This is a genomic window from Mesorhizobium sp. M0159 (assembly GCF_040322295.1).
Classification (GTDB): domain Bacteria; phylum Pseudomonadota; class Alphaproteobacteria; order Rhizobiales; family Rhizobiaceae; genus Mesorhizobium.
The window spans coordinates 1-56547 of the sequence record NZ_JAMYTF010000005.1 but is presented as its reverse complement, the minus strand read 5'-3'; the positions used below and the strand labels follow the sequence as shown (position 1 = coordinate 56547).

Below are 56547 nucleotides of genomic sequence, written 5' to 3'. Positions count from 1 at the left end.
TGGCAAGCTTTCACGTGATAGCAGGCGCCAGCGAGACGCTGGAACACACCAGAATTCGAAAAATCGGTGTCTCCGATCTTTTTGATGCGCTCAGGCGTGGCGTCGATGATTTCATGGTCAAACCGTCGCACATCGTTTTTCTCTGCCTGATCTATCCGATTGCGGGAGTCGTGCTTGCTGTCTGGACATCAGGTAACAACACGCTGCCATTGCTGTTTCCGCTTGTATCCGGCTTTGCACTGATTGGTCCGTTCGCGGCGATCGGCCTCTATGAGATCAGCCGGCGACGGGAAGCCGGGCTCGACGCCTCGTGGAGGCACGCCTTTGAAGTCAGGAGTTCTCCGGCACTGCCGGCTATTGCAGCGGTCGGCGTCATGCTGCTTGCGATCTTTATCGCCTGGCTTTTGACGGCCCAGATATTCTACCAGACCCTGTTCGGCCCGGCGCCGCCGCAATCGCTGTCCAGCTTCATCAGTGAAATATTCGCCACGGGACGCGGCTGGACGCTCATCATCCTGGGTCACGCCATCGGCTTCGTGTTCGCCGCGGTTGTGTTGTGCACCACGGTCGTCGCATTCCCGTTGTTGCTCGACCGCGATGTCGGCGCCTACGAAGCCATCCACACCTCGGTGCGCGTTGTCCTGGCCAACCCGATCGTGATGGCCGTGTGGGGCCTTATCGTCGCCGTCGCCCTGATCGTCGGCTCGCTGCCAGTGTTCGCCGGGTTGGCAGTCGTGCTGCCGATCCTTGGTCATGCGACCTGGCATGTCTATCGGAAAGTTGTGGAATCGCCGCCGGCCACCAGACCGTGAGCTGAAAAAAACCTGCCCTGCGCGCACCGGTGAAAGTGCCGGTGCGGGCAGGGTGGGGCAGAGCTTTCAATAGGCCGGGTGGCTGAAACGGGCCTGGCGCGCGTCCTTTGTCAGGTCGCGGAAATCCTTGCCGCTCACATGCACCAGCGTCCTATGGTCACCGCCCTCGAAATAGACTTCGGGAGCGTCGCCGAGGCTTTCATCGAGGACCACTGGCACATCATAGGCAGCGCCGATCGGCGGCACAGCGCCGACATCGCAATCGCCGAACAACGAGACCACCTCGTCTTCGGAGGCAAGTCCAAGAGGCTTGTCCATGACATCCTGCAATGTCGCGAGTTCTATCCTGTGCGTGCTTGGAACCACGGCGAGCGCGTAGCCACGGTCGTGGTGAACGACCACCGATTTGGCCATTATGCTGCCAGGCACATGTGCCGCAATGGCGGATTGTCTGCTTGTCGCCGTGCGGTGATGCTCGACGGTGTCGTAGGAAATTCCTTTTCTGTCGATGAAGTCCTTCAGTCTGTTTGCGATGGTCATCTTGGGCGCCCCTTGCTGGTGTTCGCGACGCATGTGGAAACGCCGGCATTGCCTGTCGTTTCCGATACCAACAGAAATGGACCAGCCGTGGATTGTTTCAAGGCGAAGGCTCCAGGACCGGACCGCCTGGATCCGGATTGCATGTCAGGGCCCGGCCCCGAAAAACGCCATTCGGGTGAGAAGCGTGTAGTCCGCTTCGAAGACCATCATCGTCACGAACACCAGCACCAGCACCGGCGGCAGGATGATTGCATATGTCAGCGCCAGCCGTTCCCAGGCCATGTGCATGAAGATGGCGACGATCAGCCCTGCCTTGAGGATCATGAAGATCAGGATCAGCGACCATCTGAGATAGCCGTGGAGACCGAAATAGTCGACCAGATAGGAGCAGGTGCTGAGGATGAACAACCAGGCCCAGACCACCAGATAGAGCTTGATCGGGTGCTCTTGATGAACCTCCGCCGGGGTAAACCCGGTCGTCGTCGCATCATGGGTACGGGCGCTGTCCAGCGCATGCTGTCCCAGGCCGTTTGCGGTTGCTTCAGCCATGTCCTGCCTCTCACCAAAGATAGAAAAATGCGAAAATGAACACCCAGACCAGGTCGACGAAATGCCAGTAAAGCCCCATGATTTCGACGTTCTCGTAGCGGCCCCTCCGGCTGGTGAAGAAGCCGGGCCGTCCGACGTCGTAGTCTCCGCGCCAGACCTTTCGCGCCACGATGATCAGGAAGATCACCCCGATCGTCACGTGCGTGCCGTGAAAGCCGGTAATCATGAAAAAGGATGCGCCGAACTGGGCAGCGCCCCAGGGATTGCCCCAAGGCCGCACGCCCTCGGTGATCAGCTTGGTCCATTCGAAGGCCTGCATGCCGACGAAGGTCGCGCCGAGTGCTGCGGTCAAGAGCATCAGCACTGCCGTCTTGCGGCGGTCGCGGCGGTAGCCGAAATTGACCGCCATGGCCATCGTTCCGCTGCTCGAGATCAGCACGAAGGTCATGATGGCGATAAGGATCAGTGGAATGTCGGAGCCGCCGATGCGCAGGGCGAAGACCTCGCTCGGATTGGGCCACGGCACGCGTGTTGAGATACGCGCGGTCATGTAGGAGAGCAGGAAGCAGCCGAAGATGAACGTGTCGCTGAGCAGGAAGATCCACATCATGGCCTTGCCCCAGGACACGTTTTTGAACGCCCGCTGATCCGAGGACCAGTCGGCGGCGATGCCTTGCCAGCCTGCGGGCCGCGGCTCTGTTCGGCCGATGTGGGCCAGTGTCGTCTCTGCCATCCGCCCGTTCCTCCTAGGTCAGCAACCCTCGGCAAATGTCGATTAAAGTCGAAGCCCAGCCGGCCAGAAGCGCAAAGATGGCGAGCCAGACGAAAAGCAGGAAATGCCAGTACATGGCGCACAGCTCGACACTGAGGCGAAGCCGCTGCGGCTGCGCTCCGTTCCAGGCGCCGACGCTCGTTCTGCCCAGCCCGACCAGTCCTCCCAGTATATGCAGGCCATGCATTCCCGTTAGCAGGTAGAAGAAGCTGTTGGCCGGATTGGATGCCAGAAAATAGCCGTCCGCACTCAGTTCCCGCCATGCCACAAGCTGTCCAATCAGGAAGACGAGCGCCGTGAGTCCAGCGGTGGCGAGGCCAAGCCTGACCATGTCCACTTGACCCTTGCGCGCCGCGAGCGAAGCGCAGTGTATCGCAATGCTGCTCAAGACCAGTACGCCGGTGTTAAGCCAGAGCAGGGGCGGGATGGGCAGCGGCCGCCAATCCGACAGCGCCATGCGCATGAAATAAGCACTGGTGAACAGCGCGAACAGGCAGCCGACGACGGCAAGGAAGACGCCGAGACCGATCTTTGCGGTCGGCAGCGCCGATCGGTCCAGAGCGACAAAATCCCCGATCATACCTTGCTCGAGCCACGGCTTCGTCATTAGCCGCTGATGGGAAAGCCACCACCCGGCAATACCGGCGATCACGAGCAGGAAGACCAGGATTACGCTCATGCCGGCTCCCTGGAGGGCGCGAAGGAGCCCGGAACGTTTTGCGGTATGAAGTCCTCCTTGGCTCCCGGTACGCTGTAGTCATAGGCCCAGCGATAGACGATCGGCAGATCCTTGCCGAAATTGCCGTGGGCGGGCGGTGTTTCGGGCGTCTGCCACTCGAGCGTCGTTGCCCGCCACGGATTGCCGCCAGCCTCACGGCCATGGCGGATGCTCCAGATGAGATTGAACAGAAACACAATCTGAGCAAAACCGACTATAAAAGCCATGATGCTGATAAACGAGTTCAGGTGGTGGGCCGATTCCGTCATGATCGTCATGTCGGTCAATTCGTTGTACCGCCGCGGCACGCCCATCAAGCCGAGATAGTGCATGGGAAAGAAGATCAGATAGGCGCCGAGGAAGGTGACCCAGAAATGGAACCGGCCCAGTGTCTCGTTCAGCATCCGGCCGGTGACCTTCGGATACCAGTGATAGATCGCGCCGAAGATTACGATGATCGGGGCAACCCCCATGACCATATGGAAATGGGCGACGACGAACATCGTGTCCGACAGCGGAACGTCGACGACGACATTGCCAAGAAATAGCCCAGTCAACCCGCCATTGACGAAGGTGACGATGAAGGCCAAGGCAAAAAGCATCGGGATGGTGAGGTGGATGTCGCCGCGCCACAGCGTCAGCACCCAATTGTAGACCTTGATGGCTGTTGGGACGGCGATGATCAATGTCGTTGTGGCGAAGAAAAAGCCGAAATAGGGATGCATGCCACTGACATACATGTGGTGCGCCCAGACCACGAAGCTCAGCGCGCCGATGCCGACGATGGCCCAGACCATCATGCGGTAGCCGAAGATGTTCTTGCGCGCGTGGGTGCTGATCAGGTCGGATACGATGCCGAAGGCCGGAAGCGCCACGATGTAGACCTCCGGATGGCCGAAGAACCAGAACAGATGCTGGAACAGGATCGGGCTGCCGCCGCCGTGCTGCAACTGTTCGCCCATCTCGACGATCGCCGGCATGAAGAAGCTGGTGCCGAGCGCCCGGTCGAGCAGCATCATCACGCAGGCGACGAACAGCGCCGGGAAGGCGAGCAGCGCCATGATGGTGGCGGTGAAAATACCCCAGACAGTAAGCGGAAGGCGCATCAGCGTCATGCCGCGCGTGCGCCCCTGCAGCACCGTCACGACATAGTTCAAGCCGCCCATGGTAAAGCCGACGATGAACAGGATCAGCGAGACAAGCATCAGGATGATGCCCCAGTCCTGGCCGCCTGGCGTACCGGTCATGATCGCCTGCGGCGGATAGAGCGTCCAGCCGGCACCCGTCGGTCCGCCGGGCGCAAAGAAGCTCGACACCAGGACCAGCACGGCGAGCAGATAGATCCAGTAGCTCAGCATGTTGACATAGGGAAAGACCATGTCGCGAGCACCAACCATCAACGGGATCAGATAGTTGCCGAAGCCGCCCAGGAAGAGTGCCGTGAGCAGGTAGATCACCATGATCATGCCGTGCATGGTGATGAACTGGTAGTAGGCTTCCGGGGTGATGAAGTCGAATGTGCCGGGGAAGCCGAGTTGCAGCCGCATCAGCCAGGATAGCACCAGCGCGACCATGCCGATCGCTGTCGCCGTCGCCGAATACTGGATGGCGATGACCTTGGCGTCCTGCGAGAAAACGTATTTCGTCCACCAGCTGTGCGGATGGTAGAGTTCCATTTCCGCGACTTCGGCCGGCGGTACCGCATCTGCAGGTGTGATATCGACCATAGGAACACCTCCGTGCCCTTTTCGGCCAGCCCGACAGTTCGGGCTTGCCACACTAATTTCAATCCCGACGGCGCGCCGTCGTTCCGGTTTCCTACTCTGCCGAGCCCATCTGCTGGGGGGCGGACAGCTGCGCAAAAGTCTGCTGCTGGCCAAGCCACGCCAGATAGTCTTCCTGAGTATCGACCATGACCACGCCATGCATCATCGGATGTCCCTGGCCGCAGAGTTCGGCACACAGGACCTGGAAGGTTCCGGTCTTGGTCGGAGTGAACCAGAAATAGGTGACCGAGCCCGGGATCATGTCCATCTTGGCGCGGAATTCCGGCACGTAGAAATCGTGCAGCACATCGATCGAGCGGAGCAGCATCTTGACCGGTTTGCCTACCGGGAGGTGCAGGTCGGCCGCTTCCACTACGACATCGTCCTGGCCGTTGGCATCGGTGGCGATGACGCCGAGTGGATTTTCAGCGTTGACGTCGCGAGTGTCGGATGTGCCGAGCTTGCCGTCCTTGCCGGGGAGGCGGAAACTCCATTGCCACTGCTGGCCGACGACTTCGACCTCGGTTGCGTCACTTGGAACGTTAACGAACCGGCTCCAGACGAACAGGCCTGGAACGAGCAAAGCGGTGACCCCAACCGCGGTGACGACCGTCAGCCAGGATTCGAGCCGCCTGTTCTCAGGTTCATATGCCGCCTGATTGCCTTCCCGATGACGGAAGCGGAAGACGCAATAGGCCATGAAAAGAACCACGGCGGCGAAGACGACACCGGTGATCCAGAAAGTTATGATGATGGTGTTGTCGATATAGTCCCAGTTCGAGGCAATCGGCGTCCACCACCATGGGCTCAGGAAGTGGAACAACACCGAGCCCACGACTATCAGAACGAGTACAAGCGCAACGGCCATGTCCCGGTTCCTCCCGGTATTCCAAGCGGCGCAAGCCGTCCCCGGGAAATACCAAGTGCATCATAACTTGATTTGCGATGAAAATTCTAGAGCCGGCTGTGGGAAGGGCAAAAATACCATTTCGGCGCTGGCGGTCCTTCGGTTCGGCGATGATCAGCGGCAGCGCGTGGCAAACATCGTCAGCGTCGAGTAACCGGCAAGGGCGGGCACGCCGAATGTGCCCGGCAGAGTCACCGGAACGGCGATCGTCGGGGATCGTCGCGCGCAGGTTCTGCAGGAACAGCAGCATGACGAAGAACGTCAGCACGATTGCTTCGAGCAGTGTCCGTTCACCTGCTCGACGCTCGACGAAGAGAGTGGAGCCAGTTTATTGGCCGGCAGATGTCACCCGCCAAACTGTGTTGCCGACGTCGTCGGCGATGAGCAGGGCCCCGGTTTTGTCGACAGCCAGGCCGACAGGCCGGCCGCGCGCCTTGTTGTCCTTGTCCAGGAAGTCAGTCACCACGTCGGTAGCGACGCCGCTCGGACGGCCGCCGCTGAATGGTACGAACACTACCTTGTAACCATTAAAACGCGTGCGGTTCCAGCTGCCATGCTCGCCAACGAAGGCGCCGCCGCGATATGCCTCGGGAAGGCTGGTTGCCGTATAGAAGGCCAGTCCCAGAGGGGCGACGTGGGAACTCAGTGCATAATCCGGAACGATCGCTTTTGCGACCAGGTCCGGACGTTGGGGCATGACGCGGGGATCGAGATGCTGGCCGTAATAGCTGTATGGCCATCCGTAGAAGCCGCCATCCTTTACCGAGGTCAGATAATCCGGCACGAGATTGGGGCCGAGCTCGTCGCGCTCATTGATCACTGCCCAGAGCGCCCCGGTCTGCGGCTCCCAGCTCAGGCCGTTTGGATTGCGCAAACCGCTGGCGAAAATGCGCGACCGGCCGGTGGCCCTGTCTACCTGCCAGATGGCGGCGCGGTTCTTCTCCGCCTCGATGCCGTTTTCGGCGACGTTGCTGTTCGAGCCGATGCCGACATAGAGCAGCGAGCCGTCGGGGCTTGCCACCAGGCTCTTCGTCCAATGGTGGTCGATCGGGCCGCCGGGCAGGGCGGTTAGCGGCGTCCCGGGCGCGGTGATCTTTGTGTCACCGGTGTTGTAGGGATAGCGGACGATGGATTCGGTATTGGCGACGTAGAGATCGCTTCCCACCAGCGCCACGCCAAAGGGGGAGCTCAGGTGGTCGAGGAATACGCTGGTCAGCTCCGGCTTGCCATCGCCATCGGTGTCGCGCAGCAGCGTAATGCGGTTGCTTGGGCCGCTGTCGCCGCCCGAGGTAACCCAGGATTCGATCCAGCCCATCACCAAATCCTTGGGCCGTTTGATCGGTTCGCCACCCGGCGCCTTGGACTCGACCACCAGGACGTCGCCATTGGGCAGCACGTAAAGCGACCGCGGATGCTGCAAGCCGTGGGCATAAGCCTGGATCTGCAGCCCCTGCGCGACGGTCGGCTTTTCGTCGTTCTTCCATCCGACCACGGAAGCGAGGTGCATGGGCGGGAAGAAATATTGGATCGGCTCCGGCAGGTTTGGATTCGGCCCTATCTGACTGCTGGGATCCGGGTCGTTGCCGCTGCACGCTGCAAGAGTGATCGCCGCAGTGCAAACGAGGACGGACACCGCGATGCGCCTGGTCTGACCGATGGAGCTTGCTATGCGCATCAATCCGCCACTCCGACGTGATGCCGGTACACCATGGACCAGCCCAGCCAACCAGTGAAGATGAGGATGAGCACGACAACCGCCGAGAGGATCAAGCCGGTAGGAACGATGGAGGTCCATGCATCGCGGGAGTGCACGAGCATGTTGATGATGGATAACGCCAGCGCCAGAAGATTGCCGAGCACGTGCGGCCAGGCGGGGGGCTGTGCCCTTATCAGCGGATTGGTCAGGAAATCGATCAGCCCCGCGATCGCTGCTAGGCAGCCCATGATCACGCCGACGGTAACCAGCCAAGCGGAGAAGTCAGCCCACATCATCTCCGCTGTTCGCCAATAGGCTAGATCCGTCAGCAGGGTGCCGACGAAGCAGGCGATCGGAAATGGCACGAGCATCGGATGAATAGGATGTCCCGCAATCCTGGCCGTCGAACGCGGATTGTCACCGACCATAATGCGCCATCCTTCCTATTCTCGTCCAAACAAACGCCGCCTGCCCGGCCTCCGGCGGCTGTTGCCGAGAGACCGGCAGACGACCGATAGATCCGTCAGGCCCAAAAAAGGGCGCTGGCTGGCTGCGCCTGTTAGGCGGCGGACTGGGTCGGCGGGTTCTGATACATCATCCAGAGCTCGATCGCCGCCAGCACGGCGACCAGAATGCCGATCACGACATGCACGGTCATCGCCGTGGTCGCCTGGAATCCAAGCACCCAGGGCGATGCGAGAACCCACAGTCCGACGACCAGGTTCACCCACTCTTCCCACACGGCAAATGCTGCGAGGGCGGCAACCGAAAGCACGACAATCAAGATTCCGCTGCCGAGGGCGTTCTGCGTCTGCGGGCCTGCCGCAAAGGTGAAGATCCAGGGGGAGAAGAACAGAATTGCCCCAAGGATCAGGTTGGCTACGTCACAGAGCCTGGCGTTTGTCCACTGGTTCATGGCATCCTCCATAGGGAGCGTTTATGGCTCCCGAGTTCGGCAAGGTGGTGCCTGAGTTCGGCGAGATGCGCCCGAAGCCGCTCACTCCGTGTCACGGTAGTGCCCTGCCCGGCTGGAATTCCGCATCTGGCGGTACTCCAGCCAAATCCGGCTATCTAACTGAATTCCGGGCTTTATGTTCCATTCGGCACCGGCACGCCTGGATCACTTGGTGGTGATCGAGCGATCCAAAGCTGCCTGTCAGGGGGCGGCGGGGCGGCGGCGCGTAGCTCATTCTGTCTTTTTATCGAGCCGGTGAAACATTTCTCATGGATCGCAGTTCTTGGATGCAGAGGAGTTGAATAAGGGCAACCTGATTGCACGGGAGGAGCACGGACGGCACAACTATAAATACGCTCTGCATAGAATACTTCGCAACTGGAAGCTCTCGCTTGTCTTGGTTGCCGCCGAAGCTTGTTTGAAAGACGGCGGTCGCCGCCGAAAAGATTTCTAAATGAAAATAGCCCAGATCGCACCGCTAACCGAATCCGTGCCGCCCCGAACCTACGGTGGAACGGAGCGAATTGTTTCGTATCTGACCGAAGAACTTGTCCGACAGGGCCACGAGGTGACGCTGTTCGCCAGCGCCGATTCTCGTACCTCAGCCGAGCTGGTGCGGTGTTGCGACGTCGCGCTGCGCCTGAACCCCAGGGTCCAGGACGGTGGTCCGCACCATGTTATGATGCTTGAACGGGTGCGCCGGCGAGCCGATGAATTCGACGTTTTACATTTCCACGTCGATGTCCTGCACTTCCCCATAATTCGGGATTTTGCCAGACGAACGGTTACCACGCTTCACGGCAGGCTCGACCTGCCCGATCTGGCGCAGCTTTATGCGATGTTCGACGACGTTCCCCTGGTCTCGATCTCCTTCGACCAGCGCCGGCCCATGCCGCCCGTCAATTGGGTTGGAACCGTGCATCACGGCCTGCCCCGCGATCTTCTGCCATTCCACCCGAACACCTCTGGCTATCTTGCGTTTCTCGGTCGCATCTCGCCGGAAAAGGGGCCGGAAGCGGCCATAGAAATAGCAGCGCGGGCCGGGTTTCCCCTGAAGATCGCCGCCAAGATCGACAAGGTGGACCAGTCGTTCTGGAAGGAAAGGGTCGAGCCGCAAGTGCTGCGGCATTCGAACGTGGAGTTCATTGGCGAGATCGATGAGCGGCAAAAGGCGGATTTTCTGGGCAATGCGATAGCGCTTTTGTTTCCGATCGACTGGCCGGAACCCTTCGGGCTCGTAACGATCGAAGCAATGGCCTGCGGTACGCCGGTGGTTGCGTTCCGGCGTGGCGCCGTCCCGGAGATCATCGATGACGGTGTGTCCGGATGGATCGTGGATACGGTGGAGGAAGCCGTGGGCGCGCTCCGGCGCATAGACAGCCTCGATCGCGCACGAGTGCGGCAGACGTTCGAGAAGCGGTTCACGGTCGAGCGCATGTGCAGCGATTATGTGGCACTCTACCGAGCACTCACGAGCGGCACGGCAGACGCAGTTGCCCCCACAAACGAGCTCTCCAGAAATATCGCGATGGTGGCTGTGCCGGGCTGAGGAACCGACTAATCCACATACAGACCACGACGGCGGAGTCCGGGAGCGCCTGCGGGGTCCTGTCGCCGGGCGCGGCGATCGCGCCAGAAGCCTTTGATCAGCAGCAAGCCTTCCCGGGGCTGATGCTTTCGCGAGCGGCGGCGCACTGCCGCCCGGTCCGGATTGACGCGCGCTACTTTCGCTGCAAAGGTGCTTTAACGACTTGTTTACCATGCGTCAGTCAGGGGTGGGGGGAATTTGGAACGCTTTCTGGGCGCGAACCGCCTTAATTGGGATGATCGGGCCGAACTGCACTCGACCGACACAACGGGCAGCTACCACATCGAGAATGTGCTGGCCGGCGGATCCAATCTCTATGAGCTGGAAACACGCGAGCTCGGCGATATCGCCGGCAAGGATATCGTCCACCTGCAGTGTCACATCGGTCTTGACACGATCAGCCTGAAGAATCTCGGCGCAGGCAGCGTGACCGGGCTCGACTTTTCACCGACAGCGATCGTGGCGGCGCGGGATTTTGCTGCGAAGGCAGGCACCGACGTGCGCTTCGTGGAAGCGCCACTGTTCGAGGCGGTGGAAGCGCTCGGCCGGACCTTTGACATCGCTTACGTTACTTGGGGCTCGGTAAACTGGCTGGACGACGTGTTCCGTTGGGCGCGGGTGGTTGCCGATCTTCTGCGACCCGGCGGCCGCCTCTACATGGCCGAGGGCCATCCATTGATGTTTCAGTGCGATCGAAAGGCCGCGGCCCTGGAATTGAAGCACGACTGGCGAACGCCGATAGCTCGGCCGCTCGCCTGGAACGAGGAACTGACCTACACCGGCGATGATCGCATCTTGAAGCATCCTCGCTATTATGAATGGATCCACCCGATCAGTGACGTGGTGAATGCGCTGATTTCAGCTGGTCTGACGCTCGATTTTCTCAATGAGCATGATACGGTTTCGTGGCAGCACTTTTCATTTGCCGTGCGCGCCGGCAAGGATATGTACGGCCTACCCGAGAACTCTCCCAAGATACCGATGGCCTATTCCATTGGCGCGACGAAGCGCAGCGTCGGCAAGATACCATACCTTGTGTCTCCCAAGGCGATTGAGGGGCACTAGTCCAAGGTCAACGCTCCAGAGTACTCGGGTCGGAGCGTCGAAATGTGCAATGGCGCTCGTGCGCCTCGATCTTCCGAGCAAGGCTGATCTAGCTGGCGTTTCATGTTGGTCCGCATCGTGCAGCCCGCCTTCAGCATCGCTGTCGGTATCGCAGCCGGCGTCAGCCGTCGGAAAATGAAATTTCTCAGGAGTATGAAGGTCAAATTAAACATTGAAAGCTAATGTTCCTCATCGGGTCGACCCCGAGAACCTGAAAATGGCACTTGAGGAATCGCCTATTGGCTTTTTTCCGCGCTAGGTTCAACGGCATCAAGGAGGCCGTCTTTTCGTCGGCAAATATTCCGGCGGCGATCGCGTTTGTCGTCATCCTTGTCAGCGCAGCGTTCGCGGAGCACCAGAACAAAATCGTCTCGGACCAGGCCGTCCGTGCGGACGTGCTGACCAAGGTCAATCTCATCCGCGCCAAGCTCGAAGGCAATATCAACGGAAACCTTCAACTCGTGCGTGGACTGGTCGCCGCGGTCGTGACCGAGCCCTATATGGGACAGCAACGCTTCGCCTCGCTCGCGAGCAATCTGTTTGGCGCCGACTCGCAATTGAACGATATTGCCGGCGCGCCTGATCTGGTCGTTTCCCTTATGTATCCGATGGAGGGTAACGAGCAGGCGATGGGTCTGGACTACCGCAAGAACGAGCGGCAGCGTGCGGCTGCGCTAAGGGCGCGAGACGAACGCAAGCTGGTGCTTGCCGGTCCCGTCGACCTGAAACAGGGAGGACAAGGCTTCATCGGCCGCTTTCCGGTCTTCGTGCCGAGCGCTGGCAATACGGAAAGGTTCTGGGGTATCATTTCCGCCGTTGTCGACGTGCAGCGCCTTTACAGAGCGAGCGGCTTGCTTGACGACGATCTCGGGATCGACGTAGCGCTGATCGGCAGGGACGCCCTCGGTCACCGAGGTGGTCAATTCTACGGCAATGAGGAGATCAGCAAAAGCGATCCGGTGACGGCTGACGTTTTGCTTCCTTCCGGCTCGTGGCAGCTCGCGGCCATTCCCAAAAACGGCTGGCCTTCGACGCCAAGCAACGCATGGTTGTTGCGCGCGATCATGGCGACGGCCGGAGCCTTGGTTGTGTTCCCTTTCCTGGTCACAGGCCGCCTGATTGGCGAAAGACAGCGCAATTATGCGGAATTGCGTCGATTGTCACGACGCTTGGAACTCGCTCTGGAAGCTTCGGCTATTGGGGTTTGGGAACACGATCTCGCGACCAACGAGCTTACGTGGGATGATCGCGTCAACGAAATATATGGCAAACCAACCGGCGAGCACCGGGGCTACCCAGACTGGGCGGGAGCAATCCACCCAGATGATTTGGCTGGCGCCAACGCGGACTTCGACAGGGCGGTGGCCAGCGGACGACCATATTTGTCGGAGTACCGGATTGTGCGTCAGGATGGCGAGATCCGTCATGTCCGGTCCAAGGCGATCCTCTACCGGGTCGCAAACGACACCCCAAAAATGATCGGCGCGGAATGGGACGTGACTGCCGACGTCCTGCTGAACAAGGATCTGGTTCGTGCAAAACAGCTGTCCGAGTCGAAAAATGCAGAACTCGAGTCGGCCAAAGCGCGCATAGAGCACATCGCGCTTCATGATTCGCTGACCGGCTTGCCCAACCGGCGTTACCTCGACCAGGTACTGGAACATTACGCGGCAAACGCCAGGCGCTCAGGCGGGCACGCGGCACTGCTTCACATAGATCTGGATCGGTTCAAGCACATCAACGATACGCTGGGCCACGCCGCCGGTGACGCGATGCTGGTTCACGCGTCAACCGTGCTCAGGTCGAAGGTCGGCGACGAGGGATTCGTCGCCCGTATCGGGGGAGACGAATTCATCGTTCTGTGCGTGGTGCGCGACGATACCAAGCAACTGGCGCTGCTCGCCGACCGCATCATCAGCCAGATGCGCGAACCCGTCTACTATCAGGGTCATCGATGCCGTTTTGGTGTCAGCGTGGGAATCGCTGTCGATAACGCAAAAGATGTCGAAGCCAAACACCTGCTGGTGAACGCCGATATCGCGCTTTACCGAGCAAAGGGGCGGGGCCGCAATCGATACGAATTCTTCACCGACGCGATGCAAAGCGAAATCGTCGATACTAAGCGGATTGCCGACGAAATTCTCGGCGGCCTCGAGCGCAACGAGTTCATCCCCTTCTACCAGCCCCAATTTGACGCAAAGACGCTCGAAATCGTTGGGGTTGAGGCGCTGGCGAGGTGGAAACATCCAATAAAGGGTATTTTGGCGCCCGACATCTTCCTGAGGATTGCAGAAGAACTGAACGTCGTCTCGATTATCGACCAAGCCATATTGAAGCAATCGCTTTCGGATTTCGAAGAGTGGTCCGCTGCAAAACTTCACATTCCGCGGGTGTCGGTCAATGTCTCGGCCAGGCGCCTTCAAGACGAGGAGCTCATCAAGAGCCTGCGAGAACAAAATATCAAGAAAGGAACAGTTTCGTTCGAGCTTGTTGAGTCGATTTTCCTGGACGAGAACGACGACCTTGTCACCTGGAATATCGAGCAGATAAAAGAGCTGGGGATTGACGTCGAAATAGACGATTTTGGTACCGGCTACGCTTCGATGGTCAGTTTGCTGAAGTTGCAGCCGCGCCGGCTGAAGATAGATCGGCAGCTGGTCACCCCAATCGTCAAATCTCCGCAGAGAAGGCAGGTTGTCTCGTCGATCATTGAAATCGGCAAGTCGCTGGGTATCGAGGTCGTGGCGGAAGGCGTCGAGACGATGCAGCATGCACGGCTACTCAAGGGCCTGGGCTGCGACATATTGCAGGGTTATGCCTTCGGCCACGCATTCGATTCCGAGGGACTTAAGACCTTTGTCCGATCGCGACGCCTGCGCACGGCCAGCTGAGCCTCGGCGCCAGAATTTATCGAGCCGACCGCCTTGACGTTGCGGTACAGAGGCGCACAGCGGACAAAGCTGAAAACAACGCCAAACCTCAGATCAGCAGCAGGCCCTTCATGCTGGAGTGGCCTTTCCTGCCGATGATGATGTGGTCGTGAACGGCAATGCCAAGCGGTTTGGCCGTTTCTATGATCAGCTTGGTCATCTCGATGTCGGCGCGCGACGGCGTCGGGTCTCCCGACGGATGGTTATGCGCCAGAATGATCGCCGTGGCGGAGAGCTCCAAGGCGCGCCTGACCACCTCGCGCGGATAGACCGGTGTGTGGTCGACTGTGCCGACCTGCTGGACTTCGTCGGCGATCAGCGCGTTTTTCTTGTCGAGGAACAGGATGCGGAACTGCTCGCGCTCCTCGAAGGCCATCACCGACCGGCAGTATTCGAGAACCTGCGTCCAGGTCGACAACAGCTCGCGGCCGACGATCTCGCCGCGCGCCATGCGCTGCGCCGTTGCCGCAACCACCTTGAGGTCGAGCGCCACCGCCGGGCCGATGCCCTTCACCTCCTGCAGGCGCTCGACGGGCGCACCGAGGACCTCGGCCAATGTACCGAAGCGTGCCAGCAATGCCTTGGCGACCGGCTTGGTGTCGGCGCGCGGGATCAGCCGAAACAATAAAAGCTCAAGCAGTTCGTAGTCGGGGAGGGTGTTGGTACCGGCGGCGAAGCGCTCGCGCAGGCGGTCGCGATGGCCGAGATAATGCGGCTTGTCGGCGGCCACCGCCTTCGCGGGCGATCGCACTGGCCTTTCGGGAAAGAAGGCCCGCTCGTCATCGTCACCGTTCATGGCTGCCCCACCCAGCATTTGCCGGGCAAGGTAACGCCCGATCTGCCAGACACTAGGCCCGCAGGCCGGGGCGGTCGAGGTTTTTTGGCGACAGCGTGAAGATCTCGCAGCCGGTCTCGGTGACGCCGATCGTGTGCTCGTACTGCGCCGACAGCGAACGGTCGCGCGTCACCGCGGTCCAGCCGTCCGACAGCACTTTCACATGCGGCCGGCCGAGATTGATCATCGGCTCGACGGTGAAGATCATGCCCGGCCGCATCTCGACGCCTTCGCTGGCGCTGCCGTAATGCAGGATATTCGGCGCGTCGTGAAACAGCCGGCCAACCCCGTGGCCGCAGAAATCGCGCACCACCGAGCAACGCTCGGCTTCGGCATAGGTCTGGATGGCGGCGCCGATGGCGCCGGTTCGGGCGCCCGGCTTGATTGCCGCGATGCCGCGCATCAGGCACTCATACGTGACTTCGAGCAGCCGCTCCGCGGCACGCTTGATCGTACCCACCGGATACATGCGCGAGGAGTCGCCATGCCAGCCGTCGAGGATATAGGTGACGTCGATATTGACGATGTCGCCATCCTTCAATGGCTTGCTGTCGGGTATGCCGTGACAGACGACGTGGTTGATCGAGGTGCAGGATGATTTCGTGTAGCCACGGTAGTTGAGCGTCGCCGGAAGCGCGCCATGGTCCATCCCGAACTCGAAGACGAAGCGATCAATCGCTTCGGTGGTGACGCCGGGCGCCACAATCGGTACCAGTTCGTCGAGGCAGCGCGCGGTGAGATCGCAAGCCTTGCGCATGCCGACAAAACCTTCCTCGTCGTAAAGACGGATCTGGCCGGTGTTTCTGAGCGGTGCCGTGGCGGCGTCGAGATAGGTGACCATTTTTATCCGTCTTGCAGGATGCGGGGCTGGATGAGCCTCCGCGAGAGAAACCTTCCCAGATTTGGCACTGGAAAGCGCAAGGTTCAAGGACGAACTGCCGGCGACGGCCGAAGACCGGCGATATTCACGCCTGGGAGCATTCTCCTTGCCTCTAGCGGCCCATGCTTCGCCGGGTTCATTGACCACCGTAGTGACGACACATTTCTAGGCGAGAAGTCGGCCCAAGCGTTAGCCGCCACGGCAACTTTTTGCGACGAACGGCGCTGCTGCGGGGGTCGGTTCGGGAGAGATCGAATGGACAGACTGCAATTCGAGGTGCCGGTGCGGATCGCGCCTGTGCCCGGCCAGCCGGTCGAGGAAATCTACAGTGTCGAGCAGGCGCTCGATTTCCTGCAAACGTGGCCGGTTCGCCGGAAGGGACCAACCTACCAGGCCGCGTTCAATGCCTGTTTTGGCGCCACGGTAGACATCGTCGAGACCGAAGACGCATGGCGGGCCTTCATGGCCTTTTGCCGGGTGAGCGGCCTGCTTGCCAGGGACATGATGGTTCCGCGCAAGCGCGGCGGCGAGGCGAGGGTACTGCGGGCGTAGGAAGCCGTCGACACAATCCCCAGTCTGTCTTCGCCGCCTTTGCTGACATCCCCATCAGAGTGGGTAGGGTCCAGCAAAGCTTGCCAGCATCACGCTGGCGATAGACATATGCCAAGTTGAAATTGCTGGTACGCCCAAGGGGAATCGAACCCCTGTTACCGCCGTGAAAGGGCGGTGTCCTGACCGCTAGACGATGGGCGCGCTCAGATGTGAGCGCTTATAGTTGCGTCGCGACAAACCGGCAACCCGTCTGCCGCCGGCTGCGACAACTTTTTTCCTTTGGCTCCAAACCGCGTCTTTCCGACAGCCAAGCTGGTTTTTGCGGCATGATGCAACGCCGCCGAAGGGCCTTCGCGGTGACGGAAGATCCTCGCCCTAGCCGCGCCTGCGGCAACGCCAGTTCCAGTCGCGCTCCGGTCCGACATCGACGTGAACGGATTCGGTGTGGCAGTAGGTGCCGACGCCGCCGCGGCCCGGCATGGTGCGGATGTAGCTCGCCAGTTCCCACTTCGAGACGCCGGGGACCTGGATGTCGGCGGCGGCGCAGTACATGTGCAGCGAATTCTTGGCGCCGTTGGCGCGGCGGTTGCGGGCTGGGTCGCGATAGCCGGAGGTGACCGTCATCTTGCGGCCGTAATGGCCTTCGATCGTCTTCAGCACGCGAACCAGCGACGGCTTCAAGCAGGCGACATCGACGCTTTCGTTCTGTTTCAGAAGGCCGTTGGGTGCCAGCCGTGCGAGGCCAGCGGCGGAGGCGACCTGGTAGGCGCCACCCGAACCTTCGTCTTCGTTGAGATCGACGTCACTCTCATCGTCGAGGCCGGATTTGCGCTTGATCTCGAACAGCGCCGTCTGGCGCACGCCGGGCAGCGCATCGGCCGTGAAGTGGCTGGTATCGCCCGTCGACACCAGCTGCACCGGCTTTTCAGCCGGATTGGCCGAGGCCAGGGTAACGGTGGGTTTTGCCGCAGGCGTCGCCTTGGCCTGCACGACCGTTGGCTGCCCGCCCGATCTGCTGTTGGCCGGCGATGCTGCCGAAGCGGGGGTGGCGCTGAACAGCGAGGCCAGGAAGTTTTTCTTCGGTGCGTAGGCCTGTGGCTGCGGCATCTCGCCGGCGGTCACATAGACCGGGTTGTTCATCGCCGGCGCGGCGGCCTTGGCGTCGGGCTTCGATGCATCAGCACTGTTCTGTGCCACGGCCTGATCGGCCGTCTGGGCGTTTGGTTGCAGCGGCTGCGGCGTGTGTCCCGTGATCGTCTCGGCTGCCGTGGGAACGGCGATCGGGAAGCCGGCATCGGGCTTGGCCCCTGGCTTGGCTATTGGCACATAGGCGACCTGCTCGGGAAGGTTGGCGTCGCCGTCGGCATTCATCGTCATTTGTGCGGTTGTCATCTGCGACGATGATGCGGCCGTGCTGGCCTGGGGCGCACCGGCGGCCGTGCTGATTTCGGTAGCCGAGGTATTGTAGCCTGGCATGCCGACCGACATGGTCGGGTCGCCGGCCGAGGTGCAGGACGCCAGGAGCACCGAGAAAAGCGCCGCCACAATGGCGCGGCTTTCTCCCTTCGCGAGGCGCGATCCTGCTGATCTCAAAACAATATTCCCCCTCGATATCCGACCGGTTCGTCATTGGCGCGGCGTCGAAACGTCTCGTCGAAATGACCCTTGTTCCCCGAACCGGAAACGAGACCTGTGTCAAATCTGCAAGCCTCAAAGTACTTTGGCGGCTAGAGGATGAATCAAGGCTGCTCAGGGTTGACGGCACCATTTCGCCCGCTTTTGGCGGCGCGTCAACTCACCACACATTACAGATGGTTACACGCGCACCTTGACATAGGTGCCGGGGGCTTCGCCTAGAACTTGCATATGCTCGCCCGGTTTGCGGGCCGGTACGCGGGTATTGTCCTTGGCTTCGATCCAGCGTTGCCAGTGCGGCCACCAGGAACCGGGATGGTCGGTGGCCCCGGCGAGCCACTGGTCGAAGTCGCCGGCCGGCTTGCCGCCGGTCCAGTAGTGATATTTCTGCGCTGCCGGCGGATTGACGACCCCGGCGATGTGGCCGGAGCCGGCCATGACGTAATCGACCTCGCCGCCGAAATATTTCGAGCCGAGGAATACCGACAGCGCCGGCGCGATATGGTCCTCCTTAGAGGCGAGGTTGTAGACCGGCATGGTAACGTCCTTCAGCGAAACCGTGCGGCCCGCCAGTTCCATCATGCCTTGCGAAAGCCTGTTCTCGAGATAGCAATTGCGCAAATAGAAAGAATGGTTGGCAGCGCCCATGCGGGTCGAGTCGGCATTCCAGTACAGCAGGTCGAAGGGCAGGGGATCCTTGCCGCGCATGTAGTTGTTGACGACATAGGGCCAGATCAGGTCGCCCGAGCGCAGCATGTTGAAGGCGGTCGCCATCTTGGTGCCGTCGAGATAGCCTTTTTCGTTCATCGCCTTTTCGACGGCCGCGACCTGTTCCTCGTCGACGAACACTTTTAGATCGCCGGCATAGGTGAAATCGACCTGGGTGGTGAAGAAGGTGGCGGATTTGATGCGGTGGTCGCCTTCCTGCGCCATCAGCGCCAGGGCCGCCGCCAGAAGCGTGCCGCCGACGCAATAGCCGATGGCGTTGACTTGCCTTTCGCCGGTGGCCTTTTCAATCGTGTCGAGGCCGTATTGCAGGCCCTCCCTGATATAGGCCTCCCAGCTCTTGGCGCCATGCCGCTCGTCCGGGTTGATCCAGGAGATGACGAAGACGGTGTGGCCTTGCTCGACTGCCCAGCGAATGAAGGATTTTTGCGGGTTGAGGTCGAGGATGTAGTATTTGTTGATCCATGGCGGGCAGATCAGCAGCGGCCGCTTGAGCACGGTGTCAGTCGCCGGCTCATATTGCAGGATCTCGGCGACGTCGCTGCGGCCGACCACCTTGCCGGGCGTGGTAGCGAGATTCTTGCCGATCTCGAAGGATGAATAATCGGCCTGCCGCAGCCTCAGGTCGCCCTTGCCGGCGGCGATGTCCTCGGCAAGCATCTTCATGCCGCGCACCAGGTTTTCGCCGTTCGAGGCGACAGTCTCGCGAAACAATTCCGGATTGGTCAGGATGAAATTCGACGGCGAGATGGCGTTGGACACCTGCCTGACATAAAAGCTGGCCTTATGGCGGGTGTGCTCGTCCAGGCCGTCGGCGTGCTCGACCAGTTCGGCCGCCCAGCGCGAGGTGACCAGATACGCCTGTTTGAGGAAATCGAAGAAGGCGTTGCGGCCCCATTCCGGGTCCTGGAAACGCTTGTCACCGCGCTCGGGCTTGACCGCGTCCTCGGCGTCCTCGGCGCCGGCGCCGATGCGCTGGACGGCGTTGGCCCAGACGGTCATGTAGCCGGAAAACAGCCGCGTTTGCGCCTCCAGCGCGCGCTGCGGGTCGGAGAGCCAGTACTCGGTGAGCTTGGAGAACGTCTTCACCATGTCGACGACCGGCTCGGCGACGTGATCGCGCACCTCGCCCTTTTCCCGCGGCTCGGCCCATGCCGAGGCGGCCTTGCCGGCCTGCTCGATCATGCGGGCCATGTTCAGAGCGAAGCGTTCCGGGTCCTTCACCAGATATTGCTCGACGGTCGAAGGTTGGTCATCTTCCGCTTTGCCCGAATCGGGTGTTTTGGACATGGTTCGCGGGGTTCCTCCCGAAGCGTTTTGTTGACATATTACCATGGGATATCGAACAGGGTCCAATGTGCTCTAACCCGGCCGCCAGGAAAACAATATGACGATTAATATTGGCAAGAACGTTTTTTCCGGCACTGGTCGTTTTTGCCGCATGGCGCTCGTCCTGTTGGCGATGGCCGGTTGCACGAGCAGCAACATAGAAGGTGCGGCGCCCGCCACCGGCCTTGTCGGCGCGAAGGACACCGGTTCCTATCCGAACCTGAACATCCGGCCGCAGGTGGCGGCCGAGCAATTCACCGACGAGGAAAAGAACGCCAAGCTCGCCCAACTGAAGGCCGAGGAGCAGAGCCAGGCCGCCAAGGGCGGCGGCGTCAAGGTTGCGGACCAGGCAGCGCTGGACCAGCTGGCAAAAAAACACGGCGCCGAGGCGCTGAAGCAGATCGAAGGCAAATGCGACCCCGCTCTCGACCCTAGTTGCAAATAAGCTTATACGCGCGACCGCAACCTCACTGTCTGGAACTGCCATGGAAGAATTTCACAAGGTCCGCCGGCTTCCGCCCTATGTCTTCGAACAGGTCAACCGGCTGAAGGCCAGCGCCCGTTCGCGCGGCGCCGACATCATCGACCTTGGCATGGGCAATCCGGACCTGCCGACGCCCAAGGCCATCGTCGACAAACTCTGCGAGGTGGTACGCAATCCGCGCACGCACCGCTATTCGTCGTCGCGCGGCATTCCGGGCCTGCGTCGTGCCCAGGCCAACTACTATGCCCGCCGCTTCGGTGTGAAGCTCGACCCGGACAGCCAGGTGGTGGCGACGCTCGGCTCGAAGGAGGGCTTTGCCAATATGGCGCAGGCGATCACCGCCCCCGGCGATGTGATCCTGTGCCCCAACCCGACCTATCCGATCCATGCGTTCGGTTTCATCATGTCGGGCGGCGTCATCCGCTCGCTGCAGGTCGAGCCGGACGACGGCTTCATCCCGGCGTTGGAGCGCGGCATCCGCCATTCGATCCCGAAGCCGCTGGCACTGATCCTCAATTATCCATCCAACCCGACGGCACTGGTCGCTTCGCTCGATTTCTACAAGGAGGTGGTGGCCTTCGCCAGGAAGAACGACATCATCATCCTGTCGGATCTTGCCTATTCGGAGATCTATTTCGACGGCAATCCGCCGCCTTCGGTGCTGCAGGTGCCGGGCGCCATAGACGTCGCCGTCGAGTTCACCTCGATGTCGAAGACCTTTTCGATGCCGGGCTGGCGCATGGGTTTTGCGGTCGGCAATGAACGGCTGATCTCGGCGCTGACGCGAGTGAAATCCTATCTCGACTACGGCGCCTTCACGCCAATCCAGGTGGCGGCGGCGCATGCACTCAACGGCGACGGCGCCGACATCGCCGAAGTGCGCGACGTCTACCGCAAACGCCGCGATGTCATGGTCGACGCTTTCAGCCGCGCCGGCTGGACCATTCCCGCACCGGCGGCTTCGATGTTCGCCTGGGCGCCGATCCCGGAGCCGTTCAAGCACCTGGGCTCGCTTGAATTCTCCAAGCTCCTGATCGAGCACGCCGACGTCGCGGTGGCGCCGGGCGTCGGCTTCGGCGAGCATGGCGACGATCACGTGCGCATCGCGCTGGTCGAAAACGAGCACCGGATCCGGCAAGCGGCGCGCAACATCAAGCGCTTCCTCGCATCCAGCGCCAAGCAGCCGAATAACGTCGTGCCGCTCGCCGCGCATCGCTGATTTTCTACACATGAACCGACTGAATGGGGCGTCGCCGGACATGGCTGAAGCGTTGCGTGTTGGAATTGCCGGGCTCGGCACCGTCGGTGCGTCGGTCGCCCGCGTGCTACGCGACAAGGCGGCCGAACTGACGCGGCAGTGCGGGCGCGACATCGTCGTGTCGGCGGTTTCGGCCCGCGATCCCAAACGCGACCGCGGCGTTGATCTTGGCACAGCACAGTGGTTCGACGACGCCGTCAAGATGGCGCAGACCGCCGAGATCGACGTGTTCGTCGAGCTGATCGGCGGCGACGAAGGCCCATCACGCTCGTCCGTCAAAGCGGCGCTCGAGGCCGGCCGACATGTCGTCACCGCAAACAAGGCGTTGCTTGCCAAACACGGGGTGGCATTGGCCGAGATCGCCGAGAGGAAAGGCGTGCTGCTCAATTACGAGGCGGCGGTGGCCGGCGGCATTCCGGTCATCAAGACAATGCGCGAGGCGATGGCCGGTAATTCGGTGACCCGCGTTTTCGGCATCCTCAACGGTACCTGCAACTACATTCTGACGCGCATGGAAGCCGAGGGCCTGTCTTTCGATGCCTGCCTGAAGGATGCGCAACGGCTGGGCTATGCCGAAGCCGACCCGACCTTCGACATCGAGGGTCACGACACCGCGCACAAGCTGTCGATCCTGACCAGCCTTGCCTTCGGCACGAAGATCGCCGCCAACGATATCTACATGGAAGGCATCTCCAACATCAGCCAGGCCGACATCCGCGCGGCCGGCGATCTCGGCTACCGGATCAAGCTGCTTGGCGTCGCCCAACGCACCGAAAGCGGCATCGAGCAGCGCGTGCACCCGACCATGGTGCCGACGGCCTCGGTCATCGCGCAGGTGCACGGCGTCACCAATGCGGTGGCGATCGAAACCGACATCCTCGGCGAATTGCTGCTTTCCGGCCCTGGCGCCGGCGGCAACGCCACCGCGTCGGCGGTGATCGGCGACATTGCCGACATCGCCAAGAGCCGGCCTGGCTTCCAGCATGGTCCGGTCTTCGGCCGGCCGGCGAAGGAATTGAAGCCTTACAAGAAAGCGCAGATGCGCAGCCATGCTGGCGGTTATTTCATCCGGCTGACCGTACACGACCGCCTCGGCGTCTTCGCGGCAATAGCCAAGCGCATGGCCGACAACGACATTTCTCTGGAATCGATCGTCCAGCATGCCGCCGGGCCGGAAACCGAGGCACAGAAGACGGTTATCCTCGTCACCCACGAGACGACCGAGGCGGCGGTGCGCAAGGCCGTCGACGGCATCACCAGGGACAGCCTTCTGACCGACAAGCCGCAAGTCATCCGCATCGAGCGGGCCGGATAGCAGTCTCACATTTTGCGTTTAATCGATTGATATTGCTGCGCTTTCAAAAAGGTCCAGCGCAGGTCTTGCTGTTGTCACGGGGCTTTGACACAAGAAGCGCGTCTCTGGCGGGAGGCTAATGCATGTCGCCCAAAAGTGTGCAGCGGTTTTGGGACAACGACATGCATAATAAAAACAAAGTGCCAACGAGGATTGTCCATCGATGAATGTGGCCCAGAACATTGTCGCCGGCCTCGACCGGATACTGACCATGGAATTGGTGCGCGTCACCGAACGCGCCGCGGTCGCGGCCGCCAGATTGCGCGGACGCGGCGACGAGAAGGCCGCCGACCAGGTCGCGGTCGATGCCATGCGGCAGGAGCTCAACCGTCTTGCCATCAACGGCACGGTGGTGATCGGCGAAGGCGAGCGCGACGAGGCGCCGATGCTCTATATCGGCGAGGAGGTCGGTACCGGCAAAGGCCCGGCTGTCGACATAGCGCTCGATCCGCTCGAAGGCACGACGATCTGCGCCAAGAACCTGCCCAACGCATTGGCCGTTATCGCCATTGCCGAAAAAGGCAGCCTTTTGTTCGCGCCGGACGTCTATATGGACAAGATCGCGATCGGCCCGGGCTATGCCAACGGCATCATCGACATCGATGCCTCGCCGGCCGAAAACATCGCCAGCCTGGCCAGGGCCAAGGGCGTGCCGGTGGCGGAGATCACCGCCTGTATTCTCGACCGGCCACGCCATGGCGCGTTGATCGAAGCCGTGCGGGCGACCGGAGCCGCAATCCGTCTGATCGGCGACGGTGATGTCGCCGGGGTCATCCATACCACCGACCCGGACGAGACCGGCATCGACATCTATCTCGGCACCGGCGGCGCGCCGGAAGGCGTGCTCGCAGCTGCCGCCTTGCGCTGCACCGGTGGCCAGATGCAGGGCAAGTTGATCCTCGATACGCCGGAAAAGCTGGCGCGCGCCGCCAAGATGGGCATCTCCGACCCTAAACGGATCTACCACACGCAAGACATGGCACGCGGCGACGTGCTGTTTGCCGCGACCGGCGTCACCGACGGCAATATGCTGGCCGGCGTCAAGTTCGGCCGCAATTTCATCACCACGCACACGATCGTCCTGCGATCGTCATCGCGGACCGTGCGCGAAATCAAGGCCAGGCACCAGGATCTGGAAAAGTTTTGATTTCGACTCAGTTAGCCGTTGCATACTGTGCGCAATGACAAATTGCAGACGGCGCGTCACGTGACGGGGGAAAGACGCTTTTTCCTCGATGTCAGGCAGTCGGCCACCGGCGTTTCCTGGGAACACCGGCTGACCGAGCGTCAGGACATGGCCGCGCTCGCCATCGCGCAAGGGTATGGCGTGCCCGATATCGTGGCGCGCGTGCTGGCCGGGCGTGGCGTCACCGCCGAGCAGACCGAGCAGTTTCTGGATCCGACCATCCGCAACCTGCTGCCCGACCCGGCATCGCTGACCGACATGGACAAGGCCGCCTCTCGCATCGCCCAGGCGGTGATGGCCAGGGAAAAGGTGGCGATCTTTGGCGACTACGATGTCGACGGCGCCGCCTCATCGGCGCTGCTCAAGCGCTTTCTCGCGCATTTCTCGGTGCCGTCGGAGATCTACATACCGGACCGCATCTTCGAGGGCTACGGCCCCAATCCGGAAGCGATGCGCGAACTCGTTTCGCGCGGCGCGACGCTGATCGTCACCGTCGATTGCGGCACCAATAGTGCTGCTTCCATCGACGCGGCGAAGGCCGTCGGCGCCGACGTCGTGGTGCTCGATCACCATCAGGTCGGCGGGCCGTTGCCGGCGGCGACTGCGGTCGTCAACCCCAATCGCGAGGACGACCTTTCCGGCCAAGGTCATCTTTGTGCCGCCGGTGTCGTCTTCCTTTGCCTGGTGCAGACCGCGAAGATTCTGCGCAGCCGCCTGCCGGATGCCGCACCGCCGGACCTGCTTGGCCTGCTCGATCTGGTAGCGCTTGGCACCGTCTGCGACGTGGTGCCGCTCACCGGCATCAACCGCGCCTTCGTTGTCAAGGGGCTGCAGGTTGCGCGGCAGCAGAGGAACGAAGGGCTGGCGGCGTTGGCGCGGGTCTCGCGTATCGGCGAGCCGATCAACACGTTCCATCTGGCCTTTCTGATCGGTCCGCGCATCAACGCCGGCGGGCGCATCGGCGACGCAGCACTTGGCAGCCGCCTGCTTGCAACCGACGACCCGGTCGAAGCCCGCACCATCGCCGAGACGCTGGATCGGCTCAACCAGGAGCGGCAGTCGATGGAGCAGGAGATGCTGGCCGCGGCGCGCTCAGAGGCCGATGCCGAGCTTGCTGGCGGCAATGGTCCGGCCATCGTGGTCACAGCCAGCAGCAACTGGCATCCTGGCATTGTCGGCCTGCTTGCCTCGCGGCTCAAGGACCATGCAAGACGGCCGGCCTTTGCCATCGCCTTCAACGCCAATGGTGTCGGCACGGGGTCAGGCCGTTCAGTGTCGGGCTTCGACCTCGGCCGGCTGGTGCGCGAGGCCGCCGATGCCGGGCTGATCGTCAAGGGCGGCGGCCACGGAATGGCGGCCGGCATCACTGTCGAGCGGGCGAAGCTCGGCCAACTCAGGGCTTTCTTCGAAGAACGCGCGGCGGTGGATGTGTTCCGGCTGCAAGGCGAGGAGAGCCTGGCGATCGACGGCGCGCTTGCCGCCGAGGGCGCGACGCTTGCGCTGCTCGATGTGCTTGAGAAGGCAGGGCCGTTCGGCGCCGGGCATGTTGCGCCGGTGTTCGCGCTGCCGCGCCACCGGCTTGTCGATGCGCGGGCGGTCGGCAGCAACCACATCCGCGCCGACCTGCAGTCGGAAAGCGGCGGCCGCATCCAGGCGATCGCCTTTCGCGCCGTCGACACGGCTCTTGGCGAATTCCTGTTCAAGAACAGGGGTAAGCCGGTGCATGTCGCCGGCTCGCTGTCGGGCAACCACTGGAACGGCAACCGCACGGTGCAATTTCGTATCGTCGACGCGGCGCTTGCCTGAGAGCTCGCTGCCGCCCTGCCTAAGCGAGGACGGTCTGCAGCCGGGTCAGGTCGCCGATCTGCGCCATCGTTGCCTGGTAGCCGATACGGATCGCTTCGTCGGCGCGGTGGAATTCGGTCAGGCCGATATGGCTGAGCTTCGGCTGCAGCGATATGTCCGGCGGGTCGCCGGCCAGCCTGGCGCGCGAAATGCGGTCCTGGATGATGTTGAAGGCCTCGACCATGACGCCGGTAATGCCGAGCCGCGTCTCGCGTGACTGGCGTTCAGGATCGGCGTGGCCGGCCCTCGGCGCGTCTTTCTCGATGACCAGCTCGCCGGCATTGTGCTTGATCACCGCGGCGCGGCCGAACAGATCGTAGTGAAGGTTCACCGCAACTACGAGCGGCTGCTCGTAGGCACGGCAGACCGAGACCGGCACCGGATTGACCAGTGCGCCGTCAACCAGCACACGCCCATTGCAGGCGACCGGCTCGAACACGCCGGGCAGCGCGTAGGAGGCGCGCATTGCGGTGCTCAACGAGCCGCTCGACAGCCAGATCTCATGGCCAGTGCGGATTTCCGAAGCGACGCAGACGAATGGTTTTGGCAGGTCCTCGAAGCGGATGCCGGCTATGTGCTCGCGCAGCCGCGCATCGAGCTTCATGCCACCGAACAGGCCGCTGCCGCGTAGATTGAGGTCGAGAAGGCCAAAAATGCGCCGCCTGGTCAGGCTGCGCGCGAATTCTTCCAGCTCGTCAAGCTTGCCGGCAACATAGCAGCCGCCGACCAGCGCGCCGATCGAGGTGCCGGCGATCATCGACACTTCGATGCCGGCTTCGTCAAGCGCGCGCAGCACGCCGATATGCGCCCAGCCGCGCGCACAGCCGCCGCCCAATGCCAGCGAAATCCCTGTTTTGCCCGGAGATTTGGTTTCGGATGCGCCCGCGGCCGAGGAGAGGCCATTGGCCTCCCGAACGTCAGGTCTGTTGCGCAATGACGCCCAGTCGAGCATCACAATCTCCCTTGTCCCACGGCCATCCTATAGGCGGGCCGTATCGAAATCATGAATATACGTGGCTGAAGTGCTGCGAATGGTTCATATTGATGGTGTATTGCGCTTTCGATACGTTTTTTCCGCATCGAACAGCGGCTTGCTGCCGTCGCTGGCAAGTGTCCCTTTGCCATCGCTCAGCCCCACCGTCCGATAAAAGCATGAACGTCGGCCGGTGTGACAAGTTGCTTGGTGACCCAGCACTTTGACGCGCAACCATATCGCGTCCTGGTCACAATCCGTGAGCATCTCGACAACCTCCTGGACATTGCCCGAGGTTTCGCCCTTCTTCCACAGCGCGTTGCGCGAACGCGACCAGTAGTGCGCGATGCCGGTCTCGAGCGTCAGCGCCAGCGCCTCGGCATTCATGTGCGCGACCATCAGCAGCATGCCGTCTTCGGCATCGGTGACGACGGCGGTGACGAGGCCGCCGGCATCGAAGCGCGGCGAAAGGACCGTGCCTTCCTCAAGCGCCTTCTTGTCTGAGGGAGCTTTCGGGAACTCCAATGCCGACATTCGCCGGTCCTTATTTAACTAAGGTGGGGCGGGTCTGATCAGTTCCGCCGCCGCGCACCATGGTGACGAAGCGGACCTGCTCTTCGGGTGTATCCTTGAAGACGCCGGTGAAGGTCGAGGTCAGTGTGGTGGAGCCCTGTTTGCGGATACCGCGCATGGCCATGCACATATGCTCGGCCTCGAGCATGACGGCGACGCCACGCGGATTGAGCACGTCCTGGATGACCCCGGCAATCTGCGCCGTCATCGCTTCCTGGGTCTGCAGACGATGGGCGAAGATGTCGACGACGCGGGCGATCTTGGACAGGCCGACGACCTTGCCGTCCGGCAGATAGCCGACATGCGCCTTGCCGATGATCGGCACCATGTGGTGCTCGCAATGCGAGTGGAACGTGATGTCCTTGACGATCACGAGGTCATCGTAGCCGGCGACTTCCTCGAAGGTGCGGCCGAGTTCCTCGGCCGGACACATGTCGTAGCCGTTGAACATTTCGCGGAACGCCTTAGTGACGCGCTTCGGCGTGTCGATCAGACCCTCGCGGTCAGGGTTGTCGCCGGTCCAGCGCAGCAAGGTGCGCACCGCGGCTTCGACTTCGGCCTCGCTTGGCCGGTCGGTGACCGGCTTTTCCATATAGGCCGACTGCGGCATGAGTTTCTTGATAACGGCGTCCATAAAGGCGTCTCCCGTAGTTCCTCTCTCAGGAGGAACGAGTTGAACGGACCACGACCTTTCGGGTGTTAGAAACTCGCCCGGTTTCCAGCCCGTAAGTGGCGTGAACAGATTTGGGCATGACGAGGTTTGTGGTCGCCTTGTCGATACCCGACTACCGCCATTATATATGTTCGTGCCGAGCGAAAGGAAGACGCCAGAGCGGCAATCGCTGTTCGCTGGGCGGCGACGGATTGGAAAAATATGATCGACGATGTCTACAATGCGAAAATTCTGGGTTTTGCCGGAAATATCGCACGGATCGGCCGGCTCGACCGGCCCGACGCAACCGCACGAGCACATTCCAAACTGTGTGGCTCGACAGTGACCGTCGATCTGAAGATGGATGACGGCGTCGTCAGCGATTTCGCGCATGACGTGAAAGCCTGTGCGCTTGGCCAGGCGTCGTCTTCGATCATGGCGCAGCATGTCGTCGGCGCCAGTGCAGAAGAATTGCGCAGCGTGCGCGAGACGATGCTGAAGATGCTGAAGGAAAATGGCCCGCCGCCCGAAGGCCGCTTCGCCGACCTGAAATACCTGGAGCCGGTGCGCGACTATAAGGCGCGCCACGCCTCGACCATGCTGACCTTCGACGCAGTGGTCGATGCCATCGGCCAGATCGAGAAGAAGCGGGCGGAAGAGGCGGCTTAAACCTTGGCGAGAAAACGCCGGCTTTCGGCGAATTCCGCCCGGACCCACTCGGCAAAAGCCCTGGCTGGCTCGGAAAGGTCATTCAGCCTTCTGGCCACTAGCCAATAGGCGCCCGACGCGACGTCGATGTCGAAAGGCTTGATCAGCGCGCCGGACGCAAGTTCTTCGCCGATCTGCAAAAGATCGCCCAGCGCGACACCATGTCCAAGCAAGGCTGCCTGCTTCGAAAGCGAAGCATCGGCCAGCATCGGGCCGCGCGCAGGCACGGCATCAGCCGTCACGCCCGCCGCTTCGAACCAGCGCGCCCAAGCCTGACGGTTTTCTTCGTGCAGCAATGTATAGCGACCAAGGTCGATCGGCTTTTCCAGAGCTGGGCCGGATGCAAGAAGTGCCGGCGACAGAACTGGGGAATCGACGACCGCGGCAAGCTGTTCGGCTTCGCTGCGTGGCCATGAGTTGGCGTGCGCACTGAAACGTAGGGCAAGTTCGGGCTGATCGCTGCGAAACTCTATCAACCTCGGGTCGACCTCAAGGGAAACGTCGATGTCGGGTCGCAACTCGCGAAACCGGTTGAGCCGCGGCACCAGCCATACGGATGCAAGCGATGGCTCGACGCTGACACGTACCACGGACTGCGTCGGGGCTGCCGTCAATTCCGAAAGCAGCCTGTCGATGCCCTCGAAACTTCTGACCAACTGATCGAGCAGCCGCCGGCCGGTGTCGGTCAACTCGACGCGGCGATGATGGCGGAAGAACAAAGGTTGGCGCAGGAAGGTTTCGAGCTCGCGGATCTGTCGGCTGATCGCCGCCTGCGAAACATAAAGCTCCTCGGCCGCACGGCTGAAGCTCAGGTGACGACCGGCTGCTTCGAAGCTTCTGAGGGCCGTCAGGGGGAGGTGTCCGCGCTTCATTCGCATAACTCAGAGTTATCTGACGTGGACGTTATACTCGTTTGAAGAGCAAGGCCAGCGGCGCTCTAATCGGTGCTCAAGGAGTGCCGCCATGATCCAGTTTCTCAACATTCTAGGCGATGTCGTGCGGATCGCGACGTTTCAGTGGTACGACGAGAAACCGCATAGGGATTGGTGCGAGGAGAGGCCGCCGACCAGCGTCGCCGTATGTCGAAGGCCGACGCCCGACCACTACCCGGTTCGCCGTACCAGGCCATGACCGGATTGCCGGAACGGCATTGCGTTCCTGGCCCGATGCGCACATCTATCGCGTAGGGAAACGCGATGTGGAGACTGCGGTGGTCGGCCAACATCGGCAAGCGCACGGCGCCAGACCGATTCGACAAGGACGCAATTGGCCCGGCCCGTGGCGCAAGACGCCGGGCCGCGTCTTCGGCACGTCGCTTGTCCGACTCTACCAGCTGACGCTGTCCGGCTTCGTCGGCAATTCCTGCCGGCATCTGCCGACCTGTTCCGAATACGCGCACGAAGCGATCGCCCGCCACGGGCTGTGGGCCGGCGGCTGGATGGGGTTTTTCCGGGTGCTGCGCTGCGGACCGTTCGGCACGCACGGCATCGACCGGGTGCCTGAGGCACTGGCTGATCGCTACCTCTGGTTCACGCCATGGCGGTACTGGCGGATCGGGAAAAAAAAACGTGGCGAGCTGGACAGTTGACCGCAACTGTGCGGTGCACAAAGGGATCGCTTTTTACGATCTGGTAGGGTTAACCGCAGCTTGCGCTGACATAGCGCATTTGAGACAAAATCGAGACAAGACACCTCGCTAAGCCGCTCCTGACACCCTTCAGGAGAGATTACCAAATGCGCCGGATAGATCGTCTTCCCTTCGTTTTCGCCGTGGTTCTCTATGTCCTGGCGTGGCTGATGGGTTTTCCGATCCGTGCGCAATCGGCGCCGCTCGGGGACGTCGAATGCACGCTGATCGTCGACGCCGCAAGCGGCGAGACGCTGTATCGCCAAGGGACCTGCGATCAGCGCTTCAGCCCCGCCTCGACATTCAAGGTTCCGCTGGCGCTGATCGGCTATGATGCTGGAATCCTGAGCGACGAGCATACGCCAAGCTGGGAGTACAAGGCAGAGTTCAATGCCCCGAAACGGGACCGCAAGACCGTCGACCCGACGATCTGGGAAAGGGATTCGGTCCTTTGGTTCTCACGCGAGATTACGCGCCGGCTCGGCAGCAAACAGTTTGCCGGCTATGTGTCCAGATTGGACTATGGTAACATCGAAGTCTCCGGCACTGCCGGCAAGAATGACGGCCTCACCCATTCCTGGGTGAATTCTTCGCTCAAGATATCGCCGGTCGAGCAGGTCGATTTCCTGCGCAAGCTGCTGGCGCGGAAACTGCCGGTCTCGGACAAGGCCCATGCGATGACCACCGCGATTGTCCCGACCTTCCGGGCAGGCGGCTGGACGGTGCAGGGCAAGACCGGAACGACCAGGCTCGGCGACAGCGCCGACAAGCGCTCGCTTGGCTGGTTTGTCGGTTGGGGGCAGAACGATGGTCGCAAGATCGTCTTTGTCCGCCTGGTAATCGATACGAAACGTTCCGACACGCCAAAGGGGCTCAAGACGCGGGCGATGTTCCTGAAAGAACTGCCGAATCTCGTCAGGTGACCCTATATCCGGCTTTACGGCGCCGAAAACTGCCCATAAAAGACCGCTCGCCGCCGGACGCATCCGGCTTTTGCCTGATGCATGTCGTTACCCCAAAACCGCTGCGCACTTTTGGGCGACATGCATTTTCACCACCCGCGCTCGTTTGCGGGACTGGATAGGAGAATCTTATGCTGAATTCCGTTTCCCTGACATTTCCCGATGGTTCCGTTCGCGATTACGACGCGGCGATGACCGGCGCCGGCCTGGCGGAATCGATCTCGAAGTCGCTGGCCAAGAAGGCCGTTGCCTATTCGATCGACGGCACAGTGCGCGATCTTTCCGACCCGATCGGCAGATCGGGCAAAGTCGAGATCATCACCCGCGAGGACCCGCGTGCGCTGGAGCTCATCCGCCACGATGCAGCCCATGTGCTGGCCGAAGCCGTGCAGGAACTTTGGCCGGGAACGCAGGTGACCATCGGGCCGGTGATCGAAAACGGATTCTACTACGATTTTGCCCGCAACGAGCCGTTCACGCCCGACGATTTCCCGGTGATCGAGAAGAAGATGCGCGAGATCATCGCGCGCAACAAGCCGTTCACCAAAGAGGTGTGGTCGCGTGAGAAGGCGAAAAGGATCTTCGCCGACAAGGGCGAGCGCTACAAGCTCGAGCTGATCGACGCCATCTCCGAGGATCAGGATCTCAAGATCTATGCACAGGGCGACTGGTTCGATCTTTGCCGCGGCCCGCATATGGCCGCGACTGGCCAGATCGGCAACGCCTTCAAGCTGATGAAGGTCGCCGGCGCCTATTGGCGCGGCGACAGCAACAACCCGATGCTGACCCGCATCTACGGCACGGCCTGGGCCGACCAGGCGCAGCTCGAAGCGTATCAGACGATGCTGGAGGAGGCCGAGAAGCGCGACCACAGGAAGCTCGGCCGTGAGATGGACCTGTTCCACTTCCAGGAGGAGGGCCCCGGGGTCGTGTTCTGGCACGCCAAGGGCTGGAGGATGTTCCAGAACCTGGTCAATTATATGCGTCGCCGCCTCGACGAACAGGGCTATCAGGAGGTCAACGCGCCGCAGGTGCTCGACAAGAGCCTGTGGGAGACGTCAGGCCACTGGGGCTGGTACCGGGACAACATGTTCAAGGTGACGGTTGCTGGCGACGACACCGACGACGACCGGGTGTTTGCGCTGAAGCCGATGAACTGCCCCGGTCACGTCCAAATCTTCAAGCACGGGCTGAAATCCTACCGCGATCTGCCGGTAAAACTTGCGGAATTCGGCAATGTGCATCGCTATGAGCCGTCCGGCGCGCTGCACGGGCTGATGCGCGTGCGCGGCTTTACCCAGGACGATGCGCACATCTTCTGCACCGAGGAACAGCTCGCCGACGAGTGCATCAAGATCAACGATCTGATCCTCTCGACCTATGCCGATTTCGGCTTCGACGAAATCACCGTCAAGCTGGCGACCCGCCCCGAAAAACGGGTCGGCACCGACGCGATGTGGGATCATGCTGAGGGCGTGCTGCAGGACGTGCTCGACAAGATCGCGGCGCGGTCGGGCAACCGGATCAAGACGGGCGTCAATCCGGGTGAGGGCACGTTCTACGGGCCGAAGTTCGAATATGTGCTGAAGGACGCCATCGGCCGCGACTGGCAATGCGGCACCACGCAGGTTGATTTCAACCTGCCGGAACGGTTCGGCGCCTTCTACATCGGCTCGGATTCGGAAAAGAAGCAGCCGGTGATGGTGCATCGCGCCATCTGCGGCTCGATGGAGCGTTTTCTCGGCATCCTGATCGAGAATTATTCCGGCCATTTCCCGCTCTGGTTCGCGCCGCTGCAGGTGGTGGTGGCGACGATCACTTCCGATGCCGACGATTACGCCCAAAAGGTCGTTGCGCAGCTGAAGGCGGCGGGGCTGATCGCCGAAGCCGATCTGCGCAACGAGAAGATCAACTACAAGGTCCGCGAGCATTCGCTGGCCAAGGTCCCGGTCATCCTCGTCTGCGGCAAGCGCGAGGCCGAGGAAGAAACGGTCAATATCCGTCGTCTCGGGTCGCGCGACCAGGAATCACTCGGCCTCGCAGCCGCCGTGAAGCTGCTTGCCGATGAGGCGGTGACACCCGACCGCAAGCGCCGCGCGGCCTGAACCAGCCGACCAGCAACGAATGGCGGTGGAGCGATCCACCGCCATTTTCATATGCCTGTCACGCCGCGCGCCTATCTGGCAAATCGATCGACGTGCGCGTCGGCGATGCGCTGGCGCGACGCATGCGCAAAGCAGCCTAGAGGGGCGCGCCTCAGTCGGCGCCTTCCTCGGAATCGATGGCCGAAGCCTCGGTGGCCAGAACCTCGATGTCCTGGTTGTGCCCAGCCACCACCGTAAAATCCTTCTGGTAGATGCGGTCGCGGTTCTTGGCGATGATGGTGTAGTCGCCCTCGGCCAGCACCATCGAGGCAAAGGCGCCGACGGTTTCCTTGATCGGATCGCCGGATTCGTTGAGCAGGGACCAGGAGGTGTCGGCGATCGCCTCGCCGCCTGGTTCGCGCACCAGCTTCATGGTCATCTCGGCGGCACGGTGCTCGACGGTCGCTTCGGTCAGCTTGCCGGCCTCGACGCGGATGTCGGAGCGGATGACCGCGTTCACCGCGCCATAGGTCGACACGACGTGGTAGGTGCCGGCATTGAGCCGCACGACGCTGTTCGGCTCGACATCGGGTATGATCAGGGCGCGATCGCCATCGGCCGCGGCGTGGCTCTCATAGATCGAGAAGCGCAGCTTCTTCGGCGGTATGCGTACCCCGCCGGACAGCACGGCATCGAGCTTGAGGCCACCGGCATCGAGCACGAGGCTCTCGCGCTTGGCTTCCTTGCCGACGGTGATGCGCTTGGTGGCGCCGGCCCGCCCGTAGGAGGCGTGGACCAGATACGAACCCGGCTCGAGCTGGAATATGGCGGTGCCGCCATGAGCGGAGGCGACCATCGGCAGCTTGCCGTCGCTGGCCGATTCGGGCTTGAAGACGCGCCAGACTATGCCGCGCGTGATGTCGGCGCCCTTGTCGGTCAATTGCGCCGACAGCGTGATCGCCCCGCTGCTGCCCAATGCCAGCGATGTCTCGCTTTTCGGAGGCGCATAGCCCGAAATTCCGGGAAGCTTCAGCTCGCCGAGGCCGTCCACATCCTGGGCGACGGCAAGCGAAACCGGCACCATCAACAGTGCGGCAGCGAGCCATATCAGGAAAAGACGCAATGTCCCCTCAAACATGCCTTGCGTTGAAGCCCAAGGCGGTGGCAATTTCAAGGCTTAAGAGTCCGGTCGGCTTCTGCTACAGGGCTCTTTGTCCGGCGCGCCGCGCCAATGCCCAAGCCGCCCGATGTCCCGATGGTGCGCTTCAGCTCAAATTCCAGGAGACTTGCGCCCATGGCGTCGCCGATCATCGATCTTCTGCTGACCCGAAATTCCGCGCCGATCCCGGATTTGAAGGAACCGGCACCGGGCGATGCGGAGATCGCGACGATGATCGCCGCCGCCTCGCGGGTGCCGGACCATGGCCGGCTGGAGCCTTGGCGTTTCATCCTTTATCGCGGCGAGGCCCGCATCGAGATCGGCAAGAAGCTGGCAGAACTTGCCGAACAGCGCGAAGGGCCGCTGCCGGAAGGCCGGCGCAACCAGGAATTGGCGCGCTTTTCGCGGGCGCCGCTGGTCATCGGCGTGATTTCTATCCCCAGGGAAAATCCAAAGATCCCGCAATGGGAGATGTTCCTGTCCGGCGGCATGGCGGCGATGAACCTGATGCTTGCCGCCAATGCGCTGGGCTACGGCACCAACATGATCAGCAACTGGTATTCCGACGTGCCCGAGGGCAGGGCGATCCTCGGCCTGGCGCCGCATGAGCGGGTCGTCGGCTTCGTCCATATCGGCTCCTACCAGGGGCCAGCGCCGGAACGACCGCGGCCCGATCCGGCAAAGCTCTATGCCGACTATTCGGGGCCGTGGGTGGGATAATTTTCGCGCGGAACAGACCCTAAGCGTCAAGCCCCGCTGCCTTGGCTCGCGCCAGGAGCCGTTCGGCGAGCTTGAGATGCGGCCGATCGTACATCTTGCCGTCGATGCCGACGACGCCGGGATTTCCTGCCGCCTCGAACGCCTCGACGATCGCCAGGGCGCTTTTCACCGCTTGCGCCGAAGGTGTGAAGGCGGCGTTGATGACCGGCACCTGCGCCGGATGGATCGCCATCTTGCCGGTGAAGCCGTCGCGCTCGGCCTCAGTGCATTCGGCCTCGAAGCCGGCCATGTCGCGAAAGTCCGGAAAGACGGTGTCGATCGCCGCGACTTCCGCGGCACTTGCGGCAAGCATGGTCATGGTGCGGGCGAAGCGGAACACATCCGTGTAGCGGCCGTTCCCGTCGCGCGTCGCGCGTGCGCCGATTGCCGCCGACAGATCTTCCGCGCCCCAAGTGAGGCCGGCAAGCCGCGCGCTTGCCTTGGCGTAGGTTGCAGCGGCCATTACGCCGGCTGCGGTTTCGGTGATGATCGGCAGGATCCTTATCGCGCCATCCGGCAGGCCGCCTTCGGCTTCGTGCACCCTGAGCTTGGCCGAGAGATGCTGGACATCCAGTCCGCTGTTCGACTTAGGCAGCATGATGCCGTCTGGTTTCACCGGCACGAGCGCCGCCAGATCGTCGTCGGTCAGTCCGGTCGAAAGATCGTTGACGCGAACATAGATCGCGGAGCTGGTCCGGTGCCTGTGCGCGGCGATAAAACGCGCCGCTGTGTCGCGCGCCAGACCTTTGTTCTGCGCGGCAATCGAATCCTCGAGGTCGATGATGACCACGTCGGCGCCTACGCCAAAGCCCTTCTCCAGCTTCTTTTCCGAATCGCCGGGAACGAAGAGCAGAGAACGCATCGGCTATGCCTTTTTCATCATCATGGCTTGCCTCGTGCATTTGGCAACCAGCACATCGTTCTGGTTATAGGCGCGGTGCTCGAACTCGACGATACCGCGGTCCGGTTTCGACCTGGAATCGCGCACCGAAACCACCGTGGTCTCGACGCGAATGGTGTCGCCATGGAAGACGGGGTGCGGAAACACTGTCTCCTTCATGCCGAGATTGGCGATGGTGGTGCCGACGGTGATGTCATTGACCGAGATGCCGATCATCAGGCCCAGCGTGAACAGCGAATTGACCAGCGGTTTGCCCCATTCGCTCTTCGCCGCGAAGTCGAAATCGATGTGCAGCGGTTGCGGGTTCAGCGTCATCACCGAAAACAGCATGTTGTCGCTTTCGGTCACGGTCTTGCGCAGCGTGTGCTTGAACACATGGCCGACAACGAACTCCTCAAGGTAAAGTCCGGCCATTGTCGATCTCCTCCGCTGCTTAAGGGTTGATAGGCGTTGCATACCGGGCTCGCAAGCCAGTTAACGAACATGGTGAACCGTTCGTAAACCATTTGTGCCTACGGTCTCCACCAGGGTCAGAAGCGTTCTGGCAAGGGGCGTAAGCAGGCGACATGGTCGTTTCGCATTTCCTGAAATGGATCCATACGGCGAAGGTGTCGGAGCGTGCTGCGGCGGCAAGCGCGCTGGCTCGCGCCTATGTCGACTCGGAGCTGCCTTTCGAGGACCGCTGCGCTGCCGAGGCGGCGCTGACGTTGCTGCTCGATGACGTATCGTCGAAGGTGCGGCTGGCGATCGCCGACGCGCTTTCCATGAGCCATCATGCGCCGCCGCAGATCGTCAGCGCGCTGGCCTCGGACCAGCCGGAAGTCGCAGCCTTGGTGCTGGCGCGCTCGCCGCTGCTCACCGATGCCGACCTGATCGATCGGGTTGCCGGCGGCCAGAAAGCGACGCAGAAGGTGATCGCCGACCGGCCGCGTGTCTCGATGTCGGTTGCGGCGGCGATCGCCGAGATCGGTGAGCCGGAGGCTTGCACCACGCTGCTCGCCAACAGCGGCGCCGACATCGCATCCGTCAGCTTTCGCCGCATGGCCGAGCGGCACGGCCATCTGCCTCTGGTGCGCGAGGCGCTGATCGCCGACACCCGGCTGCCCGCCGACTGCCGGCATATGCTGCTGGTCAAGCTCGGGGAGATGCTCAAGGGGTCGCCGCTGGTGCTGGCGCTGATGGGCGCCGCCAGGGCCGAGCGCGTCACGCGCGATGCTTGCATCAAGGCTTCGCTGACGCTGATCGAAGGCACGCGGACAGAGGAACATACCGCACTTGTCGAACATCTGCGCCTGCGCGGCGACCTGACCGCAAGCTTCGTCGTCCGCACCATTGCGCACGGCAAGGTCGACTTCTTTGGTTCGGCGCTGGTCGCGCTCAGCCAACAGTCCGAACAACGGGTGAGAGCACTGCTGGCCGGCGGGCATGACATAGCGTTGCAGGCACTGTTCCGCAGCGCCGGGCTTGCCGCCGCCACCCACGCCATCATCCTGCGCGCGCTGAAGGTCTGGCGCGAGGTCGCCAATGGCAAACGCCTCGCCGGCGTCCAGGAAGTCAGTTGGCTGATGCTGAAGGAATTGGGCGGACAGTCCGCGGAAGGCGATCTCGCCGGGCTGGTCAAATCGATCCATCTCGACGCGCTGCGCGAGAACGCACGCGGGCACGCGCTGGCGATCGCTGCTGCCTAAACCCGGTCTTTCGCGAAAAAGTCCGGAAAATCCTCAATCGCGGCGGCGATGATGCGCAGCGAGGCGGCGGTCTGCAGCATTTCGGCTGCGACGCTGCGCTCCGCGATGCCAGCTGCATACTGCCTGGCGACCGCGACGGTCGCCGTCTGCGGCTCGCCGGGCCGCCTGAACAGCAGTTCGCGTGCCAGCCCGCGCAGGAAATTGGTGATGGAAAGTGCTGTTTCAGGCGGGATCGCGGAACTTTGCTGCGCGTTGCGCAGCCGCAGGATTTCGAGGCCGACGGTAACCGCAGCTATGCCGTCGCCGAGAACCGCGTCGCCTTTCTTGCCGGCGTTCTGCAGCAGTGGCATCAACTGGTTGATCCGGTCGTAGGCAAGGCTTTCGAAGGCCGATCGCCGCGGCAGGCGGTCGTGCAGGCAAAGGCGTGCAAGATCTTCGCGCATTGTTTGCAGGATGCGGTTGACTGTAACCCAGGGGTCGGCGGGCAGCACGACGGCGAAGACGCCGATCGCCAGAAGAATGCCGACAAGGACCGCTGCCGAATTGGCGAGGAACGGCTCCGGATCGTAGGTCATGACCTGATGTGGGCTGAGGAAGGCGAGGAAATTGATCGCAAAGGCCGTTGCCACGCCGACATAGCGCGGATTGGCCATGCCCAGTGCCGCTGGCACCAGGATCGGGACGACGAAAACCGCGAACCAGCCAAAGCCCGGCAGCGCTGGAAGTGCTATCTGCCCGACCACAAACGCGAACGGCAGGGCGAGCAACGTGCCCTCGAAGAAGTTCCATGCCGACCGGATCGGATCGGCGCGCGCGGCGAACAGGCTGGAGACAACGGCGACCAGAATGACCGTGCCCGTCGCGTCCGACCATTTCGTCGCCAGCCAGAAGCCGGCGACCAGGAGCGTGGCGATAGCTGCGCGCACGGCATTGCGCGATGCCGCACGGTAATCGCGGTGCACCACCAGCGCCGGCTGCCGCCGTTCGCGACTGGCACGAGACGGGGGAGAGCGGAGTGCATCCAGGCCGCGCAGCACTTGCTGCATTGCCTCGGCGAAGTCGGCGGCAATGGTTAGGCGGGTGACAGTGCCAGCCCAGTCAATGTCTTGCCCGGCCGCGATGTCAGGCATCTGTCGCGCCTTGCCGGCGATTGCGTCGAGCCGCACCACCCAGGGCGCCATATCGTCCAGCGCGCCCGGCTTGGCTACCAGTTCGCCGACAACAGCCTGCAACTCGGCGCGAACGGGGATGAGGGCTGCATTCTTCGGCGCGGCGTGGGCATGCAGCGCACGCGCCGCTGACAGGGCCGACAGAAGCTGGCCGATGGTACGCCGGACCGGATAGGCGCGGGTGGCGAGGCTCGGCCCCTCCAGCCTTGCGTAGGTGCGCATCTCGCCGAGCGTTTGGACGTCGCCGATCAGCTTGCGGTGCAGCCCGGCAAGCTTTTCCGCATCGCCGCCGGAAAAAGCGCCGTCCGCATAGGCCGCCAGGTCGAGAATGCTGCGTTTCAGTCTTGAGATGATGGCGTCGGCGGCCAGTTTCGGCAGGATCAGCCGGCTGGTCAGCGCAGCGCAGACGATACCAAGCACGATTTCCGCGCAGCGCGCCACGGCGAGATCGATGACGAGGTGCGGCTGGCCGAAAGCCGGCAGGCCGATGATCATCGCGGTGTAGCCGGCAAGCGCCGCGCCATAGGCTTCCGGATTGCGTAGCAGCGACGAGACCAGCGAGCAGATGCCGATCCAGACGGCAAGAACTGCAACCAGCAACCACGGGTTGGCATCGAAAACAGTGGTAATGCCGATCGCCGCCAGCGCGCCGGCAAGCGTGCCGAGGAGACGATAAAACCCCTTCGCCAGCACCATGCCGGCGACCGGCTGTGCGACGATGAACACCGTCATCATCGCCCATTGCGGGTGGTCGAGCTTCAGCGCATAGGCGGCCAAAATCGCGATGAGGCCGGCCGAAACGGTGCGCAGGGCAAAGATCCAGTCCGAGCGCGTCGGCCGCGTCAGGCCAGCGATCCGCGTGCCGATATCGTCCTTCAGCCGCGCCCAGGTCAAGTGCTCGTCTCCAGCTCAGAAGGCCAAGCTAGCGGCGGGAGCTCAGATATCCAGCACTTCCGTCTCGGCGAATTCCGCGCGTTCCTGGATGAACCGGAAACGGGCCTCGGGCTTGGTCCCCATCAATGCGTCGACCGCATCCTTGGTCGCCGCCTCGGCATCGATAACGTCGACCCTGAGCAGCGTGCGCTTTTTCGGGTCCATGGTGGTTTCCTTGAGCTGGGCGGCCATCATTTCGCCCAGCCCCTTGAAGCGGCCGATTTCGACCTTGCCGCGCCCGGTGAATTCGGTGCGCAGGAGTTCGTCCTTGTGCGCGTCGTTGCGGGCATAGGCGACCTTGCCGCCTTGCCGAATCGAATAAAGCGGCGGCACCGCCAGATAGAGATGGCCGCCGCGGACCAGGCTTGGCATCTCCTGGTAGAAAAAGGTGATCAGCAGCGAGGCGATATGGGCGCCGTCGACGTCGGCATCGGTCATGATGATGACCCGGTCGTAACGCAGGTCCTCGTCGCGATATCTCGAGCGCGTGCCGCAGCCAAGCGCCTGGATGAGGTCGGATATCTGCTGGTTGGCGGCAAGCTTGTCGCTGCCGGCGCTGGCGACGTTGAGGATCTTGCCGCGCAGGGGCAGCACCGCCTGGCTGGCGCGGTCGCGCGCCTGCTTTGCCGAACCGCCGGCCGAATCGCCCTCGACGATGAACAGCTCGGCACCGGCGGCGGCATTCTGCGTGCAGTCGGCGAGCTTGCCGGGCAGGCGCAGCTTGCGCACCGCGCTCTTGCGCGACACTTCCTTTTCCTGGCGGCGGCGCACCCGCTCGTCGGCGCGCGCGATCACCCATTCGAGCAGTTTCGAAGCTTCCTGCGGATTGTCGGCCAGCCAGTGGTCGAACGGGTCGCGGATGGCGCTTTCGACGATGCGGATCGCCTCGATCGTCGCCAGCCTGTCCTTGGTCTGGCCGACGAATTCCGGTTCGCGGATGAACACCGACAGCATGCCCGCCGCCGAGATCATCACATCCTCGGAAGTGACGATCGAGGCGCGCTTGTTGCCGACCAGGTCGGCGTAGGCGCGCAAGCCGCGCGTCAGCACGTTGCGGAACCCGGCCTCATGCGTGCCGCCCTCCGCGGTCGGGATGGTATTGCAATAGGAATTGATAAAACCGTCGCCGCCGAACCAGGTCACCGCCCATTCGAGCGAACCGTGGCCGCCCTGCTTCTCGCTCTTGCCGGCAAACATTTCACGGGTCACCTGGAATTCGTCGCCGAGCGAGGCTTTCAGATAATCCTTGAGGCCGCCCGGAAAATGGAATTCTGCCTTGGCCGGCGTCGTGTCCTTTTCCTTGATCAGCGACGGATCGCAGGTCCAGCGGATTTCGACACCGCCGAACAGATAGGCCTTTGACCGCGCCATGCGGTAGAGCCGCGCCGGCTCGAAAGCAGCACCCTTGCCGAAAATCTGCTCGTCTGGATGGAAGCGGATCTTCGTGCCGCGGCGGTTGTGCACCTCGCCGAGCTGCTCCAGGCCGGTCACCGGAACGCCTCGCGAGAAGCGCTGGCGATACAGCTTGCGCCCAATCGCGACCTCGACCTCGAGATGGTCGGACAGCGCGTTGACCACGGAAACGCCTACACCGTGCAGGCCGCCGGACGTCTCGTAAACCTTGCTGTCGAACTTGCCGCCTGAATGCAGCGTCGTCATGATGAGTTCAAGCGCCGGCTTCTTGAATTTCGGGTGCGGATCGACCGGAATGCCGCGGCCGTTGTCGGTTACGGACAGGTATCCGTCTGCGGAAAGCTCGACATCGATGAAGGTCGCATGGCCGGCGACCGCCTCGTCCATCGAATTGTCGATGACCTCGGCAAACAGATGGTGCATCGCCTTGTCGTCGGTGCCGCCAATGTACATGCCCGGGCGGCGGCGCACCGGCTCCAGCCCCTCCAGCACTTCGATATCGGCGGCACTGTAGCTCTCGCTGGCGTCGCGGGGCGCCGGCCGCTTCGCCGCCTGCACAAGCGGATCGGCCGGTCGCGCGGCGGCGCGAGCCGGCTGCGGCTGCTTGTCCAATTTGGCGAAAAGATCGTTATTGTCGTCCATGCCGATCCTGGATTCCGATGCTGCGAATCACCACCCGATACTGCCACGCTTTTCGCGGGCAGGCGACGGAGGTTCCTGTTACGTTCGAGGATAGAGCCTCTTACTGCAAAACCATTCGACAGCCAAGCGGCGGAAATGGGGTCGAAGCTTGGGGCATCGACGCTTTGTAAACCTTGTCCGAAGGTTACGCCGCAAGGTTGGCTGAAAAACGATATCCGCGAACTGTCGCTGACCTAGAATGCAGTGGAACCCTCAAGAGGCTGTCGCTTAAGCATGTTGGATTACAGTTCGCTTCTGCTCGCGGCGGCGCTGTCGGGCACGTGCCTTAGCATCACCATGTTTGCGATCTGGTTCAGCGCGCCACAGGCACGCTTTGTGCTGACGGTGGCCTGCGGCATTCTCGTGCTCGTCGCACATGTCGTGTTGTTTTGGCATTACGCAAGAGATCCAAGCCCCTGGCTTTGCCAGATCGTGCTTGCGCTTCTCAGCCTCGGTTTCCTGATTATCTGCCTGTCGGCCATGCAATATCTCGGCATAGGCGACTACAGGCGCGCCATCTTGCCGACCTTGGTTGCGATGGCTGTTTGCACAGGCGCGACGTATCTCGGATTTGATGGTGTCGGCTTTATTGTCACCTACGCAACGGTAACGGCGCTGCTCTCGCTCATCGGAGCGATGTTCTGGATTGAGGGTGGTCACGATCGCCGGATATTGCTGGTCGTCTCGTTCCTGAGCGGCGTCTGTGCGCTGTCGTTCGGACTTTGCGGCGCGGTCCTGCTGGTCACGGGCCAATGGGTGCTGGGTGTTGCGCCCGACAATTGGGCCGAGCGGGTGAATTCCGTCGTGGCCGTCGCCTGCATGACCGGGCTCGGCGCATTGACGCTCTCCCTGCACCATTTGCAGGCGCAGATCGAATTGAAGGCCGAGACGATGACCGATCCATTGACCGGGCTGATGAATCGGCGGGCGTTGACGGCACTCTACGGCGAGCGGGTCTTCGGTCCGTTCATGTCCGTTGCCATGTTCGACCTTGACCATTTCAAGAGGACGAACGACGTATTTGGTCACCCGGTCGGCGACCAGGTTCTGTGCCGCTTTGCCGCCGTCATCAGGAAATACGCCCGGACCGGCGTCGACGCCTTCCGGTTGGGCGGCGAGGAATTCGTGCTCGTCATGTCGCGGATGACGGAAGAGAAGGCCTATGACATTGCGAGCAAGATCAGCGTCGCCTTCGGCACGGAAGTCGTGGCCACCCAACTCGGTCCGTTGCGAAGCACAGTCAGCGGCGGCATCGGCTTTGGCGGAACAAACGGCACCGGTCTCGACGATGTGCTGGCCGAAGCCGACGCAGCACTCTATGCGGCAAAGCGCGCCGGGCGAAATCGCGTCGTCGTCCGGGACCGGGCGAGCAAGGCCGACGGGCCGGCCTTGCGTTCTGCCTGATTGAGGTTTCTATCTTCTTGTTAGACCCATGATCTTGTCCGAAAACCGGATTCCACTTTTCGGGATCATGATCTATTCCGCCGCACCCAGATATTCCGACAGCGGCGGGCAGGAGCAGACAAGGTTGCGGTCGCCGGCGACATTGTCGATGCGTGACACCGGCGGCCAGTATTTTGCCGCCGTGTCGGCATCGCCGGCGGGGTAGGCCGCCTCCAGGCGCGAATAGGGATGGGTCCACTGGCCGGCCAACGCCTCGGCGGCGGTGTGCGGCGCATTGACTAGAGGATTGTCGCCCAACGGCCATTCGCCCTTCGCCACCTTGGCTGCCTCGCCGGCTATGGCGATCATCGCCTCGCAGAAGCGATCCAGCTCGCGCTTGGGCTCGGACTCGGTCGGCTCCACCATCAGTGTGCCGGCCACCGGGAACGACATGGTCGGTGCATGGAAACCATAGTCGATCAGCCGCTTGGCGATATCGTCGACGCTGATGCCGGCGCTGTCTTTGAGCACGCGGGTGTCGAGGATGCATTCATGCGCAACGCGTCCGTTGCGCCCTTTGTAAAGCAGGGGGAAATGCTCGCCGAGCCGCGTCGCCACATAGTTGGCGGAGATGATCGCCGTCTCGGTCGCCTGCTTCAGGCCGGAAGCGCCCATCATGCGGATATACATCCAGGTGATCGGCAGGATGGAGGCACTGCCGAACGGTGCCGCCGCCACGGCATGGGCCGAGCCTTCGGTGATGTGGCCGGGCAGATATGGCTTCAGGTGCGCCTTGACGCCGATCGGGCCGACACCGGGGCCGCCGCCGCCATGCGGGATGCAGAAGGTCTTGTGCAGGTTCATGTGGCAGACATCGGCGCCGATATCGCCGGGACGGGCGAGGCCGACCAGCGCGTTGAGGTTGGCGCCGTCGAAATAGACCTGGCCGCCATGGCTGTGGACCAGCGCACAGAGATCGCGCGCGCCTTCCTCGAAGACGCCATGCGTCGAAGGGTAGGTGAACATCAGCGCCGCGAGATTGTGCGCATGCTCGGCCGCCTTGGCCTGCAGGTCTTCCATGTCGATATTGCCGTCCTCGGTGCAGCGCACGACGACAACGCTCATGCCGGCCATGGCCGCGCTTGCCGGATTGGTGCCATGCGCCGAGGACGGAATCAGGCAGACGGTGCGATGGCCTTCGCCGCGTGAGCGGTGGTAGCCGCGAATGGCGAGCAGGCCGGCATATTCGCCCTGGCTGCCGGCGTTGGGCTGCAGGGTCACCGCGTCGAAGCCGGTGATCTCCGCCAGCCAGCCTTCCAGCTCGTCGATCATGGCGCGATAGCCTGTCGAATGGTCAGCCGGGGCGAAGGGATGCAGGTTGGCGACATCAGGCCAGCTCACCGGCATCATTTCGGCGGCGGCGTTGAGCTTCATGGTGCAGGAACCGAGCGGGATCATGGCGCGGTCAAGCGCCAGGTCCTTGTCGGACAGCCGGCGCAGGAAGCGCATCATGTCGGTTTCCGAGTGGTTTTCGCGGAAGACGGGCTGGGTGAGAAACTCGTTGCCGCGCGGTTTTCCTGGCATGGAACTGCTGGCGGCAACGCCGGCCTTGGCGCCGAAAAGTGCTGCGATCGCCTCCAGATCGGCTTCGGTGGAGGTCTCGTCGAAGCTGATGCCGACATGGTCGGCGTCGATGACGCGCAGCAGTCGGCTGGTCTTTTCTGCGGCGGCGGCAATCGCGCCGGCTCTGCCCTTCACTTCCACGGTCACAGTGTCGAAGCGGCTGTCGCCGAGCACCGAAACGCCCGCTGCCTTGAGGCCGGCAGCCAGGCGGTTGGCCAGCGTGTGGACGCGGCCGGCAATCGCCTGCAGCCCGGCAGGGCCATGCCAGATCGCGTAGGCCGTCGCCATATTGGCGAGCAGCGCCTGTGCGGTGCAGATGTTGGACGTCGCCTTGTCGCGGCGGATATGCTGCTCGCGTGTCTGCAAAGCGAGGCGATAACCGGGACGGCCCTTGCTATCCGTCGACTGGCCAACGAGCCGGCCGGGCATCAGCCGCGTCAGCCTGTCGGAGACGGCGCAATAGGCGGCGTGCGGCCCGCCAAAGCCCATCGGCACGCCAAAACGCTGCATCGGGCCGACGGCGATGTCGGCGCCAAGCCTGGCCGGCGCATCGGTCAGCGTCAGGCCAAGCGGGTCGGCGATGAAGACGACCAGCGCGCCGGCAGCACGGGCCCTGTCGATCGCTACCTTGTGGTCGCCGTAGACGCCGAATGTATCGGGCCAGGAGACCAGCAGGGCGGCGGTGTTGTCGTCGATCACCTCGCCGTCGACCTCGATGCCGAGCGGCTCGGCGCGGGTGCGCACGACGTCCAGCGTCTGTGGGTGCGGCGTGCCGGCCAGTGCCACCTTGGTGCGCTTGTCGCGATGATGGCGCAGCGCAATGCCGACAGCTTCGGCCACCGCCGTCGCCTCGTCGAGCAGCGAGGCCGACGCCACCGGCAGGCCGGTCAGTTCTGTCACCAGCGTCTGGAAGTTGAACAGCATTTCCAGCCGGCCCTGGCTGATCTCGGCTTGGTAAGGCGTGTAAGCCGTATACCAGGCCGGGTTCTCGAACAGGTTGCGCTGGATCACCGGCGGCACGTGGACGCCATGATACCCGGCACCGATGAAGCTCTTCAGCACCGTGTTCTTTGCCATCGTCGCCGCGAGCTCGGTCAGCGCTTCCGCTTCGCTTGCGGGGGCGGGCAGGGCCAGCGGCCGGTCGAGCCGGATCGACTTCGGCACTGCCTGACTGATCAGGGTCTCGACCGAAGGAACGCCGATCGTCGCCAGCATGGCTCTGACGTCATGGAGGCCCGGGCCGATATGGCGAGCCGAGAAGGGGTAGGGTGCTGCGGTCATCTTCCTGGTCCTGCTATCAACCAATATGGGCTTTGTAAGCGGCTTCATCGAGGAGTCCGTCGAGCTGGCTTTCATTGGCCAGCTTCATCTTCCACAACCACCCGTCGCTGGTTGCTGCCGAATTGACGAGTGAAGGATCCGATGACAGCGAGGTGTTGGCCTCGGTGATCTCGCCGTCGACGGGCGCGTAGACATCCGATGCGGCCTTGACCGATTCGACCACCACGGCGGTGTCGCCCTTGGCCAGCTTCCTCCCCGGCTCCGGCAGTTCGACGAAGACGAGATCGCCGAGCTGCTGCTGCGCGTAATCGGTGATGCCGACCGTGGCGATGCCGCCCTCGACGCGCAGCCATTCGTGATCTTCGGTGAAATAGGTCTTTGCCATTGAAATCATCCTTTGCGGTAGCGATGGGGCGTGAAGGGCAAGGGGTGAATGTCGACCGGGATTTTCGTCCCGCGGACATCGGCGAACAGTTTTGCACCGGATTTGGCAAGCGGCGTCTGGACGTAGCCCATGGCGACCGGATGACCGGCCGAGGGGCCGAAGCCGCCTGAGGTGACATGGCCGGCAGGGTTGCCGTCAGCATCGAAAAGGGCAGCACCGGCGCGCACCGGCTGGCGGCCTTCCGGCTTCAGGCCGACGCGTTTTTGCGCCGGACCGCGCTCCAGGATGGCGCGCAGCGCATCGGCGCCGATGAAGGCGCCAGAGGCGCGAACCTCCTTGGGGATGGCCCACATCAGCCCGGCGCTGGCCGGATCGATCTCCGGCGTGATGTCCAGCCCGTGCAGGCACAGTCCGGCTTCGAGCCGCAGGCTGTCGCGGGCGGCAAGGCCGACCCACATCACCCGCTCGTCCTCGAGCAGCCTGGCGACGAGGTTTCTTGCATCCGCTTCCGGCAGGCCGATCTCGAAGCCGTCTTCGCCGGTATAGCCGGACCGGCTCATGAACCATTTTTCGCGCGGCTCGATGCCGTGCATGAACACCAGCGAACCGGTCTCGATGCCGGCGCGGGAAAGGGCAGCCCACGCCTCGGGGCCCTGTATGGCCAAGAAGACGCGGTCGAGCGCATCCACTTTTACATCGAAATCGCCCTCTGCATCGAAATTTTTGGCCAGTGCGCGCAGATGCTTTTCGTCGGCGGCGGCGTTGCCGGCATTGGCGACCATCATGAAGCGCTCGGCGCCGAGCCTGGTGACGATCAGATCGTCCAGAATGCCGGTCGCCTCATTGAGGAAGAACGTGTATTTGGACTGGGAAATCTCAAGCGCGCCGGCATCGAACGGGCAGGCGCGGTTCAGAAGCGGTGCTGCGCCCGGGCCGCTGATTTCGAACAGCTTCATGTGCGAGATGTCGAACAGGCCGGCACGCTCGCGGCTGTGCAGGTGCTCCTTCATCACGCCGGCCGGATAGGTCAGCGGCATCGACCAGCCGGCGAAGGCGCCAAAGCGCGCACCAGCTGCCATGTGCAGATCTTCGAGGGGAAGGTGTTTGGTGTCGTCGCCCGTCATGTCATCTCCAGAGTCGCACGCAAGCGGCCGCGAATGGCGACCAGTCCGTGCCCCTCTGTCTGAAGCCTGAGAGACTCGCGCCCCGTAACTCTGTCGGCAGCGCTTACACCTTCGGCGCGGGGGCAAGCCCCGACTTTCCAGAGTGTCTTTCCCGTCTACGGTTCTTTTGCCTGAGAGATTTCGGGCGATTTCCCCTTCGGCGGCAGCTCTCGCTGCTCTCTCCCGCAAACAGGTAGGACTCGGTCAGGAGCCCTCGACTCGTCATCCATAGCCCGTGGACGACACCTTGTCACCTGCCGGCGACATTTTTACTGCCAAGTCTTCTGCGGGCCTTCTTTACAGGCAAGCCTTCGCTAACCACGCCGCTTGCCGGTTTCTCAAGACCTTGCCGATATACCGCATAAGGGCCGGCAATTACCGGCGGCGGGCGGGGAAGAAAATGGGCGAATTGATCATGAGCGCGCCGGTGGCCGGGCTGACCTCGAAAAATCGGATCACGGCGGAAGACGTGGTCATGCTGCGCGGCGAAGTGTTCGGCGACGGCGTGGTAACGCGCGGCGAGGCCGAGGCGCTGTTTGCGCTGGATGCAACGGCGAGGGACAAATGCGCGGAATGGCTTGAGTTTTTCGTCGAGGCCGTCACCGATTTCATCGTCCACCAGGAGAAGCCGGCGGGCTATGTTTCGCAGGACAATGCCGACTGGCTGATCCGGACGATTTCGCGCGACGGGATGGTCGACAGCCAGACCGAACTCGAGCTGCTGGTGCATGTGCTGGAAGTTGCCAAATCATCGCCGAGCACGCTTTCCAGCTATGCGCTGGAGCAGGTCGCTCATGCGGTCGTGGACGGCAAGGGGCCGCTGATGGCCGGCGGCAGGCTTATCCCTGGGTCGATTGCCAAGGCTGAGGTCGAGCTGTTGCGCCGCATCCTTTACGCCTACGGCGGCGATGGCAACATCGCCATCAGCCGCGCCGAGGCCGAGGTGCTGTTCGAGATCAACGAGCGGACAGCGGCGGGCGACAACGATCCGTCCTGGAACGATCTGTTCGTCAAGGCGATCGCCAATTTCGTCATGTGTTCGGCCGGCTACGAACCGCCGGTGCGAGACGTCGCGCTGCGCCGGGATGCTTTTTTCGAACAGGCCGATCCGGAGATCGGCGGGTTCTTCAGCCGCATGGTATCGGGCGGCCTGTCCGGCGTTATCGAGGCCTATCGTTCACCGGGCGACGTCGAGGCCGAATGGGAATCGAGGAACAAGGCAGCCGAGGCTCTGGCCCGCCGCGCCGAGACGGTCGATGCCGGCGAGGCGAAGTGGCTTGCTGAACACATCGGCGACCGGCCGCTGCAGGAGAACGAGCGCGCGCTGCTGACGCTGATCAAGCACGCCTCGCCGGAAATCCATCCGGCGCTCAAGCCGCTGATCGACAAGGTTGCGTGAGCCTTTCACGAGCAACCGAGCGTCACTGCCAACCCTGAAGCGATGCGAACGGACAGGCAGCCAATTAACCGGACAGGCTCAAGTGCATCTCTAGCGACTGATTACAGCCGACGGCAGCGCATTAACCTTTCCGAGGACAGGCAACATCAGCCAGGATCGGTAGGCAGCCCTTAAGCGACAATGTCCTGAATCAGGCGCGTGAGTGGGGCTTCGTCGCCGGAAAAGCTTGAGATCATGGCCTTCATGACCCGATCGCGATCCAGTTCGTCATCGTCGAAACCATGGCCGGCGTTGTCGGCTAATATCGCCAGAAACGCCAGCTGAGTGCGGCCGTTGCCTTCTCGGAAGGGTGTATCGCATTGATCTCAGCGAGAACGTGTGCTGCGCCAGCTGCAAAGACCTCGGCTGATGTGCCGGAATAATGGCCGGCGGCTGAGAGTTCTCCGAAAACCCGCTGCATCTCGGCATCGATGTACTCGGGGTAGCAAAACCAGTTACCGCCCTTGCCGATGCGGATGGTGCGCGGTTCACCGGCCCACGCATAGACGTCCTGAAACAGGTGACGATGCAGTGCCAGATAGTGCGGATAATCCAGATCACCAGCTGGAAAAGCCTCATCGGCCCGGGTCAGAAACAGAGCGAGCTCAAACTCGTCGAGCTCGGACTGATCATGAATGTCGAGGAGGTTGCGAAGGACGGTCGTGCCCGGATAGCACAGAGGATCGGATTCTGCGGCATAGACCAAGGTCCGCTACTTCTTGCGCGCCTGTTCTTTGATGAGCTTGCGTCGCTCATCACCGCTCAGCCCACGCTGCGAGCTTTGCTCAAGGATATGCCCCATGCGTGGACTTAGCTTCATACCTTCGACGGCGCTGATTTTGGCGCCTCCACTGCTCGTCAGGACATAGTGTCCGCTCTTTGGCGAGCGATCTAATTTGGGGGAACGACTTTTCATCTGGCAACGCTAGCACATGCCGGCCAAGGGGACCAAAGCGAATTTTGCGGCCGTGAAACAGCTGAATCCGACGATCATGGAGCGAGCGCGCCACTGTCGCTGAAATACGGTCGCTGATCGACAAGGTTGCATAACAGGTCGCGACCCTATTGCTTGGCGGGCTCGGACTTAGCTGTCTCGAAGCGCGACATCCATTTGAAGCTGCCGAACCAGTAGCGGCGCACGCCGCCTATGGTGCCGTCGGCGGTGCGCGCGCCGATCCAGTTGTTGACGTATTGGATGAGGCGGACATCGTCCGGGCGCATCGCAAACGCTTCCGGCGTCCGCAACAGCGGGCCGCCCACCATCGTCAACTTCGCGTCATAGAGCCTGGCGGCCATCTGCGGCGTCGGCGACGTCGCGACCATCGCCTGTGCGTCGCCGCCGATGATCGCGGCGAAAACATCTGAGGTATTGTCGAAAGACAGGATGGTCGCCTTGGGAAAAGCTTCCTTCGCGGCGGCTTCATCGGTGGAATTGGACAGCACGGCGATCTCGTATCCCGGCGCCGCCACTGCCTTTCCCGGCCTTTTCCCAAGGCTGGCGATCGTCGCAACCATACGGATATCGGCGGTACCGGTCTGGTTGGAGAACACCACCTCGCGTGCGCGTTCCGGCGTGCTGGCGTAGCCCGCCGCGATCATGTCGAAATCACCCTTGAGCAGTCTTGTCTTGAGGTCGTTCCAGGGCACCTCGACCAGCTTCAGGTCGACGCCGAGATCAGACGCCAGCGCACTGGTCAGGTCGACATCATAGCCGGCGAACTTCCCGTCGGCCTTCTTGAGGATCCATGGCGGGTTGAGCGCCACGCCGATCGTCAGTGTCTTCTGGTCGATGATGCGCTTGAGGCTGTCGTCCGCCCGGGCTGGCAGCAGCGACAAAGCCAACCAAGCAGAAAGGGCAAGTATAGTTGTGGCGATCATCTTAGCGCGCATTAATATAACCTCGCTGAGCCCGTCCGGTTGTCAGATTTACACAGAGGTGCCATTCTGTCGATAGCGGACCCTGATGGAGAGTTGCGATGTCGACACGGATGACGGTTACCGGTTCGATGATGTTCCTGGTTTGCATCCTGGGCAATCCGGCGAAGCTTTCGCTGCTGCCGGCGGCAGCGCAGGCTGCGGGGGCAAAACGCGTGGTCTGCTCCAGCGCCGACTACCGCTATTCCTATTGCGGGATCGATACGCGCCGCGGCGTGCAGTTGACCTCCAGGCTGTCGAAGGCGCGTTGCGTATACGGTAGAAGCTGGGGCTATGACGGCGGCGGCATCTGGGTCGACAATGGTTGCTCGGCCGAATTCGCAGTCGCCGGCCCCAACAGCAATCCCTCTGCTGGCGACGTCGCCGCAGCCATTATCGTCGGCGGCGTGGTAGGCGCCATTCTCGATAACGGCAATTCGCATCGCCATCATTCCGATAATTACTATCCGAAGCCGCGCCCGCGCCGTTACGACCAATTGATCGATCCGACGCCGCAATTCGACAATCAGGGCAACCCCAACTTCGATACCCACGGCAACTACCAGGGACCGCATGGGCTGGGCAAGCTTGTCACCCCTGACGACAATCCTGACCTGAATCCGGCCCTGCGCAGCGACGGCGACGACAGCGACGACGACAGTTAGATGAAGCTTGGGTCAGGTTTCGGTCAGATGCCGCCGTACCAGTCGTAGCCATTGTCCTCCCAATAGCCGCCTCTGCCGCCGCCGAGATTGGCGAAGCCGTCGACCAGCTCGATCTTGTAGAGGTATTTCGGCATCTTGTAGCCGAGCTGGCGCTCGACGCGGACGCGCAGCGGCGCGCCGTTTTCGACCGGCAACGGTTTGCCGTTGAGGCCATAGGCAAGGATCGTCTGCGGATGACGGGCATCGACCAGGTCGATCGAGCCGTAATATTTGATATCGCCGGCCAGGCTGCGGTCGATCGTGTCGAGGCAGTGGAACATGACGTAGCGCGCCTGCGGCTTGACCACTGCCTGGTCGAGCACCAGCGACAGCGGCGTGCCGGTCCATTTGGCAATGCAGCTCCAGCCTTCGACGCAGTCGTGGCGGGTGATCTGGGTGCGGCTCGGCATGTTCATCAGCTGCTCGCGGCTCAGCGACAGCGGTTTTTCGACGAGGCCTGAAACCTCCAGCCGCCAGTCGGCGAAATCGCTGGCGAGCAGGCCCTTGTAGAAATCGTCGTCCGGTGCGGTGACACCGTTCGGCCGCTGCGGCTGGCGAATGTCGGCCTCGGTGAACTCCGGCGCCAGCGCGTCACGGCCGGCAAGCAGTCGCTGCGCCCGCCAGGTCAGGCCATTGGCGCTTTCGAGGAAGCTGCGCAGGCTGTCGCCGACGCCAAGCTGGCTGTCGAAGGCGTCGCAGCCCGACAGCATGATGCCGGAAAGGCCGAGGCTGGCCGAGGTCAGGAACTTTCTTCGGCTTATCTGTAGCTTGGGGCTGATCTCGAATTTCGCCATGTCAGGCACTCCTCTCTGGCGCTTTGTCGCCATGCGCCGGCGGGTCGGTTCGATACCAGCCGGTGATGATGGAGCGCAGCTCGTTGATCGGGCCGGCGGCCAGGATCATCAGGATATGGATTATGAAGAAGGCGACGAGCAGCAGCATCACCGTGAAATGAATGGTGCGCGCCGTCTGCCGGCCGCCGAGCAGATCATTCAGGAACGGCAGCACCGAATCCATGCTCGGCGACATGGCAAGGCCGGTGATGATCATCAGCGGCAGCAGCACGAACAGCACGCCGCCATAGGCCATCTTCTGCAGCGTGTTGTAGTCGCGCGTGTGATGGAACCTGAGCTTGGCGTGCTCGACAATGTCTCGCGGCAGGCGCCTGAAATCATCGAGGCGCGGGGCAAGATCGCGGCGCAAATGGCCGTTGATCAGGCTGGCGACCAGCCAGACCAGCAGCGTGGTGGTCAGCACCCAGGCAAAGAAGAAATGAACGACGCGCGCGGTGCCGAGATCGTAATAGGAAGGGATCGTCGCCCAGGACGGGAAGGCACGGGAGGTCTCCTGGCCGGCCGGACCCGACCAGCCGAGCACGCCAGTGGTATCGAAGCGCGTGCCGAAGATTTCGGTATAGCCGCGCGGGCCAGTCGCCGTATTCTCGGCGCCAATGGCGAAGACGGTGTTGTTATAGCCAAAACCCGACTCCTTGCCGATATAGAGCTGCGGGCGGGCGTTGAAGATCTGCAGGCCCGAAAGCAGCATGAAGAACAGCGCGATCGCCCACAGCCAATGCGTCAGCCGCGTCCAGCGCGACTGGCGATAGATCAGCGTCGCATCCGTCGAAGCAGCGCTATCTGCCTCGGTGCTGGCTTCGCCTTTGGCAACTGATTCCATATTTTCCGTGCCTCCCTGCCAAGTGGTTCCGCATGGCCTCGTCAGATCTCTTCTCCTCCCAATACGTCGCCAGCCTAAGCGATGTTTCACCCGATCACGGATTTATTACGGACTGCCGAGGCTGACGGCGAGGTTGACCGCGGCTGCCACGATGACCGTGTTGAAGAAGAACGACAGGATCGAATGCACAAGCACGACACGGCGCATTTGCGAGGTCGTGATGTTGGTGTCGGCGGTTTGCGCCGTCATGCCGATCACCGTGGCGAAATAGAGGAAATCCGAGCCTTCCGGCCGCTTGCCGCCCGGGAAGTCGAGGCCGCCGACCGGAATTTTCTTTTTTGTGTCGCCATCCATCGCATCGCCATCCAACCAGTAGATATGCGCGTAGTGAAGTGCCGCCATGGCGTGGATGGTCAACCAGCCAAGCGGGATAGACAGCAGCGCCACCGTAAGCTCGACGGTGTCCGCGCTCTTCTCCCTGTTGATCAATTGAAACAACGAAATGATGGCAATAGCGACGACAATCAGCGTGACCGCGAAGATGGCCAGTACCGGCAGGTCCGTGTCGCCTGCATTCTTGCGCAGATAGCTGCCGGTAAGCCGCGGCATGTAGGCGATGACAAGAACGAGATAGGCGGCAAAGAACACATTGGCGCCGATCGAATAGGCAAGCGGCGCACGCCAGACCAGCGCGGCGCCAAAGGCTGCCACGCCGATGCAGGCCGACACCGCGAACGGCGTGTGGGGTCGCATGGGCATTTTGGTCGGGGTACCAGTCGCCATGGCCTTCAGTCCGCTGACGCGGATTTCAGCGCTCGCCGTAGGATGCGGTCAAGCTCGCCTAGGAACCGCGAGCGATCCTGCGGCGCGAAGCTCGAATTGTAGCCCTTGCTTTCGCCGGTCTCGCGCAGATGCTGCTTGAGATCGCGCATTGCCACCGCCATGCCGATCGTTTCGGGCGTAAACGGGCGTCCGGTCGGACCAAGTACGTGGGCGCCAAGCGCCACCGCGCGCGCGGCAAGCGGGATATCGGCGGTCACCACGATATCGTTGGACCGGGCATTTTCGACGATCCAGTCGTCGGCGGCATCGGCGCCCTTGGAGACGACGACATTGCGGATCATCGGATCGCGCGACGGACGCAAGCCGCCATTGGAGACGAAGGTGACGACGATGCCGTGCCGCTCGGCGACTTTTTCGACCTCGGCCTTCACCGGGCAAGCGTCGGCATCGACGAGAATAGCAGGTGCGGGCATCGTTGTTCCAAATGTGAAAGAGCCGGGCGGCGTCGCCCGGCTCGATCGATGATAGTCGAGCGGCTACTAGGCCGGCAACGCGCCGGACCTCTTGGCCGTCCAGGTGGCGATATAGTCCATCAGTCCTGGATTGAGGCAATCATAAGGTTCGAGCCCGATCGACTTCAGCTGTGACCTTATGCCGTCCATGCGGCTCGGATCGACACCGGACTCGATGATCGAAGAGACAAAGGCGGTGAAGCCCGGCGGCGACCAGCCGTCTTCCTGGAAGCGTTCGGGATGGATGAAGGACAGCCCCTTGAAAGCGTGGTCGCGCTCGACCGGGCCGTGCATGTGGACGCCGCAGCCGGTGCAGGCATGGCGCAGGATCAGCGCGCCCGGATCGACGATCTTCAGCTTGTCGCCGTTTTCGGTCACCGTCACGTCGTTTGTACCGGCAACCGCCACGACCGAGAACAGCGCGCCTTCCGGCTTCCAGCATTTGGTGCAGCCGCAGGCATGGTTATGGGCGATCTGGCCCTTGACCTTCACCTTGACCGGGTTGCTGGTGCAGGCGCAGACCAGCGTGCCGCCGGCAAAGTCGGCCTTTTCCCGTGGCAGTCCATTGTCGATTTTAGGATGCAGTTTTTCCGGCATTTTTGTCTCCTCCCTTGGTTCTATGCTGGTTCCGTTTCGATTACCGCTTCATTCTCCATACGGTGTTCTTGCCTGACGCGCTCTACCACCTTGAGAGCCTTGCTCAGATATGTATCGCGCACGAGAAACGATATTTCTTCTCTGCCGCGGTCGATCTCATCGAGGTCGATGCGAACGCGGTTGTTATTCCTAAGCGCTACCCAAAGATGTTCGCCGAATTGCCAGCTCTGCATACTGAGCGACTCGCTGAAATTCGGATATCGGATCCGAACCCGGATCAGTACCTCCTTCAATAGACTACCACGCTCCTGATCGACTTGCCTTCATGCATCAGGTCAAAGCCCTTGTTGATGTCCTCGAGCTTCAGCGTGTGGGTGATCATCG

53 protein-coding genes, 1 tRNA gene, 1 pseudogene and 1 riboswitch (1 of these 56 only partly in view) are annotated in these 56547 nt (G+C 62.2%); of the genes and pseudogenes, 20 read left to right on the top strand and 35 right to left on the bottom strand.

Annotated features, from left to right (window positions below; translation table 11 throughout):
* On the top strand, positions 1–812 hold the 3' portion of the coding sequence (locus NKJ32_RS06970; RefSeq protein ID WP_023678906.1) for a DUF2189 domain-containing protein. Its footprint begins 1 nt before the window's first position; 812 of the gene's 813 nt are visible here — the last part of the coding sequence; its start codon straddles the left edge of the window (only 2 of its three bases are visible, at positions 1–2); its stop codon occupies positions 810–812.
* Positions 813–878: 66 nt separating this feature from the next.
* On the opposite strand, the gene NKJ32_RS06965 is transcribed toward NKJ32_RS06970, so the two are convergent.
* The 10 genes and pseudogenes from NKJ32_RS06965 to NKJ32_RS06920 all read right to left on the bottom strand — a co-directional run bounded on the left by NKJ32_RS06965 (position 879) and on the right by NKJ32_RS06920 (position 8676).
* Positions 879–1352, bottom strand: a complete 474-nt coding sequence (locus NKJ32_RS06965) for an aminoacyl-tRNA deacylase (protein WP_023678905.1) — start codon at positions 1350–1352, stop codon at positions 879–881.
* Positions 1353–1496: 144 nt separating this feature from the next.
* Positions 1497–1901, bottom strand: coding sequence for a cytochrome C oxidase subunit IV family protein (locus NKJ32_RS06960; protein WP_023678904.1), 405 nt, complete (start codon positions 1899–1901; stop codon positions 1497–1499).
* A 10-nt stretch (positions 1902–1911) separates the two neighbouring features.
* Entirely contained in the window at positions 1912–2634 is a 723-nt protein-coding gene (locus tag NKJ32_RS06955; protein WP_023678903.1) for a heme-copper oxidase subunit III family protein, read from the bottom strand.
* Positions 2635–2647: 13 nt separating this feature from the next.
* Positions 2648–3352: a cytochrome c oxidase subunit 3 gene (locus NKJ32_RS06950; RefSeq protein WP_352568844.1), complete on the bottom strand. Its 705-nt coding sequence runs from the start codon at positions 3350–3352 to the stop codon at positions 2648–2650.
* Positions 3349–5118, bottom strand: coding sequence for a cytochrome c oxidase subunit I (gene ctaD / locus NKJ32_RS06945; RefSeq protein ID WP_023678901.1), 1770 nt, complete (start codon positions 5116–5118; stop codon positions 3349–3351). Before ctaD ends, NKJ32_RS06950 begins: the two co-directional genes overlap by 4 nt.
* A 91-nt stretch (positions 5119–5209) precedes the next feature.
* Entirely contained in the window at positions 5210–6025 is an 816-nt protein-coding gene (gene coxB / locus NKJ32_RS06940) for a cytochrome c oxidase subunit II (RefSeq protein WP_254818347.1), read from the bottom strand.
* A gap of 168 nt (positions 6026–6193) precedes the next feature.
* Positions 6194–6350, bottom strand: a pseudogene (locus NKJ32_RS06935) (efflux RND transporter permease subunit); the annotation flags it as partial.
* Between the two features lie 42 nt (positions 6351–6392).
* Positions 6393–7739 carry a PQQ-dependent sugar dehydrogenase gene (locus NKJ32_RS06930; protein ID WP_352451368.1) on the bottom strand — a complete coding sequence of 449 codons (1347 nt, stop codon included), beginning with the start codon at positions 7737–7739 and terminating at the stop codon, positions 6393–6395.
* Positions 7739–8188, bottom strand: a complete 450-nt coding sequence (locus NKJ32_RS06925) for a DUF2231 domain-containing protein (RefSeq protein ID WP_352827166.1) — start codon at positions 8186–8188, stop codon at positions 7739–7741. The genes NKJ32_RS06930 and NKJ32_RS06925 overlap by 1 nt, the downstream gene beginning before the upstream one ends.
* Before the next feature lie 131 nt (positions 8189–8319).
* Positions 8320–8676, bottom strand: coding sequence for an SPW repeat protein (locus NKJ32_RS06920; RefSeq protein ID WP_352451366.1), 357 nt, complete (start codon positions 8674–8676; stop codon positions 8320–8322).
* 493 nt (positions 8677–9169) lie between these two features.
* On the opposite strand from NKJ32_RS06920, the gene NKJ32_RS06915 reads away from it, so the two are divergent.
* The 3 genes from NKJ32_RS06915 (at position 9170) to NKJ32_RS06905 (ending at position 14298) form a co-directional block, all read left to right on the top strand.
* Complete coding sequence (locus NKJ32_RS06915) at positions 9170–10264, top strand: glycosyltransferase family 4 protein (protein WP_352451365.1); 1095 nt, start codon at positions 9170–9172, stop codon at positions 10262–10264.
* 237 nt (positions 10265–10501) lie between these two features.
* Positions 10502–11368, top strand: a complete 867-nt coding sequence (locus tag NKJ32_RS06910) for a class I SAM-dependent methyltransferase (RefSeq protein WP_023678894.1) — start codon at positions 10502–10504, stop codon at positions 11366–11368.
* A gap of 350 nt (positions 11369–11718) precedes the next feature.
* Complete coding sequence (locus tag NKJ32_RS06905; RefSeq protein ID WP_036239064.1) at positions 11719–14298, top strand: bifunctional diguanylate cyclase/phosphodiesterase; 2580 nt, start codon at positions 11719–11721, stop codon at positions 14296–14298.
* 88 nt (positions 14299–14386) lie between these two features.
* On the opposite strand, the gene radC is transcribed toward NKJ32_RS06905, so the two are convergent.
* Positions 14387–15133 carry a RadC family protein gene (gene radC / locus NKJ32_RS06900; protein WP_352568841.1) on the bottom strand — a complete coding sequence of 249 codons (747 nt, stop codon included), beginning with the start codon at positions 15131–15133 and terminating at the stop codon, positions 14387–14389.
* A gap of 52 nt (positions 15134–15185) precedes the next feature.
* Positions 15186–16013 carry a type I methionyl aminopeptidase gene (map, locus tag NKJ32_RS06895; protein ID WP_352454462.1) on the bottom strand — a complete coding sequence of 276 codons (828 nt, stop codon included), beginning with the start codon at positions 16011–16013 and terminating at the stop codon, positions 15186–15188.
* Between the two features lie 294 nt (positions 16014–16307).
* Here map and NKJ32_RS06890 point away from each other — a divergent pair, with 294 nt between their 5' ends.
* A complete protein-coding gene (locus NKJ32_RS06890; RefSeq protein ID WP_352680121.1) occupies positions 16308–16604 on the top strand; it encodes a DUF982 domain-containing protein in 297 nt (98 codons plus the stop codon).
* A 126-nt stretch (positions 16605–16730) separates the two neighbouring features.
* On the opposite strand, the gene NKJ32_RS06885 is transcribed toward NKJ32_RS06890, so the two are convergent.
* From NKJ32_RS06885 to phaC, 3 genes are all read right to left on the bottom strand, one after another.
* Positions 16731–16805, bottom strand: a tRNA-Glu gene (locus tag NKJ32_RS06885).
* A 174-nt stretch (positions 16806–16979) separates the two neighbouring features.
* Positions 16980–18203, bottom strand: a complete 1224-nt coding sequence (locus NKJ32_RS06880) for a YcbK family protein (RefSeq protein WP_352754868.1) — start codon at positions 18201–18203, stop codon at positions 16980–16982.
* Positions 18204–18419: 216 nt separating this feature from the next.
* Positions 18420–20255, bottom strand: coding sequence for a class I poly(R)-hydroxyalkanoic acid synthase (gene phaC / locus NKJ32_RS06875; RefSeq protein WP_352754815.1), 1836 nt, complete (start codon positions 20253–20255; stop codon positions 18420–18422).
* A gap of 97 nt (positions 20256–20352) precedes the next feature.
* Between phaC and NKJ32_RS06870 the strand changes: the two genes are divergently transcribed.
* The 5 genes from NKJ32_RS06870 to recJ all read left to right on the top strand — a co-directional run bounded on the left by NKJ32_RS06870 (position 20353) and on the right by recJ (position 26382).
* Positions 20353–20739, top strand: a complete 387-nt coding sequence (locus tag NKJ32_RS06870; protein ID WP_023678887.1) for a hypothetical protein — start codon at positions 20353–20355, stop codon at positions 20737–20739.
* Positions 20740–20779: 40 nt separating this feature from the next.
* Complete coding sequence (locus NKJ32_RS06865; protein ID WP_352827164.1) at positions 20780–21997, top strand: LL-diaminopimelate aminotransferase; 1218 nt, start codon at positions 20780–20782, stop codon at positions 21995–21997.
* A gap of 40 nt (positions 21998–22037) precedes the next feature.
* Positions 22038–23351, top strand: a complete 1314-nt coding sequence (locus NKJ32_RS06860; protein WP_352454459.1) for a homoserine dehydrogenase — start codon at positions 22038–22040, stop codon at positions 23349–23351.
* A 202-nt stretch (positions 23352–23553) separates the two neighbouring features.
* The gene (gene glpX / locus NKJ32_RS06855; protein ID WP_352754813.1) at positions 23554–24537 is read left to right on the top strand and encodes a class II fructose-bisphosphatase; all 984 of its coding nucleotides are present in this window, start codon (positions 23554–23556) and stop codon (positions 24535–24537) included.
* A gap of 60 nt (positions 24538–24597) precedes the next feature.
* Positions 24598–26382 (top strand): single-stranded-DNA-specific exonuclease RecJ, encoded by a 1785-nt coding sequence (gene recJ, locus NKJ32_RS06850; protein ID WP_352827162.1) that lies wholly within the window; start codon positions 24598–24600, stop codon positions 26380–26382.
* A gap of 19 nt (positions 26383–26401) precedes the next feature.
* Here the strand turns inward: recJ and NKJ32_RS06845 are convergent, their stop codons facing one another.
* The 3 genes from NKJ32_RS06845 to folE all read right to left on the bottom strand — a co-directional run bounded on the left by NKJ32_RS06845 (position 26402) and on the right by folE (position 28601).
* Complete coding sequence (locus tag NKJ32_RS06845) at positions 26402–27373, bottom strand: patatin family protein (RefSeq protein ID WP_023678882.1); 972 nt, start codon at positions 27371–27373, stop codon at positions 26402–26404.
* A gap of 84 nt (positions 27374–27457) precedes the next feature.
* Positions 27458–27928, bottom strand: coding sequence for a phosphoribosyl-AMP cyclohydrolase (gene hisI, locus NKJ32_RS06840; protein ID WP_352568834.1), 471 nt, complete (start codon positions 27926–27928; stop codon positions 27458–27460).
* 10 nt (positions 27929–27938) lie between these two features.
* Positions 27939–28601 (bottom strand): GTP cyclohydrolase I FolE, encoded by a 663-nt coding sequence (gene folE / locus NKJ32_RS06835; RefSeq protein WP_023678880.1) that lies wholly within the window; start codon positions 28599–28601, stop codon positions 27939–27941.
* 240 nt (positions 28602–28841) lie between these two features.
* Between folE and NKJ32_RS06830 the strand changes: the two genes are divergently transcribed.
* Positions 28842–29288, top strand: a complete 447-nt coding sequence (locus tag NKJ32_RS06830) for an iron-sulfur cluster assembly scaffold protein (RefSeq protein WP_023678879.1) — start codon at positions 28842–28844, stop codon at positions 29286–29288.
* On the opposite strand, the gene NKJ32_RS06825 is transcribed toward NKJ32_RS06830, so the two are convergent.
* Complete coding sequence (locus NKJ32_RS06825; protein WP_352568833.1) at positions 29285–30199, bottom strand: LysR substrate-binding domain-containing protein; 915 nt, start codon at positions 30197–30199, stop codon at positions 29285–29287. The genes NKJ32_RS06830 and NKJ32_RS06825 overlap by 4 nt on opposite strands.
* 91 nt (positions 30200–30290) lie before the next feature.
* Between NKJ32_RS06825 and NKJ32_RS06820 the strand changes: the two genes are divergently transcribed.
* The 4 genes from NKJ32_RS06820 to thrS all read left to right on the top strand — a co-directional run bounded on the left by NKJ32_RS06820 (position 30291) and on the right by thrS (position 34021).
* Positions 30291–30458, top strand: a complete 168-nt coding sequence (locus NKJ32_RS06820; protein WP_352568832.1) for a hypothetical protein — start codon at positions 30291–30293, stop codon at positions 30456–30458.
* 79 nt (positions 30459–30537) lie between these two features.
* Positions 30538–30915 carry a membrane protein insertion efficiency factor YidD gene (gene yidD / locus NKJ32_RS06815; RefSeq protein WP_352827288.1) on the top strand — a complete coding sequence of 126 codons (378 nt, stop codon included), beginning with the start codon at positions 30538–30540 and terminating at the stop codon, positions 30913–30915.
* Positions 30916–31061: 146 nt separating this feature from the next.
* Positions 31062–31877 carry a class D beta-lactamase gene (blaOXA, locus tag NKJ32_RS06810; RefSeq protein WP_352827159.1) on the top strand — a complete coding sequence of 272 codons (816 nt, stop codon included), beginning with the start codon at positions 31062–31064 and terminating at the stop codon, positions 31875–31877.
* A gap of 170 nt (positions 31878–32047) precedes the next feature.
* Complete coding sequence (gene thrS / locus NKJ32_RS06805) at positions 32048–34021, top strand: threonine--tRNA ligase (protein ID WP_352827157.1); 1974 nt, start codon at positions 32048–32050, stop codon at positions 34019–34021.
* Between the two features lie 151 nt (positions 34022–34172).
* Here the strand turns inward: thrS and NKJ32_RS06800 are convergent, their stop codons facing one another.
* Positions 34173–35138: an RgsD C-terminal domain-containing protein gene (locus NKJ32_RS06800; RefSeq protein WP_023678874.1), complete on the bottom strand. Its 966-nt coding sequence runs from the start codon at positions 35136–35138 to the stop codon at positions 34173–34175.
* 156 nt (positions 35139–35294) lie between these two features.
* Here NKJ32_RS06800 and NKJ32_RS06795 point away from each other — a divergent pair, with 156 nt between their 5' ends.
* Complete coding sequence (locus NKJ32_RS06795; protein WP_352568828.1) at positions 35295–35879, top strand: nitroreductase family protein; 585 nt, start codon at positions 35295–35297, stop codon at positions 35877–35879.
* Between the two features lie 19 nt (positions 35880–35898).
* On the opposite strand, the gene NKJ32_RS06790 is transcribed toward NKJ32_RS06795, so the two are convergent.
* A complete protein-coding gene (locus NKJ32_RS06790; protein WP_352587953.1) occupies positions 35899–36780 on the bottom strand; it encodes an HpcH/HpaI aldolase/citrate lyase family protein in 882 nt (293 codons plus the stop codon).
* 3 nt (positions 36781–36783) lie between these two features.
* The gene (locus NKJ32_RS06785; protein ID WP_502894602.1) at positions 36784–37275 is read right to left on the bottom strand and encodes a MaoC family dehydratase; all 492 of its coding nucleotides are present in this window, start codon (positions 37273–37275) and stop codon (positions 36784–36786) included.
* Positions 37276–37385: 110 nt separating this feature from the next.
* On the opposite strand from NKJ32_RS06785, the gene NKJ32_RS06780 reads away from it, so the two are divergent.
* Complete coding sequence (locus NKJ32_RS06780; RefSeq protein WP_352795390.1) at positions 37386–38507, top strand: DUF2336 domain-containing protein; 1122 nt, start codon at positions 37386–37388, stop codon at positions 38505–38507.
* Here NKJ32_RS06780 and NKJ32_RS06775 read toward each other — a convergent pair.
* Positions 38504–40570 carry an FUSC family protein gene (locus NKJ32_RS06775; protein ID WP_352795392.1) on the bottom strand — a complete coding sequence of 689 codons (2067 nt, stop codon included), beginning with the start codon at positions 40568–40570 and terminating at the stop codon, positions 38504–38506. The genes NKJ32_RS06780 and NKJ32_RS06775 overlap by 4 nt on opposite strands.
* Positions 40571–40612: 42 nt before the next feature.
* Positions 40613–42664, bottom strand: a complete 2052-nt coding sequence (gene parE / locus NKJ32_RS06770; protein ID WP_352795394.1) for a DNA topoisomerase IV subunit B — start codon at positions 42662–42664, stop codon at positions 40613–40615.
* Between the two features lie 273 nt (positions 42665–42937).
* On the opposite strand from parE, the gene NKJ32_RS06765 reads away from it, so the two are divergent.
* Entirely contained in the window at positions 42938–44107 is a 1170-nt protein-coding gene (locus NKJ32_RS06765) for a GGDEF domain-containing protein (protein ID WP_352568824.1), read from the top strand.
* Between the two features lie 72 nt (positions 44108–44179).
* On the opposite strand, the gene gcvP is transcribed toward NKJ32_RS06765, so the two are convergent.
* Genes gcvP through gcvT form a run of 3 tightly spaced genes read right to left on the bottom strand, consistent with a single transcriptional unit; the run spans position 44180 to position 48499 of the window.
* Positions 44180–46990 carry an aminomethyl-transferring glycine dehydrogenase gene (gcvP, locus tag NKJ32_RS06760; RefSeq protein WP_352568823.1) on the bottom strand — a complete coding sequence of 937 codons (2811 nt, stop codon included), beginning with the start codon at positions 46988–46990 and terminating at the stop codon, positions 44180–44182.
* 16 nt (positions 46991–47006) lie between these two features.
* Entirely contained in the window at positions 47007–47375 is a 369-nt protein-coding gene (gene gcvH, locus NKJ32_RS06755) for a glycine cleavage system protein GcvH (RefSeq protein ID WP_352568822.1), read from the bottom strand.
* Positions 47376–47380: 5 nt separating this feature from the next.
* On the bottom strand, positions 47381–48499 hold the full coding sequence (gene gcvT, locus NKJ32_RS06750; RefSeq protein WP_352827153.1) for a glycine cleavage system aminomethyltransferase GcvT: 1119 nt from the start codon (positions 48497–48499) through the stop codon (positions 47381–47383).
* Positions 48500–48647: 148 nt separating this feature from the next.
* Positions 48648–48734: riboswitch (glycine riboswitch) on the bottom strand.
* Between the two features lie 204 nt (positions 48735–48938).
* Here gcvT and NKJ32_RS06745 point away from each other — a divergent pair.
* Entirely contained in the window at positions 48939–49937 is a 999-nt protein-coding gene (locus tag NKJ32_RS06745; RefSeq protein ID WP_352827151.1) for a hypothetical protein, read from the top strand.
* A 298-nt stretch (positions 49938–50235) separates the two neighbouring features.
* Here the strand turns inward: NKJ32_RS06745 and NKJ32_RS06740 are convergent, their stop codons facing one another.
* Positions 50236–50682 (bottom strand): Fic/DOC family protein, encoded by a 447-nt coding sequence (locus NKJ32_RS06740; RefSeq protein WP_352827149.1) that lies wholly within the window; start codon positions 50680–50682, stop codon positions 50236–50238.
* A 356-nt stretch (positions 50683–51038) separates the two neighbouring features.
* Positions 51039–51866, bottom strand: coding sequence for a transporter substrate-binding domain-containing protein (locus tag NKJ32_RS06735; protein ID WP_352827147.1), 828 nt, complete (start codon positions 51864–51866; stop codon positions 51039–51041).
* 86 nt (positions 51867–51952) lie between these two features.
* Here NKJ32_RS06735 and NKJ32_RS06730 point away from each other — a divergent pair, with 86 nt between their 5' ends.
* A complete protein-coding gene (locus tag NKJ32_RS06730; RefSeq protein ID WP_352827146.1) occupies positions 51953–52555 on the top strand; it encodes a DUF3011 domain-containing protein in 603 nt (200 codons plus the stop codon).
* Positions 52556–52578: 23 nt separating this feature from the next.
* Here NKJ32_RS06730 and NKJ32_RS06725 read toward each other — a convergent pair whose 3' ends face one another.
* The 6 genes from NKJ32_RS06725 to NKJ32_RS06700 all read right to left on the bottom strand — a co-directional run bounded on the left by NKJ32_RS06725 (position 52579) and on the right by NKJ32_RS06700 (position 56456).
* Positions 52579–53388 carry a molybdopterin-binding protein gene (locus NKJ32_RS06725; RefSeq protein WP_352827144.1) on the bottom strand — a complete coding sequence of 270 codons (810 nt, stop codon included), beginning with the start codon at positions 53386–53388 and terminating at the stop codon, positions 52579–52581.
* A gap of 1 nt (position 53389) precedes the next feature.
* Positions 53390–54271 carry a cytochrome b/b6 domain-containing protein gene (locus NKJ32_RS06720; protein WP_352568816.1) on the bottom strand — a complete coding sequence of 294 codons (882 nt, stop codon included), beginning with the start codon at positions 54269–54271 and terminating at the stop codon, positions 53390–53392.
* Positions 54272–54376: 105 nt separating this feature from the next.
* The gene (locus tag NKJ32_RS06715) at positions 54377–55054 is read right to left on the bottom strand and encodes a DUF1345 domain-containing protein (RefSeq protein ID WP_352827141.1); all 678 of its coding nucleotides are present in this window, start codon (positions 55052–55054) and stop codon (positions 54377–54379) included.
* Positions 55055–55059: 5 nt separating this feature from the next.
* Positions 55060–55527: a YaiI/YqxD family protein gene (locus NKJ32_RS06710; RefSeq protein ID WP_352454435.1), complete on the bottom strand. Its 468-nt coding sequence runs from the start codon at positions 55525–55527 to the stop codon at positions 55060–55062.
* Between the two features lie 66 nt (positions 55528–55593).
* Positions 55594–56163 carry an S-(hydroxymethyl)glutathione synthase gene (gene gfa / locus NKJ32_RS06705; protein ID WP_352451333.1) on the bottom strand — a complete coding sequence of 190 codons (570 nt, stop codon included), beginning with the start codon at positions 56161–56163 and terminating at the stop codon, positions 55594–55596.
* Positions 56164–56183: 20 nt separating this feature from the next.
* Positions 56184–56456 carry a hypothetical protein gene (locus NKJ32_RS06700; RefSeq protein ID WP_352572744.1) on the bottom strand — a complete coding sequence of 91 codons (273 nt, stop codon included), beginning with the start codon at positions 56454–56456 and terminating at the stop codon, positions 56184–56186.
* Positions 56457–56547 lie beyond the last annotated feature (91 nt).

Bases quoted from the DNA above. Each gene is read 5' to 3' on its own strand.
- blaOXA (WP_352827159.1), top strand. From the start codon at position 31,062: ATGCGCCGGATAGATCGTCTTCCCTTCGTTTTCGCCGTGGTTCTCTAT.
- NKJ32_RS06920 (WP_352451366.1), bottom strand. From the start codon at position 8,676: ATGAACCAGTGGACAAACGCCAGGCTCTGTGACGTAGCCAACCTGATC.
- NKJ32_RS06800 (WP_023678874.1), bottom strand. From the start codon at position 35,138: ATGTTTGAGGGGACATTGCGTCTTTTCCTGATATGGCTCGCTGCCGCA.
- NKJ32_RS06845 (WP_023678882.1), bottom strand. From the start codon at position 27,373: ATGCTCGACTGGGCGTCATTGCGCAACAGACCTGACGTTCGGGAGGCC.
- folE (WP_023678880.1), bottom strand. From the start codon at position 28,601: ATGGACGCCGTTATCAAGAAACTCATGCCGCAGTCGGCCTATATGGAA.
- gcvH (WP_352568822.1), bottom strand. From the start codon at position 47,375: ATGGCAAAGACCTATTTCACCGAAGATCACGAATGGCTGCGCGTCGAG.
- NKJ32_RS06960 (WP_023678904.1), bottom strand. From the start codon at position 1,901: ATGGCTGAAGCAACCGCAAACGGCCTGGGACAGCATGCGCTGGACAGC.
- NKJ32_RS06795 (WP_352568828.1), top strand. From the start codon at position 35,295: ATGGCGTCGCCGATCATCGATCTTCTGCTGACCCGAAATTCCGCGCCG.
- phaC (WP_352754815.1), bottom strand. From the start codon at position 20,255: ATGTCCAAAACACCCGATTCGGGCAAAGCGGAAGATGACCAACCTTCG.
- NKJ32_RS06765 (WP_352568824.1), top strand. From the start codon at position 42,938: ATGTTGGATTACAGTTCGCTTCTGCTCGCGGCGGCGCTGTCGGGCACG.
- NKJ32_RS06865 (WP_352827164.1), top strand. From the start codon at position 20,780: ATGGAAGAATTTCACAAGGTCCGCCGGCTTCCGCCCTATGTCTTCGAA.
- NKJ32_RS06730 (WP_352827146.1), top strand. From the start codon at position 51,953: ATGTCGACACGGATGACGGTTACCGGTTCGATGATGTTCCTGGTTTGC.
- NKJ32_RS06930 (WP_352451368.1), bottom strand. From the start codon at position 7,739: ATGCGCATAGCAAGCTCCATCGGTCAGACCAGGCGCATCGCGGTGTCC.
- gfa (WP_352451333.1), bottom strand. From the start codon at position 56,163: ATGCCGGAAAAACTGCATCCTAAAATCGACAATGGACTGCCACGGGAA.
- NKJ32_RS06720 (WP_352568816.1), bottom strand. From the start codon at position 54,271: ATGGAATCAGTTGCCAAAGGCGAAGCCAGCACCGAGGCAGATAGCGCT.
- NKJ32_RS06890 (WP_352680121.1), top strand. From the start codon at position 16,308: ATGGACAGACTGCAATTCGAGGTGCCGGTGCGGATCGCGCCTGTGCCC.
- NKJ32_RS06860 (WP_352454459.1), top strand. From the start codon at position 22,038: ATGGCTGAAGCGTTGCGTGTTGGAATTGCCGGGCTCGGCACCGTCGGT.
- NKJ32_RS06725 (WP_352827144.1), bottom strand. From the start codon at position 53,388: ATGGCGAAATTCGAGATCAGCCCCAAGCTACAGATAAGCCGAAGAAAG.
- radC (WP_352568841.1), bottom strand. From the start codon at position 15,133: ATGAACGGTGACGATGACGAGCGGGCCTTCTTTCCCGAAAGGCCAGTG.
- coxB (WP_254818347.1), bottom strand. From the start codon at position 6,025: ATGGCCGTTGCGCTTGTACTCGTTCTGATAGTCGTGGGCTCGGTGTTG.
- glpX (WP_352754813.1), top strand. From the start codon at position 23,554: ATGAATGTGGCCCAGAACATTGTCGCCGGCCTCGACCGGATACTGACC.
- parE (WP_352795394.1), bottom strand. From the start codon at position 42,664: ATGGACGACAATAACGATCTTTTCGCCAAATTGGACAAGCAGCCGCAG.
- NKJ32_RS06785 (WP_502894602.1), bottom strand. From the start codon at position 37,275: ATGCAACGCCTATCAACCCTTAAGCAGCGGAGGAGATCGACAATGGCC.
- NKJ32_RS06820 (WP_352568832.1), top strand. From the start codon at position 30,291: ATGATCCAGTTTCTCAACATTCTAGGCGATGTCGTGCGGATCGCGACG.
- NKJ32_RS06710 (WP_352454435.1), bottom strand. From the start codon at position 55,527: ATGCCCGCACCTGCTATTCTCGTCGATGCCGACGCTTGCCCGGTGAAG.
- hisI (WP_352568834.1), bottom strand. From the start codon at position 27,928: ATGTCGGCATTGGAGTTCCCGAAAGCTCCCTCAGACAAGAAGGCGCTT.
- NKJ32_RS06830 (WP_023678879.1), top strand. From the start codon at position 28,842: ATGATCGACGATGTCTACAATGCGAAAATTCTGGGTTTTGCCGGAAAT.
- thrS (WP_352827157.1), top strand. From the start codon at position 32,048: ATGCTGAATTCCGTTTCCCTGACATTTCCCGATGGTTCCGTTCGCGAT.
- gcvT (WP_352827153.1), bottom strand. From the start codon at position 48,499: ATGACGGGCGACGACACCAAACACCTTCCCCTCGAAGATCTGCACATG.
- NKJ32_RS06915 (WP_352451365.1), top strand. From the start codon at position 9,170: ATGAAAATAGCCCAGATCGCACCGCTAACCGAATCCGTGCCGCCCCGA.
- ctaD (WP_023678901.1), bottom strand. From the start codon at position 5,118: ATGGTCGATATCACACCTGCAGATGCGGTACCGCCGGCCGAAGTCGCG.
- NKJ32_RS06950 (WP_352568844.1), bottom strand. From the start codon at position 3,352: ATGAGCGTAATCCTGGTCTTCCTGCTCGTGATCGCCGGTATTGCCGGG.
- NKJ32_RS06955 (WP_023678903.1), bottom strand. From the start codon at position 2,634: ATGGCAGAGACGACACTGGCCCACATCGGCCGAACAGAGCCGCGGCCC.
- NKJ32_RS06745 (WP_352827151.1), top strand. From the start codon at position 48,939: ATGGGCGAATTGATCATGAGCGCGCCGGTGGCCGGGCTGACCTCGAAA.
- NKJ32_RS06790 (WP_352587953.1), bottom strand. From the start codon at position 36,780: ATGCGTTCTCTGCTCTTCGTTCCCGGCGATTCGGAAAAGAAGCTGGAG.
- NKJ32_RS06735 (WP_352827147.1), bottom strand. From the start codon at position 51,866: ATGCGCGCTAAGATGATCGCCACAACTATACTTGCCCTTTCTGCTTGG.
- NKJ32_RS06825 (WP_352568833.1), bottom strand. From the start codon at position 30,199: ATGAAGCGCGGACACCTCCCCCTGACGGCCCTCAGAAGCTTCGAAGCA.
- NKJ32_RS06715 (WP_352827141.1), bottom strand. From the start codon at position 55,054: ATGGCGACTGGTACCCCGACCAAAATGCCCATGCGACCCCACACGCCG.
- NKJ32_RS06780 (WP_352795390.1), top strand. From the start codon at position 37,386: ATGGTCGTTTCGCATTTCCTGAAATGGATCCATACGGCGAAGGTGTCG.
- NKJ32_RS06925 (WP_352827166.1), bottom strand. From the start codon at position 8,188: ATGGTCGGTGACAATCCGCGTTCGACGGCCAGGATTGCGGGACATCCT.
- gcvP (WP_352568823.1), bottom strand. From the start codon at position 46,990: ATGACCGCAGCACCCTACCCCTTCTCGGCTCGCCATATCGGCCCGGGC.
- NKJ32_RS06870 (WP_023678887.1), top strand. From the start codon at position 20,353: ATGACGATTAATATTGGCAAGAACGTTTTTTCCGGCACTGGTCGTTTT.
- NKJ32_RS06965 (WP_023678905.1), bottom strand. From the start codon at position 1,352: ATGACCATCGCAAACAGACTGAAGGACTTCATCGACAGAAAAGGAATT.
- map (WP_352454462.1), bottom strand. From the start codon at position 16,013: ATGGTCACCTATCTCGACGCCGCCACGGCACCGCTCAGAAACACCGGC.